A 57,671-nucleotide genomic window follows, 5' to 3' on the forward strand; every position below is an offset into this window, starting at 1 on the left:
GAAAACAAAACACCCTGCGAAAGCGTAGCCCTCGCAGGGTGTGGGGGTGACCATCTCATTAGCCGACGCCATTGCGTCGGCTTTTTACGTCTGGACGGGATCAACCGCGTTTATAGACTATTTCTTTAGTGCCTTTCTCACAGGCGCCGACGACTTTTCCGTCAGCCGCAGCGCCTTTGTCGACAATTTCCAGTGAGTAATTGGAAACGCCCTTGGCATCCAGTTTCGCGGCGATTTCGGCTTTCAGCTCTTCACACGGCTTGCCGTCAGCTAACGCTGCACCGGCAAGGCACAACAAACCTACCGCCAACATAAACTTCTTCATCGGTCGCATTCCCTGGTCGGATCAAAGGGGAGCATCCAGCCATCAGCCGGATGCACTCATGTAGCGCTTTGCCATTCCCTATGGCACTCGGCCAGCGCGCAAGTTCAGAAGACTAGCGCAAACTCAGCTGCTGGCAATCCGGAACCCGACTTTGAGTGTCACCTGGAAGTGTGCAGCCTTGCCGTCCTTGATGTGCCCGCGGGTTTCGGTCACTTCGAACCACTCAAGGTGTTTGATGCTTTTATTGGCTTCGGCCAGCGCGTTGTTGATGGCGTCTTCAATGCTGCTGGTGGACGAGCCGACAAGTTCGACTTTCTTGTACGTGTGATGGTCAGTCATGGCGTTCTCCTCAGGGTGTGAAATACAGCCTAGCAGTGATTTTTCGTATTACTTCTGTCGGCTTTCGTGGCGCAGAAGTTCAGATTTACTGCACTTTCTCGCCCCCCTGAAGTCCCAACCAACACACGTCACTCATCATCAATGCAGGAGAGCCACCATGGCCAACACCTCTTTACGTAAAGCCTCATTGCAAAGCATGGAAGCCGAGATCGAGAGTCTGCTGAAATCTTTGGAAAACCTGAAAGACGATGCCTCGGACGAGTCGCGTAAAACCCTCAAGGCGTTGAAAGCCAACGCTGAGAGCGCACTCAAGCATTCGCGTCATTTGCTCAGCGATGCGTATGAGGAAGTTAAAGTCAAAACCCGTGAAACCGGGATCGCCACTCGGGACTACGCCCAGGAACACCCTTGGACGACAGCCGGTGTCGCTGTCGGTGCATTGGGTCTGCTGGCGGCTTACTTGCTGTGCAAACGCGGCGACTAATCTGCTTGGCGCAGTTCGTTTTTGAGCCACTGCGCCAGTTGCCGAGCGCGCCCGTCCGCGGCGCGCTTGGGTAGCCACAGCGCCAGTTGCGCCGGAGTTTCACTGAAGCCCCATGGCGCAACCAGGCGACCTGCCTTCAAGTCTTCGGCCACCAATGGTTCAGGGGCAATTGCTACGCCCAGGCCGGCGACTGCCGCCTCCAGCAAATAATACAAATGCTCGAAACCCTGCCCGTACTTCAACGCTTTGGCGTCGAGGCCGCTTTGCTGCGCCCAGCTTGGCCAGGCCTGCGGACGTGAAGTGGTGTGCAACAACGGCTCGTTTAACAATGCACGTGCTGGCGCCTGTTTAAGCCGTTCGTAACCGGCGAAGCGTGGGCTGATGACCGGGCCGATGCGTTCGCTCGCCAATTCGTAAACCTGCATGTCCGCAGGCCATGGCGGCTCGGCGAACACCAGTAAAGCGTCCAGCCCCGGACGACGGGGATCGAGATCGCCTTCTCCGGCAGACAGGTGCAGGCGCAGGTCCGGCAGATCAGCATTCAACCGGCCCAAACGCGGAATAAACCAGCGCGCCAGCAGGCTTCCGGAACAGCCGAGCACAAACGGGGCGTCAGCGGTGCTCTGGGTCAATTCGGCGCAGACCGTGCGCAAACGCTCGAAGGCTTCAGCGCTGGCATCACGCAATCGCACGCCGGCATCTGTGAGTTTAAGGCCGCGACCCTCCTTGACGAACAGACTGACGCCGAGATGCTCTTCAAGCACTTTCAGTTGCCGACTCACCGCGCCATGGGTGACGTGCAGCTGCTCGGCGGCCTGACTGACGCTGTTCAGGCGGGCAGTGGCTTCGAATGCGCGAAGCGCGTTCAGCGGGGGAAGATCGTGGCTCATGGGATCTGTGAGTTTTCCTGACAGGTTGCGGCGATCTTATCGGTTTTCAGCTCGGGACGTCAGGGGTAGAGTGAGCGTCATTGTCATCTCACGCATTCAACCGGAGCGACCCATGACCCAGACTAATCTGCGCAACGGCCCCGACGCCAACGGCCTGTTTGGCTCGTTCGGCGGCCGCTACGTCGCCGAAACCCTGATGCCGTTGATCCTCGATCTGGCCCGCGAGTACGAAACGGCCAAGGAAGATCCTGCATTCAAAGAAGAATTGGCCTACTTCCAGCGCGACTACGTCGGACGTCCAAGCCCACTCTATTTCGCCGAACGTCTGACCGAGTTCTGCGGCGGCGCGAAAATTTATCTCAAGCGCGAAGAGCTGAACCACACCGGCGCGCACAAGATCAACAATTGCATCGGCCAGATCCTGCTGGCGCGGCGCATGGGCAAAAAACGCATCATCGCCGAGACCGGCGCCGGCATGCACGGCGTGGCAACCGCCACCGTGGCCGCGCGTTTTGGCCTCGATTGCGTGATCTACATGGGCACCACCGACATCGAGCGTCAGCAAGCCAACGTGTTCCGCATGAAACTGCTGGGCGCCGAAGTGATCCCGGTGGTGGCCGGCACCGGCACCCTGAAAGACGCGATGAACGAAGCGCTGCGTGACTGGGTGACCAACGTCGACAGCACCTTCTACCTGATCGGCACCGTGGCCGGTCCGCACCCCTATCCCGCCATGGTTCGCGACTTCCAGTCCGTTATCGGCAAGGAAACCCGTACCCAACTGCAAGCTCAGGAAGGTCGTCTGCCGGACAGCCTGGTGGCGTGCATCGGCGGTGGCTCCAACGCCATGGGCCTGTTCCACCCGTTCCTTGATGACAAAAGCGTCGAGATCATTGGCGTTGAAGCGGCCGGTTACGGCATCGAAACCGGCAAGCACGCAGCCAGCCTGAATGGCGGTGTACCGGGCGTACTGCACGGCAACCGTACCTTCTTGCTGCAGGATGACGACGGCCAGATCATCGACGCCCACTCGATCTCCGCCGGTCTCGACTATCCGGGTATCGGCCCGGAACACGCCTGGTTGCATGATATCGGCCGCGTTCAATACACCTCTGTGACCGATCACGAGGCCCTCGACGCATTCCATAAATGCTGCCGTCTTGAAGGGATTATTCCTGCGCTGGAAAGCGCCCATGCCCTGGCCGAAGTGTTCAAGCGCGCACCGACCCTGCCGAAAGATCACCTGATGGTGGTCAACTTGTCCGGCCGTGGCGACAAAGACATGCAAACCGTGATGCACCATATGGAACAATCAACGCAGGAGAAACACTGATGAGCCGCCTGCAAACGCGTTTTGCCGAACTCAAGGAACAAAACCGCGCCGCCCTGGTGACCTTCGTCACCGCCGGCGACCCGAGCTATGACACTTCCCTGGCGATCCTCAAAGGCTTGCCTGGTGCTGGCGCCGACGTGATCGAGCTGGGCATGCCCTTCACCGACCCGATGGCCGACGGCCCGGCGATCCAGCTGGCCAACATTCGCGCCTTGGGCGCCAAGCAGAACCTGGCGAAAACCCTGCAAATGGTTCGCGAGTTCCGTGAAGGCAACAGCGACACGCCGCTGGTGTTGATGGGTTACTTCAACCCTATCCACATGTACGGCGTCCCCCGCTTTATTGCCGACGCCAAAGAGGCCGGCGTGGATGGCCTGATCGTGGTCGATCTGCCGCCGGAGCATAACGGTGAGCTGTGCGACCCGGCCCAGGCTGCCGGTCTGGATTTCATCCGCCTGACCACCCCGACCACCGATGACGTGCGTCTGCCGACCGTTCTGAACGGCAGTTCCGGGTTCGTTTATTACGTGTCTGTTGCCGGTGTGACCGGTGCCGGCGCGGCGACGCTGGAGCATGTCGAAGAAGCCGTTGCGCGTCTGCGCCGCCATACCGATCTGCCGATCAGCATCGGTTTCGGTATTCGTACACCGGAGCAAGCGGCGTCCATTGCGCGTCTGGCCGATGGTGTTGTGGTGGGGTCGGCGTTGATCGATCACATCGCCAATGCGACGACGCCGGATCAGGCCGTTGATGGCGTGCTGAGCCTGTGCGCGGCGCTGGCCGATGGCGTGCGTAAGGCCCGGGTCAGCTGAAGGTAAAGTTCCTGATACAGAGGAATTAGAGCCTCGCGGTACAGACTAAACAGCAAGACCGAGGGCTTCAGGACTACGTTCTGAAGCCCTTTTTGCTGTAGGTGCAGTGAGGAAAGACCCGATGAAAATGCCGAAACGTCTGATTGCCAGCCTGGGTGTGCTGATGCTCAGTGCCACCCCGTTGCTGCACGCCAGCGCCGATCAACGCGACGATCATGACCGCGGCGGTCAGCAACAGGGCCATTACGACAATCGTGGCGATGATCACCGCGGTCCGCAGAACAACCATCGCGGCGGCCCACCGCCACGGGACTTTGGCCCGGTGCGCCAGACGATCCGCAACAATCATGGCTATTTCGTACGCGGTGCGCCGCCACCTCCCGGCATTCATCTGGAACGTGGCCGGCCGTTGCCGCACGGCTACTACGGTGAGCGCCTGGACAATCGTGCGCTGAGCCGGTTGCCGTATTACCCGGGTTACGAATGGCGCCGCGCGGGTGGTGACATTGTGCTGATCGCCGTGGGCACCGGGATCGTCTATGAAATTCTGGAGGGGGTGCTTTGATTTAGCCTGCAGGCGAAAAAAAGGCTTCGTGGTCATCCACGAAGCCTTTTTACTTACGGCAACTCCAGCCCGCCCGACGCCTTGTGCAATTTGCGCAAGTGCTCGCCAACCTGCTTCAGGTTCGCTTCGTTGGCAGCCATCTCCGCCGCACGGCTCGGTTCGAGCAGCGCTCTCACTTCCTTGTCCAGATCACCGGTCAGCGCCTGAAGCTGCTTCTGCCGCAGGCTGCTTTCCGATTCCAGGCGTTGCCACTCGCTGGGTTGCGGCAAACCATAACCGCCGGTACCGAGCAGCTCCGCCGGACGGCTGAGAAAGCCACTGTTGGCGAGAATCTGCTGCAGCGTCGCATTGGCCTTGTCCATGCCGCCGTTCTTCAACTCTCGCGCACCGAGGTAGCGTTGCTTTACCTCGTCCTGGGCCAGCACCAGTTGTTGTCGGAAAGCAGCCTGTTCCAGTAGCAGCAAAGCCGCGCTGGTGCGCAGGTCTGCCTGATCAATCCATTTGCGACGCTCTTCTGCCTTCAACGCCAGCCAGTCTTCTACCTTGTCCTGTTTGATCGGCAGGTGCTTTTTCAGCACCTCGAACATTGCTTGATAGCGATCGCGGAAAGAGTCGAAGCGGTAGCCCAAACGCAAGGCTTCGCGAGGATCGTCCAGCACGCTGGTGTCCGCCAGTCCTCGTCCCTTGAGCACTTCCAGCAAGCCGTTGGGCATGATGTTGTCCAGCCCGACCAGTTTTGCGTTGTTGGTGCCGCTGCGCAGCAACTTCAGTCCTTCTACCGCACAGTTGTTGGACAGGAAGAAGTAATTGCCGTCGTAGCTCCAGTGCATCTCGGCGGCATGCTCCACCACATCTTCGATCTCGTTGCGCGACAGGTTCAGCGGCACCGAGGCGAGGCTGCGCAATTCGGTTTTGGTGTACTCATCGATGACCTGGGCCAGCGGCAGGACAAACAGGCGCGACGGGTATTTACCGACCAGTCCATCCCAGCTCGACAGCTGGACGTCGCCGACAAACGCGCGATAGGACAACACCAGGTGCTGATCCAGATCCAGGCGACAATCCGGCCCGCGTGGCCGGCCGGGAGCACAGATCACCAGGCGCAACATGCTGTGGCCCCAGCGGCTGACCCAATTCTGATTGGCTTCGGCCAACAGATAGTCAACGGCATACACCCGTTCCGGATCGACTTGACCCAAAGGCTGTTTGGCGAAGTCATTGCCGGCGTTGAGGAAGGCGAAGGATTTGCCGCAGGTGTCCTTGGCGGCGGGAGCCCAGCCGAAATGTTCTTTGTAGTAGCGATAAAGTGCCGGGCGGCGACAGGCGTAACTCGGGTCGAGGAGGAAATACTCCATGTTGACCGCAACGAACTCTTTCGGACTGCTTGTCTCGTAGATGTCCGGGCTACGGGCGATCTGCCGGTTGTACTGTTCGCGCTCGCCACGGCGGCCCACGTATTGCGGCCAACCTGCGAGGTCGAGCAGGCGCGGGTCATCACTGAGGGTAAAGCGTCGGTCAGACTGGCCACGGCATTCATCCGGAATGCCAATCAGGCCGGAGCTGTTGCTACGCCGGGTGCAGCGCTGGATCAGCGTGCGTTCGGCGGCGGGCCAAAAACGCGAGCGGTCATAGATGTGGGTGAGTTCGTGCAGCACCGTGGCCAGCATTTCCCTGCGTACGGTGCCGTGGGGGCGATAGGTCTTCTTGGTTGCGGCGCTGCCGTCGGTGAGGCTGGCGAGCAGATTGCGGTTCAGGTCGAGTTCGGACACCAGCGATGCCTGGCCGTAGGCGTTGCTCGGCATGTCATCGGTCCAGCCGACGTCGATGCGCCGGTCGAGTTGTTCGATGAACCGCGGCGGTAGCGCCTGCATGGCTTCATCAAGCAGTGCCTGGCTGGCCTGTTGTTCCGCAGGGCTCAAACCTTCTGTCTTGAGATGTAATTGCAGGCCGGCCTGGGCCGTATTGCCGAGCAGCAACACGACCCCGGCCAGGAGCCAGGCACTTATCGACCTCACAGTGCGAGGATGGCTTCGGCGAGTACCTGGTCACTGGCGTCCCGGGCTTCCGGGACGCGGGTGCGCAATGTGTTGAAGGCTGCTTCAAGGTGCGCACCACGGATCTCACCCTCACTGGCGACGAAACTGGCCGCATCGTCGTGGGCTTCACGAACGATTTTCGAATCACGGATCGACGTCGTGGTGTCGGACGTGAAATCGAGGGTTCGCTGGGTGGCGTTGATGATGATGTTACTGGTGGCTACCAGGGTGTGCGCCTGGGCTACGTCGGCCAACAGCAGCAGGCCAAGGGTGGCGACAATCAGGGGGCTACGCATGGAACAACTCCGGAGGAACGAGGATAACTATTGGACGAGAATAGTTTGGGCCAGTTCAAGGTCGCTTGCATGAAGTTTTGGCTGGGTCCGGCGCAGGTAAATCAGGGCGGATTCAAGTTGTGCGCCTCGCAACTGGCCGTCACTGGCGATGAACGACGCGGCGTCATCCCGTGCAGCCAGCAGCAATTTACGGTCGAAGGGCGCGGAGGTCACCATGCTAGTGGCGTAGCCGGTGGCTACGAGGCCCTGTGTCGTCAGGTCAAAGGCATGAGCCTGGCCTGCCCAACTGGTCGCCATGAAAACCGGAGTGATCAATAGACAGGTAAGAAAACGCATGAGACTCGACTGTTGAAAGCGAGTCCCAAGGCTAGCGCAACGCCCGGTTTAGAGCCAGCGCCGAAACATCGGGACACGTTGGCGTGTCCCGGATGATGCTTGGTCAGATAGTCAGGATGGCCTGAGCCAGCTGCGCGTCAGTCGCGTTCAGTTGAGGCGCCTGGTGGCGAATGTGGTCGAGTGCACTTTCCAGTTTCACGCCACGAATGGCGCCTTCGCTGGCAACGAAGCTGGCGGCGTCGTCACGGGCTGCACGCACGATCTTGTCATCACGAAAGGAAGAGGTGACATCGGAAGTGGCATCGGACGTGGCCTTGAGTGCACCGACGACGGCATCGGTGGTCACGATGAAGCTGGTGGCGTGGGAATTGGCGGCCACGGCAAGCAGGGCTGCAGCGCTGAGCAGACGTAGACGGGACATGGTGTAACTCCTTTTGGGTATACCGATTGAGAGGTGGCGCGGTATCTGTTGAGTCAGACGCCTGTCGCACAGTTATCGCCACGTTCTGAATTGATATTAGGCTTGTAGTTGTCGGTTCGCACAGTCCCGTCTGTTCGAGCGGACGTCAGCGCCAGAATGGCTTATCCAGTTCTCTGGCACGATCTGAATGACTGATACCCAGATCAGACAGCTGCCTGTCGTCGAGTTGCGCCAGTAAACGCCGGGTTCTGGTCCGTTCAAGGCTGTTGGCGATAGCTCTGAACAATCTTCCAGGCCAGGTAGACCGAGGCTTGGACTGTGAAGTGGTCGCTGTGAGATCCAGTAGCTGATCCATGGTGCAGTCCTTTTGCTGGCAGGTCGGGATTTCATGATGATCCCGCCCGGCACCCCAGGACAGATACACTCCCTCAAAATTGTACTGGTTCAGTTTAAGTTGTTTTATAACTGTACTTGTCGATACCAATGCCTATTGTTTTGAGGATTTCGTGGCCCAAAACGACAAAACCCGTCGTGGTTTCCCACGACGGGTTTTGTTTGTTCAATTCGGGTGCTGGCGGTTGACCTTAAAGATCAGAGCCAGCGACGCTAACTTAGCGCCAGAACGGCTTGCTCAGCTCTTCGTAGCGTTGTGCTTCGCTAATCCCGGCGTCAGCCAGCAGACGCGAATCCAGACGAGCCAGTTGGTGGCGGCTGGAGATGCGGCGCTGCCACAGCATCAGGTTGGCGATAACGCGAAGAGGCATGGAAGCCTGGGTTTTTGCAGCGGTGTCTTCGAAGAACAGATCGGAACTGAGTGTACGTTCCATGGTTTTCATCCTTCCGCTTGTGGCGGGATTAGGTAGTGGTTTAACTGATGCCAATGATCCTCTCGTTTGGCCAGTCTCTCTAGATACAGTTCACCTGTATTGTGAGGGACCAGTTAACTGTTAAAGGGTGGTGTACTGGTCAAAATTGAGGCAACTGTACCTATCCGCACTTATATGGTGCATATATTAGGATTATGGTCGGAAAGGTAGGCAATTGCGGTAGGAAATGACCGGTACAGCAGTACAGTTTTAAACACATTTCTGCCTGGCAGTAGCAAGCTGACGAAACTGTGTTTGCGTCAGCTGCTATCTGTACCAATTACACAGCGAGCATCCGCCCGGTTTCTTCCAGATTCATGTGCCAGCTCAGTGCGTCACGCAGGATATGCGGCGTGTGCCCGCCGAGTGCGCAGGCGGCGGTGAAGTAGTCATCCAGGGCTTGGCGGTAATCGGGGTGCACGCAGTTGTCTATGATGACGCGAGCCCGCTCCCGCGGTGCCAAACCGCGCAAGTCCGCGAGGCCGACCTCGGTCACGAGGATGTCAACGTCATGTTCCGTGTGATCGACGTGGCTGACCATCGGCACCACGCTGGAGATCGCGCCGCCTTTGGCAATCGACTTGGTCACGAAGATCGCCAGGTGCGCGTTGCGCGCGAAGTCGCCCGAACCGCCAATGCCGTTCATCATCCGCGTACCGCAAACGTGGGTGGAGTTGACGTTGCCGTACAGGTCGAACTCCAACGCAGTGTTGATGCCGATGATGCCAAGGCGTCGCACCACTTCCGGGTGGTTGGAAATTTCCTGTGGGCGCAGAACCAGCTTGTCCTTGTAGCGCTCCAGGTTACCGAACACATCGGCGTTGCGGCGGCTCGACAATGTGATCGAACTACCAGACGCAAAACTCAGCTTGCCGGCGTCGATCAGGTCGAAGGTCGAATCCTGCAACACCTCGGAATACATGGTCAGGTCTTCGAACGGCGAATCGATCAGCCCGCACATCACCGAGTTGGCAATGGTGCCGATGCCGGCCTGCAATGGGCCGAGCTTGTTAGTCATGCGCCCGGCCGCCACTTCCTGCTTGAAGAAATCGATCAGGTGGTCGGCAATGGCCTGAGTATCAACATCCGGCGGCAGCACAGTCGACGGCGAGTCAGACTGATTGGTGATGACGATCGCGACGATTTTTTCCGGCGGAATCGGAATGGCGGTGCTGCCAATGCGATCGTCTACTTTCACCAGCGGAATCGGCGTGCGGGTCGGCCGATACGTCGGGATATAGATGTCGTGCAAACCCTCGAGGTTCGGGTTGTGCGCCAGGTTGATCTCGACAATTACCTGTTTGGCGAAAATCGCGAAGCTGGCCGAGTTGCCCACCGAAGTGGTCGGCACGATGTGGCCTTGCTCAGTGATCGCCACGGCTTCAATCACGGCGATGTCCGGCAGTTTCAGCTGCTGATTGCGCAGCGACTCCACGGTTTCTGAAAGATGCTGATCAATGAACATCACTTCGCCGGCGTTGATCGCCTTGCGCAATGTGCTGTCGACCTGGAACGGCATGCGTCGCGACAGAACGCCGGCTTCGGTGAGCTGTTTATCAAGGTCGTTGCCCAGGCTGGCGCCGGTCATCAGCGTGATTTTCAGCGGGGTGATTTTGGCGCGTTCGGCCAATGCATGAGGCACGGCTTTGGCTTCGCCGGCGCGCGTGAAACCACTCATGCCGACGGTCATGCCGTCCTCAATCAGAGCGGCAGCGTCAGCGGCGGTCATCACCTTATCCAACAACGAAGGCAAGCGAATACGATCACGGTACATGGATTGTTATCTCGGGCAACGGAAGCAAGGTGTGCAGTTTAGTGATTTCAAAAAAAATCCTCCCGCTACCATGGTCGAATGCAGACCCCTGATTTAGAGCCTTTGGTCGGGTTTCACGGGGAATAAAAAAACCCCAGCCTACTAAAGGCTGAGGTTTTGGGTATTGCGTTGGAGCAGGTTTTACTCGACGGCTTTGACCATGTCTTCGATGACTTTCTTGGCGTCGCCGAAGACCATGCAGGTTTTACTCGACGGCTTTGACCATGTCTTCGATGACTTTCTTGGCGTCGCCGAAGACCATCATGGTTTTGTCGAGGTAGAACAGTTCGTTGTCCAGACCGGCATAGCCGCTGGCCATCGAGCGCTTGTTGACGATGATGGTCTTGGCCTTGAACGCTTCGAGAATCGGCATGCCGGCAATCGGCGATTTCGGATCGTTCTTCGCCGCCGGGTTGACCACGTCGTTGGCGCCGAGCACCAGCACCACGTCGGCCTGACCGAACTCGGAGTTGATGTCTTCCATCTCGAACACCTGGTCGTAAGGCACTTCGGCCTCGGCCAGCAACACGTTCATGTGGCCAGGCATCCGACCGGCCACCGGGTGAATCGCGTACTTCACGGTCACGCCGCGGTGGGTCAGCTTCTCGGTCAGCTCTTTCAGCGCGTGCTGCGCCCGCGCTACCGCCAGGCCGTAGCCCGGAACGATGATCACGGTGTCGGCGTTGGTGAGCAGGAAGGTCGCGTCGTCAGCCGAACCGGATTTCACCGGGCGGGCTTCCTTGGCACCAGCCGGGCCTGCGTCGACTGTATTGCCGAAACCGCCGAGCAGCACATTAAAGAAGGAGCGGTTCATCGCCTTGCACATGATGTACGAGAGGATCGCACCGGACGAACCCACCAGCGAGCCGGCAATGATCAGCATCGAGTTGTTCAGCGAGAAGCCGATACCCGCCGCTGCCCAACCGGAGTAACTGTTGAGCATCGACACCACCACCGGCATGTCCGCACCACCAATCGGGATGATGATCAGCACGCCCATCACGAAGGCCAGGGCCAGCATCAGTGCGAAGGCGCTGAGATTGCCGGTCAGCATGAAGGTGATGCCCAGCGCCAGTGTCGCCAGACCCAGCACCAGATTCAGCTTGTGTTGGCCACTGAACTGTACCGGTGCCCCCTGGAACAGGCGGAACTTGTACTTGCCCGAGAGCTTGCCGAACGCGATCACCGAACCGGAGAAGGTGATCGCACCGATGGCAGCGCCGAGGAACAGCTCCAGACGGTTGCCCGCAGGAATTGCATCACCCAGTTGCTTGACGATACCCAGGGATTGCGGCTCGACAACAGCAGCGATCGCGATGAACACCGCGGCCATACCGATCATGCTGTGCATGAACGCGACCAGTTCCGGCATCTTGGTCATTTCAACGCGCTTGGCCATGATCGAACCGGCAGTGCCGCCGACCAACAGGCCGACGATGACGTAACCGATGCCAGCGGTGGCAAGCTCTGCGCCCAGCTTATAGATGAGGCCGACGGTGGTGAGGATCGCCAACGCCATGCCGAGCATGCCGTATAGATTGCCGCGACGCGACGTGGTCGGGTGCGACAGGCCTTTGAGGGCCTGGATGAAGCAGATGGACGCGATCAAGTAGAGCGTCGTTACGAGGTTCATGCTCATTACTTAGGCGCCTCTTCTTTTACGACTTTCGGGGCTTTTTTCTTGAACATTTCAAGCATCCTGCGGGTTACCAGGAAGCCACCGAACACATTGACGGCTGCCAGGGCCACGGCCAGGGTGCCCATGGTCTTGCCCAATGGCGTGACGGTCAGTGCCGCAGCGAGCATGGCGCCGACAATCACGATCGCCGAAATGGCGTTGGTGACCGCCATCAGCGGCGTGTGCAGTGCAGGTGTAACGTTCCAGACCACGTGATAACCGACATAAATCGCCAGCACGAAGATGATCAGGTTGTAGATACCGGGGGAGATAAGCTCTTCCATCGTCTGAATCCCTGCTTAGGCGTTTTTGCGGATGACTTGGCCGTCGCGGCACATCAGGCACGCGGCGACGATGTCGTCTTCGAGGTTGATCTCGAACTGACCTTCTTTGTTGAAGACCAGCTTCAGGAAGTCCAGCAGGTTGCGTGCGTACAGGGCCGAAGCATCTGCCGCGACCGCGCCGGCCAGGTTGGTCGGACCGCAAATGGTCACGCCATTCTCGACCACCACCTGGTCAGCCACGGTCAGCGGGCAGTTGCCACCCTGGGCTGCCGCGAGGTCGATGACCACGGAACCTGGTTTCATCTGTGCCACGGTTTCCGCGCTCAACAGCGTCGGTGCCTTGCGGCCCGGGATCAGTGCCGTGGTGATGACAATGTCAGCCTGCTTGGCGCGCTCGTGCACGGCCAGCGCCTGACGCTGCATCCAGCTCGCTGGCATCGGCCGTGCGTAACCGCCGACACCGACGGCGCATTCACGCTCTTCATCAGTCTCGTAAGGCACGTCGACGAACTTGGCGCCGAGGGATTCGATCTGCTCTTTAACTGCAGGGCGCACGTCGGACGCTTCAATCACCGCGCCCAGACGTTTCGCCGTAGCGATTGCCTGCAAACCGGCAACACCCGCGCCGAGAATCAGCACGCGCGCCGCTTTCACGGTACCCGCCGCCGTCATCAGCATCGGCATGAAGCGTGGGTAATGGTGAGCGGCCAGCAATACGGCTTTATACCCGGCGATGTTGGCCTGGGAGGACAGCACATCCAGGCTCTGGGCGCGGGAGGTGCGCGGAGCCGCTTCCAGTGCGAAGGCAGTAATGCCGCACTCAGCCAGCTTGGCAATGGTTTCATTGCTGAACGGGTTGAGCATGCCCACCACAACGGTACCGCTCTTGATCAGAGCGAGTTCGCTGTCGCTGGGGGCGACCACCTTGAGAATCAGCTCGGCACCCAACGCATCGTTGGCGCTGCCAATGGTTGCGCCTGCCGCTTCATAAGCACTGTCGACAACGCTGGCATTAATGCCAGCGCCGCTTTGCACAGTGACCTTATGACCCTGGCCGATCAGCTTCTTGATGGTTTCCGGGGTTGCAGCAACCCGTGTTTCACCCGTCTGGGTTTCGAGAGGAACACCAATGTGCACGTCAAATCTCCTGCGTGATCTTATTGAGTAAACCCAGGCACTTCGGATGGTGCGGCATGTGCACGTCAAATCTCCTGCGTGATCTTATTGAGTAAACCCAGGCACTTCGGATGGTGCGGCTGGGGCGGCCGATCAGCACGATCCCGCCAAATCAGGGCGGGGCGCGGCATTTTGCAGGCGAACTTTGTGCCCTTCAAGGGATTATGACGGGTGACGGAAAATTAACTACAAGTCACCCCGTGACCGAATGTCGCAACTAACCGGTTCAATCCCTTGCAGGCCTTGACTTGTAAGGATTTTGGCCGAAATTCAAGAAATTACCCATCGGTACGGTGAATGCAGTGTTATTGCCATTGAATAGCGGCTCAAGGCCACGTTTTCAGGCGCTTGTGGGACGTTTGTGCAGTTTCTGAGTACAGTCTGCGAATATGCGACAAATACTTATATCTGTAGGGCTTTTAATTTGCTGACTACGGGGTCAGCTAATGTCGTGGAGCCTTTAACCTTCTAGGCTGTAGCTTTGTGCCTGACTCACCAACCAGTCGCGAAATGCCTTCAACGACGCAGATTCGACCTTCCGCTCAGGAATCATCAAGTAATACGCCTTGATGCTGGACAGCGCCTGAGCGTTGGCAATCACCAGGCGCTTCTCCGTCAGTTCACGCTGAATCAGGAACGGCGGGATCAAGGCAATTCCCATGTCATGCATCGCCGCTTGGGCAAGCATGGAGAATAGCTCGTAGCGCGGTCCTGTCATGTCGCGCGGGATATTAAGATTTTGCGAGTTGAACCATTGGCGCCAGGCATAGGGGCGAGTGGTCTGTTGTAGCAGGGGCAGTTCGGCGATTTCGGCGGGCGTCAGGTTTGTCCTTTTGCCCAGTAATTTGGGGCTGCACACCGGCATCGGATTTTCGCCCATCAGCCTGTGGGATTCCGTGCCTGACCAGTCCGCATCGCCAAAGTAAATCGCGGCATCGAACTCCGTGTCGGCAAACAGGAATGGGCGGGTGCGGTTGGTGAGGTTGACCGTTACTTCCGGATGTTTTTGCTGGAAGTCCTTGAGTCTTGGTAGTAGCCACTGGGTACCGAAGGTCGGCACAACCGCCAGTTCAATCACGTTAGTACCCTGCTGGCCCATCACTGACAGGGTGTCCCGCTCTACGGCGTCCAACTGTGTGGCTACCCGACGGCTGTAGGAAAGTCCCGCTTCAGTCAGCTTCACTCCACGTCGCGAGCGTCGGAACAATTCCACACCGAGGAAATCCTCAAGGCTGGCGATCTGTCGGCAGATTGCTCCCTGGGTGAGGGAAAGTTCCTGGGCTGCCTTGGTAAAGCTCTCGTGGCGAGCCGCTGCTTCAAAGCTGATCAGGGCGGTTGTGCTGGGGATCTTCCTGCGCATGTACGTCAACCTCACTAATGCAACGCATAAAAGCTGTTTCTCGACGTTTCGGAGTGAGAAATTAGCACAACAGTATGCAAAAACCTCGTTTGCCGTGGCGACTAACCCGGCCTAGGATCAATCCACGTTATTTGACCCGATTCGAGAGGACACACTCATGGGCGGTAAAGCTAGCTTCAACTGGATCGATCCCCTGCTGCTGGATCAACAGCTCACCGAAGAAGAACGCATGATCCGCGACACCGCCGAGCAATTCGCTCAGCAGAAGCTCGCACCACGTGTTCTTGAAGCTTTCCGTCATGAAAAGACCGACCCGGCGATCTTTCGCGAGATGGGTGAAGTGGGTCTGCTGGGCGCGACTATCCCTGAGCAATATGGCGGCAGCGGTCTGAACTATGTCAGCTACGGTCTGATTGCCCGTGAAGTCGAGCGCGTCGACTCCGGCTATCGCTCGATGATGAGCGTGCAGTCCTCTTTGGTAATGGTGCCAATCAATGAATTCGGTACTGAGGCGCAGAAGCAGAAGTATCTGCCGAAACTGGCTTCGGGCGAGTGGATTGGCTGCTTCGGTCTGACCGAGCCTAACCACGGTTCCGACCCGGGCGCGATGATTACTCGTGCACGTAAAGTGGACGGCGGCTACAGCCTGACCGGCAGCAAGATGTGGATCACCAACAGCCCGATCGCCGATGTGTTCGTGGTCTGGGGCAAGGACGATGCGGGCGATATCCGTGGCTTCGTTCTGGAGAAGGGCTGGAAAGGTCTGAGTGCGCCGGCAATCCACGGCAAAGTGGGGCTGCGTGCATCCATCACCGGTGAGATCGTCATGGACAACGTGTTTGTTCCTGAAGAGAACATCTTCCCTGACGTTCGTGGTTTGAAAGGCCCGTTTACTTGCCTGAACTCGGCGCGTTATGGCATTTCCTGGGGGGCGCTGGGCGCGGCCGAGTTCTGCTGGCACACCGCTCGCCAATACACCCTGGATCGTCAGCAGTTTGGTCGTCCATTGGCCGCTACACAATTGATCCAGAAGAAACTGGCCGACATGCAGACCGAAATTACGCTGGCGCTGCAAGGCTGCCTGCGTCTGGGTCGCATGAAAGATGAAGGCACCGCTGCGGTCGAAATCACGTCGATGATGAAGCGCAACTCTTGCGGCAAGTCCCTGGACATTGCTCGTATGGCGCGTGACATGCTGGGTGGTAACGGTATCTCTGATGAATTCGGCGTGGCGCGTCACCTGGTCAACCTGGAAGTGGTGAATACCTATGAAGGTACGCATGACGTCCACGCGCTGATCCTTGGTCGTGCGCAGACTGGCATCCAGGCGTTCTATTAATAGGAGAACGGCCATGGGCGCGCTTTCGCATCTACGGGTACTGGATTTGTCGCGGGTGCTGGCCGGGCCGTGGTCCGGGCAGATACTGGCGGACCTTGGCGCCGAGGTGATCAAGGTCGAGCGTCCGGGGAATGGCGATGACACGCGCGCCTGGGGGCCTCCTTTCCTCAAGGATGCCTATGGCGAGAACACCAGCGAGGCCGCCTATTACTTGTCGGCCAATCGCAACAAGCAATCAGTGACCATCGACTTCACGCGCCCGGAGGGGCAGAAGTTGGTGCGGGAGCTGGCGGCGAAGTCAGACATCCTGATCGAAAACTTCAAGGTCGGGGGGTTGGCGGCTTACGGATTGGATTATGAGTCGCTCAAGGTGGCCAATCCGAATCTGATCTACTGCTCGATCACCGGGTTTGGTCAGACGGGGCCTTACGCCAAGCGTGCGGGTTATGACTTCATGATCCAGGGCTTGGGCGGCCTGATGAGTCTGACGGGGAGGCCGGAAGGGGATGATGGCGCGGGGCCGGTGAAGGTCGGCGTAGCGCTGACGGACATTTTGACCGGGCTTTACTCCACTGTAGCGATCCTCGCGGCGCTTGCGCATCGGGATCATGACGGAGGGGGTCAACATATCGATATGGCGTTGCTGGATGTTCAGGTGGCGTGTCTGGCTAACCAGGCGATGAACTACCTGACGACAGGTAATGCGCCGAAGCGGCTGGGTAATGCGCATCCGAACATCGTGCCGTATCAGGACTTTCCTACAGCAGATGGCGATTTCATCCTCACTGTGGGTAACGACGGGCAGTTCCGTAAATTTGCGGAAGTGGCCGGGCAGCCGCAGTGGGCGGATGATCCTCGCTTTGCCACCAACAAGCTGCGAGTGGCGAACCGTGCGCTGCTGATTCCGTTGATTCGCCAGGCTACGGTGTTCAAAACCACTGCTGAGTGGGTTTCACAGCTGGAGCAGGCAGGCGTGCCATGTGGCCCGATCAACGATCTGGCTCAAGTGTTTGCCGACCCTCAGGTAAAGTCGCGCGGTCTGGCGATTGAGTTGCCTCATGCATTGGCAGGGATGGTGCCTCAGGTGGCGAGCCCGATTCGTCTGTCCGAGACGCCGGTGGAGTACCGCAATGCGCCTCCATTGCTGGGTGAGCATACGCTGGAGGTGCTGCAGCGGGTGCTGGGTCTGGATGCTTGTGCGGTGGCGGCGCTTAAAGACTCCGGAGTGCTCTAAGGAATCCTTCTATATAGAGGGCGTGGTTTTGCTCTCCTATATAGAGGGAAGCGCGCTGTTTTCAGGCTTTCTGCAAGTTATTGATAGAAAAGCGTAATTAGGTGTTGACGGCAGATTCTGGAAGTCTATAATTCGCCCCACTTCCTAGGTCATCGTCAAGATTAAATTCCGAAACCCCTATCTGCGTATGCAGGTAGGGGTTTTGTTTTAGTAGAAGTCACCAATTTTGCTGGCACGTTACGACGTAACGGGCTGGTCACAGAATTTCTTGACGACCATAGAGCATTGGAACCACCTGATCCCATCCCGAACTCAGCAGTGAAACGATGCATCGCCGATGGTAGTGTGGGGTTTCCCCATGTGAGAGTAGGTCATCGTCAAGATTAAATTCCGAAACCCCTGTCTGCTAACGCAGACAGGGGTTTTGTCGTTTCGGGCTTGCTAAAAGCCCGATAGGCCGCCTCGGAGGAAGAAAAAAGTTCAGGCCAGATCGACGCCATATACCGAGGTGCCAGGGTTGACGAGTTACCTTTGTTCTCGATCATGTCCGTTGGCGTGCTCAAGGCTTACCGATGTTGCAGGCAGTGATTGCAGGATTTCGTAGGAAGTCGCTGAAGTCAGAGTTGAAGTGCTTACTGGCTAAGCCCGCCTCGCCCGGAAAACCCGCGAAACAATAATTCAGACCTGCCGTTCCAGTGTCACCCACCATCGGGAGCGGTAGCGCAGTTGCACCGGCAAGGTCCACGCAAGGGTGGCCAGCAGTGTGTCGGTGTCCTCCAACCGGAAGCCACCGGACAGTCGCAAGTCGGCAATATCTGCCGCACATGTCAGATAACCATTGCGGCAACGCGGGTGGAGACATGAACGCAACAACCCGATCTTCACAAATGATAGTTACTCGCATTTCTGCCAAGGGGCGGGAAGTTTGCAACTGCCTCGCGAACAACCGTCATCACAAAAATGTTACTCAGCCGCTCTAGCACGCCGTTCGGCGGGTATCTGACGGAAATACCGGCAATTTCGTACAAATCCCTAAGATTTATCCGGTTCGTGCCGACAGACTGGTGAGACATGCGTGCACCAAAGTAGAGCGGCCATAGAAGCTGCTTGAGCTGTACATGGAATGTTGCAACCCGGAACGCATCCCCACTTTCTGCATAAGAAGTCCCATGAAATGAATCTCAAGTTCAGCCATAAAATTTTGTTGGCCGCCTCCGGCGTCGTGGTGCTGGCTTTTGCGTTGTTCACTTTGTACAACGACTATTTGCAGCGAAATACCATTCGGCAAAACCTCGAATCCTCTGTCCAACAGGCCGGCGACCTGACCGCAAGCAGCGTGCAGAACTGGATGAGCGGTCGCGTGCTGGTGCTGGAAAACCTCGCGCAAAACGTCGCTCATCAAGGCGTCAGGGCCGATCTGCCAGGTCTGGTTGATCAACCGGCCTTCACCTCGAACTTCCAGTTCACGTACGTCGGCCAGACCAATGGCGGGTTCACTCAGCGCCCGGACGCGAAGATGCCAGACGGCTACGATCCGCGTCAGCGGCCCTGGTACAAGCAAGCGGTTACCGCCGACAAAACCATGCTGACCCCGCCTTACATGGCCGCCGTCGGTGGGCTGGTCGTGACCATCGCCATGCCGGTGAAAAAGAACGGTGAATTGCTTGGCGTAGTTGGCGGTGACCTGAGCCTGGAAACCCTGGTGAAGATCATCAACTCGGTGGATTTCGGCGGGATTGGCCATGCGTTTCTGGTCAGTGCCGACGGCCAGGTAATCGTCAGCCCGGACAAAGATCAGGTCATGAAGAACCTGAAGGACATCTACCCCAACGCCGGTCTGCGCATCGAAAAGGGTAATCAGCAAGTCACCCTGAACAACCAGGAGCGCATCCTCTCGTTCACCCCGGTCAACGGTTTACCGAATGCGGCGTGGTACATCGGTCTGTCGATCGATAAAGACAAGGCCTACGCACCACTGAGCCAATTCCGCACCTCGGCGTTGATCGCGATGTTTATCGCTGTCGCCGTCATTGCGGTGCTGCTGAGCCTGCTGATCAACGTGCTGATGCGTCCGCTGACCACCATGGGCCGCGCGATGCAGGACATCGCCCAAGGCGAAGGCGACCTGACTCGTCGTCTGTCCGTGGAAAGCAAAGACGAATTCGGCGAACTGGGTGGCTCCTTCAACCAGTTTGTGGAGCGAATTCACGCATCGATTTCCGAAGTGTCCTCGGCGACCCGGCAGGTCCATGACTTGTCGCAACGGGTGATGGCGTCGTCCAACGCATCGATTGTCGGCTCTGACGAGCAAAGTGCGCGCACTAACAGTGTGGCGGCGGCGATCAACCAATTGGGTGCCGCGACCCAGGAAATCGCCCGCAACGCCGCCGATGCTTCGCAGCACGCCAGCGGCGCGAGCGAGCAAGCCGATGACGGGCGTCAGGTGGTGGAAAAAACCATTCTGGCAATGACCGCGCTGTCGCAGAAAATCAGCCTGTCGTGCACGCAGATCGAAACCCTGAACGCGAGCACCGACAACATCGGGCACATTCTCGATGTGATCAAAGGCATCTCCCAGCAGACCAACTTGTTGGCGCTTAACGCCGCCATCGAAGCGGCCCGCGCCGGTGAGGCCGGTCGCGGTTTTGCGGTGGTGGCGGACGAGGTGCGCAACCTGGCGCATCGTACGCAAGAGTCGGCGGAAGAGATTCACAAGATGATCACGTCGCTGCAAATCGGCTCGCGTGAAGCGGTGACCACCATGAATGCCAGTCAGGTCTCCAGCGAAGAGAGCGTTGAAGTAGCAAACCAGGCGGGTTTGCGTCTGGTCAGCGTGACGAAGCGCATCGGTGAAATCGACGGGATGAACCAGTCGGTGGCGGCAGCGACCGAGGAGCAGACTGCAGTGGTAGAAACCCTCAACGTCGACGTCAACCAGATCAATCTGCTGAACCAGCAGAGCGTGGCCAACCTCAATGAAACGTTGAAGGATTGCGATGCGTTGTCGTTGCAGGCGAATCGGTTGAAGCAGTTGGTTGATAGCTTCAAGATCTGACCGCGTTATCGTTCATTTGCGGGCAAGCCCGCTCCCACAGGATTTTTTGGCGAACACAAAGTTTGTGTCCAGCCGGGAAACTGTGGGAGCGGGCTTGCCCGCGAAAGCGATGGCTCAATCACCACCAAACTGAAGTTTTAAATAAACAACTTCAGCACATTATTCATCGCATCATCGGCAAACCCCTGCACAAAATCCTTGAACCCCGGCAGCGTCTCGGCACCGCCCTGGGCCGGTTCGGCGATGATTGTCCACGTCGCCCGGGACTTGCCCTCACCCAGCACTTCAACCGTCATCGCTGCCCACAAATTAGCGACGCCCAGCGTGTTGTAGATCGTGGTCCACGTCATGCTCCGGGCCTGCTCATCCCGCGAGTTGAGTTGCTCGACCACCAGGTTGCCGTCCTTGAAGAATTTTTTGCGCAGCGATGAAACGCCTTCGCCGGTCATCTCGATGTGCGACAACGCCGGGATGAACTGATCGAAGCCGGCAAAGTTGCCGACCACCGCCCAGACTTTTGTGGCCGGCGCCGGCACGTCTACTGAAGACACGACGTGGCAGCCTTGAGGGTTTTTGATCAGGGTATCGGGTTGCAGGTTTTTCATGGTTTTGCTCCGCTTGAGTGAGTCAGATGAAGTTGATTTCTTTGAGGTAATCGCAGCCGCGACGCAGCAGCGCCGGGGATTTTTCCGGGTAGTGCGCGCCCATCTGCCGCACGCCGGCCTGAGCGTTGTCATGGCCGATCATTGAGATGTCGCCGATGTCTTCTTCGAAGCCGTTGAGGTAAAAACCGAGCACGCCAAACAGCGCGTTGTCGCTGTCGACCCGACCCAATTGCTGCTGCCAGTCCGCGACACTGACCATGGAAAATTCCCGACCCGCTTCACGGAAGGATGCGACGTAATCGTCCCAACTCAGCGGTTCGGGGTTGTGCAGGTTGAACACCGCTTTTTCCGCTGAATATCGGCTGGCGTGGAAGGCGATGAAACGGGCGAGAAAATCCACCGGCATCAGGTCGAAATTCAGGGCGAATTCCGGCACCTGACCGAGCTGGATCGAGCCTTTGAGCATCAGCATCAAACGGTTTTTGTGCGGCTGGCAGACGCCGCTCAGGCTGTTGAAACTGATGTTGCCGGGGCGGTACAGATTGACCCGAACCCCGCGCTCCCGAGCCCTTTCCAGGATTCGTTCGCCGACCCACTTGGAGAGGTTGTAGCCGTTCTTGATATAGATCGGCGGGGTCTGCGCGGCGGGCAATTCGAGCACCCGGCCGTCAGCGGAAATGGTGCTCGATGCCGACAGCGTCGAGACGAAATTGAAGATTTTTTTACTGCGTCCTTCGCACAGACGCAGGCACTCGAAGATCGGCTCGACGTTGTCCCGCGCCAGCGACTCGTAATCCAGCACGTGATTGACGTTGGCGGCGTTGTGCACCAGCGCGCCGTATTCGCGATCCAGGCGCTCATAAACGTCCACCGCGAGTCCCAGCGAGGGCTGTGTGATGTCCGCCGCGTAAACCTGCACCCGGCTCAAATCCAGATGCTCCAAACGGTTTTCCCGCAATGCATGACCAAAGCGTTCCGCCGCCGATTGCCCGCCGCCATCGCGCACCAGACACGCCACTTCGCTGGCGCCCCACGCCAACAACGCCTCGACAATATGCACACCGACAAAACTGTTGGCGCCGGTGACGATCACCTTGTGCACATCGCCCATGCGGCTGATGGGCAACGGCTCGATATCCAGTTCGCGGAAGGCATCCGCCATGGCCTGTTCGCTCAACACCTCTTCAGTACCGGAGCCGCGCACCAGTGTCGCCAGTTTGGTGATCGTCGGCAGTTCGATGAAGCGGTTGATCGAGATGCTGCGACCGAACTCTTCACGCAGGCGCAACAGCATGCGCGACAACAAGATCGAGTGGCCGCCGAGATTGAAGAAACTTTCGTCGGTGGAAATGTCGCTGGCCGGCAGCTCCAGCAGCTCGGCCCAGATCTCCAGCAGCAGCGCTTCGTCGGCACTGGTCGGCAAGCGTCGCTCGGTGTTTTCGGCGAGGCTGACAGGCAAATTCAACAGCGCTTGGCGATCGACTTTGCCGTTGCTCGCGAACGGCATACTCGCCAGTTCGGTCCAGGCCATGGGCTGCATGTAGTCCGGCAGAAACCGAGTGGCGTGCGCTTTCAGCGCTTCACGCGCCGCGCCCGGTTGCTCTTCCTGAGGTTGGGCGAGGAACGCCAGAATCCGCCGTTGGCTGTCGATGACCACGGTCACCTGGCGGTACAGCTGACTGTCGCGCAGGCAACGTTCGATCTCCTCAGGCTCGACCCGAAAGCCGCGAATCTTCACCTGATTGTCCCGGCGTCCGCATAGCTCGATGCCGGCGCCGGTCCACTTCGCCATGTCGCCGGTGCGGTAGGCCCGCAGGCGCTCACCGCTCGGCAGGTTCACGTTCACATAGCGCTCGGCGGTCTGCTGCGGATTGTTCAGATAACCCAGGCACACGCCCGGTCCGACGATGTACAACTCGCCGACGGTCTGTTCGGCCACCGGCTGGAAGTCCTCGTCGAGAATCAGCACCTGACTGTTGGCGATGGGCGCGCCGAGGGTGCGATTGCTGTCGCCGGCACGCAATTGCCGCGCAGTGATCAGCACCGTGGCTTCGGTCGGGCCGTAGAGGTTGTAGAGATTTCCCTGGCGGGTGAGCTGCTCGATGACATAGGGTTCGCACACATCGCCACCGGTCATCACGTGATCGAGCACCTGCAACTGCTCCAGCGGCAGAATGCTCAACAAGGCCGGCGGCAAAAACGCGTGGCTCAAACGTTGGTGGCGGATCAGCTCCACCAATTGCAGCGGATCACGGCGTTGATCATCGCTGGGCACGATCAGCTCGGCGCCCTGCAACAGCGTCGGGAAGATATCGATCAGCGACGAGTCGAAACTCAACGACGAAAACTGCAGCGCGCGGCTCTGCTCGGTCAGTTGCACATACTCGGCGTACCACGCGGTGAAGTGCGCGAGGTTGGCCTGGCTGAGCAATACCCCTTTGGGATGGCCGGTGGTACCGGAGGTGTAGAGCGCCATGCACGGCGCATCGAGGTCCGGGCGCTGGCGCATCAACGGTTGGTCGAAATCCACGCCCTCGATGTCGATCGCGCTGATGTCCAGACTGGGCATCTCGCACGCCAGTGGATGCTGCCCGTCGTGCAGCAGCAACACCGCGCCGGCATTCGACAGAATGTAGTGCTGACGTTGCAGCGGATGGCTCGGTTCCAGCGGCAGATACACCGCGCCGCTGCCGAGAATCGCCAGAATCCCCGCGTATAACGCGCTGCATTTCGGCAGGCAAATGCCGATCACCCACGGCCCGTCGAGTTGCTCGAGCATTGGCTGCAAGCGCTGCTGGATAGCGCGGCTGTGCGCATGCAGTTGCCGATAGCTGAGGGACGTGCCGGCAAGGTTCAGCGCCGGTCTTTCGGCGGACTGCGTGAAGCGCTGCTCAAGCCGCTCGATCATCGGCACCTGAGCGAGTTGCAGCAACCGAGGGTCAGCAGTGGAATTGAGCCGATGGATGAAGGCCAGGCGCTCCAGAAACCGCAGACTTGCCACTTGCTCGAAGTCCGCCGGGGTCGCTGGCTCGGCCAGTAGAAAATAGTCGGCGTCCCGCGAGAAACGACTGACCAGCAGCGCTACATGGTCAACCAGTTCCGCCACCGCCCGCAGGCGCAATGCCTGGCCGTTGCCCGAAGGTTCGTCGGCAATCGGCACGCGCGTCAGCAACGTCGAACCGTGCAAACACAGCAGGTCCAACGACGGAAGGCCTGAAGTCTGCGGCACGCCCATACCCAGTTGCAGCGTCAATCGCGATGTCGCGCTGAAGTCCACAAATGGCAGGCTTGTGTCATCGATCAGCAAATCAAACGTATACGCCGCAGGCTGGCCAACCTCCTCAATCCGCGTCAGTGAATGACCGTGTTGTTCGAGCTCCAGCGCCAGGTCGGTCAGGGCCTGGCTCTGCCCGATGAGCAGAATGTCGAGACGTCTCATGATGTACTCCTCGTTAAACCAGGTAGTCGCTCAGGGCTTCTTGAACGCACGGCGAATCGAGCAGCGAACTGCTGCGGAAAAACCGCACGATGTTGGCGACCAACGGGTGATGGCGGTTGATCGGGAAGGCCAGCCCCGACACTTCGCGCTTGAGTGCGCCGCGCGCGGCTTCGCTGATTTGCAAGGACTCGATCAGGCGGAAGTCGAACGACTTCTGAATGTCGTTGGTCAGGTAATGCCCGATAAACACCGGCAAGATCTGCGCGATGCATTGGCGGTCTTCTTCGCTTGCGGTGTGCCAGTAGATGCGCACCAGCCGCGCCCAGAACCCGGAGTGACGCCCCTCGTCGAGCAAGTGATCGGCCATCAAACCCTTGATCGATTGCTTGACCGTGTCGTCCTTGGCAAACGCCGCCACATCGCCGGTGACGGTGTTCTCGGCGATGGCCACGCAGATCAATTCCACGGCGCTGCGCAGGTGTTCCGGCGCGAGCGCCACGGCGGCCGGAATCGCCCGGCTCAGTTCGATTTCATCCGGCAGGTCGATGGGCGTGATGCCCGTCATGGCGACGGTTTGCTGCATGAAATCCATCGCCACCAGCGCGTGGTAATCCTCGTCCACCACCACGGTCATCGCGTCGTAACGGCAGGCGAACGGGAAGGCCACGGCAAAGCGGTTCTTGGCGATGCTGCGGGCGGTTTTGTCGACGATCTCGGTTTCGAAAATCACCACGTCATTGATGAATTTGTAGAGCGTCTGCACCAGGGCGAAATCCCGTTGCTCCGGGCATTCGCGCAGAAAAGTTTCGCTCAATACCAGCGGTTGGCGGCTGAGTGGGTAGATCAGCTTCGCGTCGTTCTCCAGTACGCGGCGCGGGCGGGTGCGGATGGTCGCGCGGCTTTCCCAGGCGTCGGCGAAGGATTGGTAGTCGGCGGCGTTCATGCGTTCATCTCCGCCACCGGTTCGCTCATGCTCAGGCGCAGGCCGTCCCACAGGGCGATACGGTTCTCCACGGCAGCGAGGGCGCTGGCGTAGACGTCTTCTTCTCGTTGTGGATCGCCATTGACCAATCGCGCGAGGAGTTTTTCCGCTGCCGGGCCGTGGTCTTTGGAGTCGACTTCGATGTGCCGTTCCAGGTAGTAACGGAAGGTCGGCGCCTGTTCGATGCCGATGCCCCAATCGTCGAGAATGCGCTGGAACATTTGGGGAATGACGCTCTCGCGCCCGTGCAAAAACGCCGCCGCAACGCTGTGGCCGGGCGCATGCAGCGCGGTGTGCAAGGTGTGGCGCACGAACTGCGCAGCGGCCGGATCGACCTCCACACTCTGCAACGCCACGTCATAACTCACGCCTTCTTGCTGCAGCGCCACGAAGCGTTCGACGGCGGCCGTGCTGGCACCCACTTCGCGCATTGCATCCAGATACAGTTCGAAATGGCTGTAATGGCCGTGGGAAGGACGATCATCGGACTCTTCGCCAAGCACGATCTCGTTGATCAGGCGCGCCGCCTGCGGATCGCTCGGCGGCAGCCACGGCAACTGAACGCAGGTCAGTTCCTGTTGCAGGCGCTTGGTCAGCGACATGAAGTCCCATACCGCAAACACATGGGATTCCATGAAACGTTGAAGCACCGAAAGCGAATGTATTTCAGAGAAAATCGGGTGAGCGCTAAGTTCTGCTTTTTTCTGATTAAGACGGTCTTTAGTCGATTTCATGGCGAGCCTATAAGTGATCCGTAGTGAGGGGTATTCAGTAAGTAACGGTGCTTTCATTAGTCTGATGGCGAGCGGGCGCCTCAAATGAATTGATCGGCGTTAGTTACATATAAGTCGTGCGGCCAGGGCTTGCAGGCCTTGGTCAGTGGTGGCGGAGAAAAACTAATACACGAATAAAGTGCTGGGCAAGTTATTTTTATACTATTTTAAAGTTTAACTTTTTCGGGCGTGAAAAGTTCCGATAAAACTTTTTGATCGGGTTTTATTTGGGCGTAGTTGCTCCTTCCGGCTTATATAAGTCGAAATCGAAATAAAGAGTGAATGCCTCACTCGAAGCAACTTTCTAAGGGTGATCGTTAGTGTCATTTGAGGGGTGGAAGTTGGCCGGGACGCCGCTGCTTCCTTTCCCGTGGCAAGACTCCTTCCTTAGGTTCTTGATATGGGGACAGCGCCGCTCATGCGGGGCGTCGCCCGTTTGTTATTCGTTGGCAGATCAAGAGTGAGCGTAAATCAAGGCAGCCGCTATCACCGACGCGTCATAGGGTCAGTGCAAGGGTCGGGTTTAGGAGGAAGGGGGTGAGGCGCGGCAAGCGCAGGCGAACAGGTAGCCCTGCTCGTGCCCTTGCCGGGGTGATTATTTATTTCGAGGTTTTACTGCTTTGTGCTTCGGGGCTGTCGAGATAGCGTGTGATGACCTCGACACCCCGGTTGAGGTGTTGTTCGAGCAGCTTCACCGAGCGCTCGATGTCGCGGCCTTCTACTGCTCGCAGCAACGCACGGTGATCTTCCTGGGACAGTTTGCCCAGCCCCATGGCTTCCAGGTTGAAGCGCAGGAAGCGCTCTTCTTCATTCAGGCCGTCTTCGACCAGCTTCAAAAGCCGACGGTTAGGCGCCTTGCAATACATCGACATGTGGAACAGGCGGTTAAGCCGGCCGATTTCGGTGTAGTCGTGTTCCGTTTCCAGTTCGTCGATGTAGCGGGCCGCCTGCTCCAAGTCTTCGGCGGTGAGCAAAGGGATCGACAGGCGCAGGGCTTCGGACTCCAGAAGGATCCGCAATGCGTAAGTCTCGACGGCGTCGCCCTGAACCAACGGCGCGACCACCGCACCTTTGTGGGCGACCACGTTGAGCAGCGCTTGCGCTTCGAGCTGGCGCAAGGCTTCACGGACCGGCATGCGGCTGACGCCGAACAGGTCGGCCAGGTCTTGCTGACGAAGGGCCGTGCCGCAAGGGATGCGACCATCGAGAATGGCGGCACGCAGGGTTTCTTCGATGACCGAGCGTGCCAGATGAGCGGGAATCGGCCCGTTGACCTTGATACTGCTGAGAGGGTTGGGCTTCTGTGTCACTACAACGCACCCTGAATGACTGAGGAAAATTTGGATCCAAGAGGACACTAGTGACTGCCTGATGGGTTGTCAAACGTACAGCGGGCCACACTCCCAGTTTAGCCGGCCCACAGTGATCTCACCGTGCCATTGTCTTTTAACAGGCTAACCTTCACCATCAATCGATTCCACCTGCCCACCCTGGATGCCTCGCATTGGCGGCACGTTTCGCGATCCCTCGGACCTTGCGCTGGTTGTGCTGCGCGTTGCTGCTGGCCGGTGTCATTCCGGGCGGCCTGCATGCCGACTGGGATTTTTCCCTGATCAGCCGCCGGGCGCAGGCCTTGTACGGGCCATTGGGCGAGGGTCGGCAGCGTATCGATGCCTGGCAGCAATTGTTGGCGACGCACAAGCAACTCGGCGAGCTGGACCAGCTCAATGTGGTCAACCAATTCTTCAACAAACAGATGCGCTATGAAGAGGACATCGACCTGTGGCACGAGGTCGATTATTGGGAAACCCCGATCCAAGCCCTGTGGAAAGGCGCCGGTGATTGCGAAGACTACGCCATCGCCAAGTATTTCAGCCTGCGCCGTCTCGGCGTTTCCAGCGACAAGCTGCGCATTACTTACGTAAAGGCCTTGAGTCTGAATCGCGCGCACATGGTGCTGACTTACTACGCCAGCCCCGAAGCCATGCCACTGGTGCTCGACAGTCTCATCGATGCAATCAAGCCTGCCAGCCAACGTACCGATCTATTGCCGGTCTACGCTTTCAATGCCGAAGGGTTGTGGTTGCCGGGTGCCAAGGGCAACAAGAAAGTGGGCGATACCAAACGGTTGTCCCGTTGGCAGGATGTGTTGAAGAAAATGCAGGCGGAAGGATTCCCGGTCGAAACGATTAACTAGGAGCACGCGCTCAGATGTCTTTGTTCAAACAGCTATTGATCGCTATTTGTCTGTTCCTGGTGGTCGCCTTCACCGGCAGCTTCATGGTCAGCCTCGAGAGCTCGCGCACCCAATACGTCAACCAGTTGCGCTCCCACGCCCAGGACGCCGCGACGGCGTTGGCGCTGTCGCTGACGCCGAACATCGACGACCCGGCGATGGTCGAGCTGCTGGTCAGCTCGATCTTCGACAGCGGCTACTATGCGAGCATCCGCGTGGTCGATCTGTCGAACGACAAGACCCTGGTCGAACGCAGCGGCATCCCGGCGGTGAACAACGTGCCGGACTGGTTCGTCAAACTGATCGGTCTCGAACCGGCCGGCGGCGATGCGATTGTCAGCCGTGGCTGGGAGCAGGCTGCACGGGTCGAAGTGGTCAGCCATCCGATGTTCGCGCGGGCCAAGCTTTGGCAGAGCGCACTGGGCAGCCTCGGCTGGTTGTTGCTCTGCGGTGCGGCGAGTGCGGCGCTGGGCGCGTTGCTGCTGCGCCGGCAATTGAAACCGCTGGACTACATGGTCCAGCAGTCCCACGCCATTGCCCGCCGGGAATTTCTCAGCCTGCCGGACCTGCCGCGCACACCTGAATTGCGTCGAGTGGTGCAGGCCATGAATCAGATGGTCGAGAAGCTAAAGGCGTTGTTCCAGGAGCAGGCCGAGCGCAGTGAAAAACTGCGCGCCGAGTCCTATCAGGACAACCTGACCGGGCTGGCCAACCGGCGCTATTTTGAAATGCAATTGAACGCACGGGTGAGCAACCCCGAAAAGGCGAGTTCGGGTTATTTGTTGCTACTACGGGTCAAGGATCTGGCCGGACTGAATCAGCGCTTGGGTGGCCAACACACCGATGATTTGCTGATAGCGGTCGCCGAGCAACTGTCCCGCGAGTGTGCCAAATACCCCGAAACGCTGAACCTCGTTACGCGGATCCGCGGCGGCGAATTTGCCGTGCTGGCGCCGGGACTGCTGCGCGCAGAAGCGTTGCAACTGGCGCAACACCTCGACAGTGCCTTGGCGAGCCTGCATGCGACCGGCGCCACCGACGTGGCCGCAGTGGCCTTCATCGGGCTGGCGCCTTTTGTCTATGGCGACGCCCCGCAAGCGGTGCTCGGGTTGGCGGATCAGGCCTTGGCGCAGGCCGAAGGCCTGGGTGATTCACGGTGGGTGTGCCTGGACCACGCAGCGTCGGCCACTGTCGGCGATGATCATCATGCCTGGCACAGCTTGCTCGATCAGGCACTGAAACAGCAGCGTTTCGAACTGTATTTCCAGCCGGTGGTGGCCAGCCAGGACACGGCGCTGGTGCTGCACTACAAAGTGCTTTCGCGCTTGATCGACGAGCAGGGCCAAGCGATCCCTGCCGGCCGGTTCCTGCCCTGGATCGAGCGTTTCGGCTGGAGCGCGCGCCTGGATCGCCTGATGTTGGAACGGGTGCTCGAGCAGATGGCCGACCATGAAGCATCGTTGGCACTGAACCTGTCCTCGGCGACGCTGGCCAATCCGCAGGCGCTGGGTAAAGTCTTTGATACTTTGCGTGCGCATGCCCATTTTGGGCCACGGCTGACGTTGGAAATCGGTGAGGAGCAACTACCCGAGCAGGCTGAGCTGGAAGAACTGACGCGGCAGCTACGTGAACTCGGCTTCTCGTTGAGCCTGCAACACTTTGGCGGGCGCTTCAGCATGATCGGCAACCTGGCACGGCTCGGATTGGCGTATTTGAAGATCGACGGCGTTTACATCCGCGCAATTGATCAGGAGAGCGACAAGCGTTTGTTCATCGAGGCGATTCAGCGGGCGGCGCACAGCATCGACTTGCCGTTGATTGCCGAGCGGGTCGAGACGGACGGGGAGTTGGCGGTGATTCGTGAAATGGGGGTTTTCGGCGTGCAGGGGCAGTTGTTTGGTGAGCCGAAGCCTTGGGGATAAGGCCCTGAAGTTGCTTTGTCTGTGCTGACGCCATCACGAGCACAGACAACGACAACGGTTGGATCAGATCAACCCCGTCTCATCATCATCAATCAATTGACTCAACCCACCCAACGCTTCCCGGGCCTGGGACCGGTCCATCAGTTTGGCTTGTGCGGCGGCCGGCAGGTCGGTGACGCGGATCACGCCTTTATCAGTCAGCACCTGAATCAGGTCGTCGAGTACCCGGATCATGTCCAGGTCACTTTGCCTCAATTGCTTGAGTTGTTTGATTTGCTGCAGTTGTTTGTGACTGGTGGCCACGACTTCGCTGGCGAACCAGGCTTGAAGGTCTGGGTGATCGGCCGGGAGCGTTTCGGTGGAGCCGATATAAGCCTCTGCTTCCACGCGCATCAGCTGGCCGTCTGCATTGCGTTGCACGTAGAACATTGAGCATCCCTCATGAATGACCCACATCGGTCTGTCAGCAGCATAGCCAACGGCGCGTTGTCTGGTGTTCAGTCGTCGTAAAACAGGCTTATAAAATTAAGTAACTCTTTGATTTAAAAGATATATACGAAACAACTAAACGTTTGTTTCTTAATTGCCTGGTACATGGTCCGCTTATTGCTCCGTTGTTTTTCATTGGCATGAAGTTGTCAACGACTCAATACCCTGCCATTCGGCGAAAAAATGAGCAGCCTTTCAGGCTTGAGCGGATAATCGCGCGCCGTCGAAGAGTGCCGTTTATTCGCTGAATGCATGCATAGATCGGCAGCCAAAAAAAAAAAACTGCGCCAAGTCAAAAAAATGGCGATTAAAAAATAATTTTGATCGCGATTAAGTATTAGGCTAGTGTAGTTCAAAATATTGACGATATCATTTTAGTGGCTCGGTTCGACGGACCGTCTCGAGCCTCGTGTTCTATCTCAGCAAGCGCCTCGGGCAGTCTTATGAATCGTACAGACGATATATCGAACCTGTTCAACAGGTTCGGGGCAAGTGCGGACAGCTATCTCGAATTCGATAGCCATTTTGACTATAAAGAAAAGCCGTTGGCGCTGGTGCCGACTACGCCTGTGTCCGTGGTGATTGACGCCCCTCAGGCCGCTATTGGGGTGGTTGAAGCCGCACCGGTCGATCGCCCGATCCAAGATGCTGCTGAACTGTCGCCAACCCAAACCCCCCAGGTCGCCGCACCGCTTCGTCATTTACTGGCCGAGGTCGCGCTGGCGCGCCAGGCGGAGGCGCAAGCACGCAACGAAGAGGCACTGCGCCAAGTGTTGCCCAATGGTCGCCCGAGCAAAACCAAAGCGCATGTCATCGCGCTGATATCGGGCAAGGGCGGCGTTGGCAAAAGCACCCTGGCCTCGGCGCTCGCCACCCTCTTGCGGGTTGAGCACGGGCAGACGCTGGCCATCGACCTCGATCCGCAAAATGCCTTGCAGCATCACCTGGGTGCCGAGCCGGATGTGGCCGGCATGGGCAACGCCAGCCTTCAGGGTGAAAACTGGAATTCGCTGTTGTTGGCCGGGCCGGCAGGCTCATTGTTGCTGCCTTATGGTGCAGTCACTGAAGATGAGCGCCGGACGCTGGAACGCTACCTGGAAAACGATGAGTTCTGGCTGGCCCGTCAGCTGGCAAGCATGGCCCTGGGCGAAAACGACGTGGTGATTCTCGACACACCACCCGGTCGCACGGCATACCTGGACCAGGTCTTGATGGTGGCTGATCAGGTGCTGGTGGTGGTTACCGCCGACGCCGCGTGTTTCCTGACGCTGGACCCGATGCAGCGTTTGCTCGACGAACGCAAGGCCCGGGGACAAGTACAGCAGTGCAATTACGTGATCAATCAATTCGACGCTTCCCGAGCGTTTTGCCGGGATATGCAAGAGGTGCTCAAGCGCCGTCTCGGTAACGAACTGCTGGGGACCGTGGCGCTGGATCACGGCGTCGGCGAGGCGTTGGCGTACGGTCAAAACCCGTTGCTGAAGGCGGGTTTTTCCCCTGCGTGTCGAGACATGCGAGTACTGAGTGACACGCTCAAGGCGCAGTTGCAATCCATGGATATCGCGGAGTCGTACGCGTCGTGATTACAGCCTCTGCTCCCGATACCGAAGTCCTGACCCGTTCACAGCGTTGGGCTCAAGCGTTGTCGGATCGCGTGGACAGCTTGCCCAAGGCATTGCGTAAAGCGTTGACCCTCGGCGTGACCTTGATGTGCGCGCTGTTGGCCGTTTTTATCATCACGGTGCCGTTCGATCTGTACTCGCAGTGCATCTTTGCGGCGGGCTGTTTCGCCACCGCGTTGGTGCTGCGCAAGATCCCGGGGCGCCTGACGGTGATGGTGATGATCGGTTTGTCACTGACGGCCTCTCTGCGTTATCTGTACTGGCGGCTGACGTCCACCCTCGGTTTCGAGGGCTGGCTGGACATGGTGTTTGGCTACGGCCTGGTCATGGCCGAGCTGTACGCGATGATCGTGCTGGTGTTCGGTTACATCCAGACCGCCTGGCCGCTGCGCCGCAAACCCATATTGATGAGCGGCCCACCCAGTGAATGGCCGACGGTCGATGTGTTCATCCCGTCGTACAACGAAACACTGGATATCGTCAAAGTCACCATCTTCGCCGCCCAGGCCATCGACTGGCCACGCGACAAACTGCGCGTGCATGTACTCGATGACGGGCGCCGCGAAGACTTCCGCGAGTTCTGCGAGCAGATCGGCGTCAACTACATCGTGCGTGACAACAACCGCCACGCCAAGGCAGGCAACCTCAATGAAGCGCTGAAGGTCACCAGTGGCGAGTTCGTGGCCATTTTCGACGCCGACCACGTCCCCACGCGCTCGTTCCTGCAGGTGAGTATCGGCTGGTTCCTCAAGGACCCGAAGTTGGCGATGCTGCAAACGCCGCACTTCTTTTTCTCGCCCGACCCGTTCGAAAAAAACCTCGACACGTTCCGTTCCGTGCCGAACGAAGGCGAGCTGTTCTACGGCCTCGTACAGGACGGCAACGACCTGTGGAACGCGACGTTCTTCTGCGGTTCCTGTGCGGTCATCCGTCGTGAACCGTTGCTTGAAGTCGGTGGCGTGGCCGTCGAGACCGTGACTGAAGACGCTCATACGGCGCTCAAACTCAACCGTGCCGGCTACAACACCGCGTACCTGGCCATTCCTCAGGCGGCGGGCCTGGCGACTGAAAGCCTGTCACGCCACATCAGCCAGCGCATTCGCTGGGCGCGGGGCATGGCGCAGATTTTCCGCACCGATAACCCGCTGTTCGGCAAAGGCCTCAGCCTGGGCCAGCGTCTGTGCTACGTGAACGCGATGCTGCACTTTTTCTATGGTTTGCCGCGTCTGGCGTTTCTTACCGCGCCGCTGGCCTTTCTGATTTTCGACGCGCGGATCTACCACGCCTCGGCATTGATGATTACCGCTTATGTGCTGCCGCACATCCTCCACGCCAGTCTGACCAACTCCAGCATTCAGGGGCGGTTCCGCCATTCGTTCTGGAACGAGGTCTACGAGACGGTACTGGCCTGGTACATCATGGGCCCGGTGCTGATGGCGCTGGTCAATCCCAAGTTCGGCGGGTTCAACGTGACCGACAAGGGCGGGATCATCGACAAGAAGTACTTCGAGTGGAAGCTGGCGCGCCCCTACATCATCCTGCTGGCGTTGAACGTCGCCGGTCTGATCATTGGTCTGGTGAAGCTGGCCGAGGGTGCGGACGATGCGGCGACCACGATCCTGATCAACCTGGCCTGGACGGTTTACAACGTCATCATCACCAGCGCCTCGGTGGCGGTGGCCAGTGAAACCCGGCAGATGCGTTCCGAGCCGCGTGTCGCGGCGGTGCTGCCGATGCGCCTGACCCGTGCCGATGGCAGCGTCATCGAAGGCTCGACCCTGGACTTCTCGCAAAAAGGCCTGGGCTTCCGTTTGCCGGAAGGGGTGATGGTTCCCCAAGGCGAACGGGTGCAGATTTCGCTGTTCCGCAATCAACACCTGAGCGTGTTCCCGGCGGTGATTGTGTTCAGTCGCGGCAACGTTTTGGGGGCGCAGTTCGATCAGTTGACGCTGCGCCAACAAAGCGAACTGGTGCGCTTGACCTTCTCGCGAGCCGACACCTGGGCGTCGACCTGGGGCAGCGGTCAGGTTGATACGCCGCTGGTGGCGTTGCGCGATGTCAGCGCCATTGGCTTGCGCGGCATCTACGAACTATTCAAGGCCACGGTCCTGGAAGCGCAGGCATGGCTGCGCAACCGTCGTCCATCCCCCCCCCTCTTAGAAAACGTTCTGGACAAGTGATGAACTCGAAGTCTTTCGCTGTCGGTAACCTGCGCGGCGCTCGCCGTATTCTGGCTCGTGCGACCTGCACCTTGCTGGCGTTGGGGAGTGGTGCTGCGGCGTTTGCCGAAACGGCGCCGGTGACCGGTGCTACGGCAGGTGTCGGCAACTACAGCCTGACGCTCAAGCAGTTGGGTCGGAACTATCCGATGACCCTGCGCGGCGTGGAATCCAGCGACAGCGTCAACTTCGACGTGCGCGCCGATGCAATCGTGACCGGCGCGCACCTGACGTTGCAGTACACCTATTCCCCTGCGTTGTTGGCCGACCTTTCGCAGATCAACGTGATGGTCAACGACGAGGTGGCTGCCAGCCTGCCTTTGCCCAAGGAAAACGCCGGGGTGATGCAAAAGCAGGTGGTGGAGATTCCCGCCCACCTGATCACCGAGTTCAACCGTTTGAGCCTGCAGTTCGTCGGCCATTATTCGATGAGTTGCGAGGACCCGCAGCACTCCAGCCTGTGGGCCAAGATCAGCAACAGCAGTCAGCTCGACATTCAAGTGTCGCCACTGTCCCTGCCGGACGATCTGGCGATCCTGCCTCTGCCGTTTTTCGACCGTCGGGATGCGCGCCAGCTGAGCTTGCCGTTTGTGTTTGCCACCGCGCCTGATAACAGCACCCTGGAAGCCGCCGGCGCACTGTCGTCCTGGTTCGGCGCGCAGGCCAGCTATCGCGGCGCGATGTTCTCTTCGCACTTCAACCAGTTGCCGGCCAGCGGCAATGCCGTGGTGCTGCTCAGTGGTCCAGATGCGCTGAAACTGGGCCCGTTGACTCTGCCGGCCGCGACAGGGCCGACCCTGACGCTGATGAGCAACCCCAACGATGCCAACGGCAAACTGCTGATCATTACCGGTCGCGATGGCGCCGAGCTCAAGCGTGCCGCGACTGCGCTGGTGCTGGGCAGCCAGGCATTGTCGGGCAGCCGCGTCGTCATCGACCATCTCGACAACGTGCAGCCCCGCAAGCCGTACGACGCACCGAACTGGTTGCCCACCGATCGCCCGGTCAAGCTGGGTGAATTGATTGCGGCCAAGCAGTTGAACGTCGCCGGCTACAACCCGGGCGAGATCACCGTGCCGCTGAATTTCCCGCCGGACCTGTTCACCTGGCGCGACGATGGCGCACCGCTGGACCTCAAATACCGCTACACCCCCCAGGAGAAATCCTCCAACTCGTCGTTCATTGTCAGCTTCAACGACGGGCTGATTCAGTCTCGTAACCTGCCGTCCCAGGACAAACTCGACAGTGGTGTGCTCAGCGCACTGAAGACCAACGACAGCCTGGCCCGCGAGGTTCGTGTGCGCCTGCCATTGAACTCGGTCGCCCTGCAATCGCGTCTGCAACTGCGCTACATGTTCGATTACATCAAACAGGGCGAGTGCGGCGACATCATCATCGACAACATGCGCGGCAGCGTGGACCCGGAATCGACCCTCGACCTGAGCGGCTACGACCACTTCATGGCCATGCCGAACCTTGGCGTGTTCAAGGACGCGGGCTTCCCGTTCACTCGCTTGGCCGACCTGTCGCAAACCGCCGTGGTGCTGCCGGACAACGCCGGGGCTGCGGATCTGGATGCCTACCTCACTGTGCTCGGACGGTTTGGCCAGTCCACCGGTTACCCGGCCACTGGCGTACAGGTGATGCAAGCGGCACAGGTCGCCGCGGCTGCCGACAAGGATCTGCTGGTGTTGGCCTCCGGTGCCAACCAGCCGCTGCTGACCCAATGGGCCGATCGCCTGCCGGCGGCCGGGAATGACGGCCAGCAACGTTTCGAATTGTCCGATTTGCCCATGCGCGTGCGGGACTGGTTCAGCCCCGACCCGGATGCCAACCAGCGCAAGGCGCGACTGGCCATGGCGTTTTCCGGCGGGCAGCGCAGCACCTACCTGACCGGTTTCGAGTCGCCGCTAAAGAGCGGTCGCAGTGTCGTGGTCATTGCCAGCGACCGGCCGGAGGGTCTCATCGACGCGACCAAGGCGTTGATCGGTGGCGAGGAATACACCCAGTCGATCCAGGGCAGCCTGGTGGTGGTTCGCGGCAAATCCATCGAAGCGCTGGTGGCGGACGAGCAGTACTACGTTGGCGATCTCGGACCGTTCAAGTACGTGCAATGGATGTTGTCGCGGCATGTGGGCTGGATGTTTGCGCTGACCGGGCTGGCCATTTTGCTGCTCAGTGGTCTGGCGTACGTGTCGCTGCGCGCCCGGGCCAAACGACGTCTTGAGGTGTGATGAGCGTGCCCGCCTTCGCCCATAAACGCCCGCGCCGCGCCGCCATGATCGCGCTGTCGACGCTGCTGCTGGCATGGCTGCTGCCCGCCACCGCCCAGGCGCAACGCTGCGAGGCATCGACCTGGCCGTTGTGGCAGACGTTCGTCGAGCACTTTGTGCAACCCGACGGGCGTGTGGTGGATGCCAGCACGCCGCAACGTCACAGCTCGTCTGAAGGTCAGTCGTACGCCATGTTCTTCGCCCTGGTGGCGAATGACCGCGTGACCTTCGACAAGCTGTGGCGCTGGAGTCAGGACAACCTCGCCCAGGGCAATATCAAGAGCAATCTGCCGGGTTGGTTCTGGGGCCTGGACGAACAGGGCACCTGGCGCCTGCTGGACAGCAATTCGGCATCTGATGCCGATCTCTGGTTCGCCTATGCGTTGCTCGAAGCCGGAAGACTTTGGCACAACGACGCCTACACCCAGACGGCGCGCCAGATTCTGCACAACGTCGCCACCCAAGAGGTCGAAGACCTGCCGGGGCTGGGCAAAATGCTGATGCCGGGCAAAGTCGGTTTTATCAAACCCGACCTCAACAAACCCGAACTGTGGCAGCTCAACCCCAGTTACCTGCCGATTCCGGTGCTGCGCCGATTCGCCGACATCGATCACAACGGACCGTGGGCGGAAATCGCCACGAACACCGCGACCCTGATCAAGGCCGTCAGCTACAAAGGCTTTGTGGCCGATTGGGTCAGTTATCGCCGTACCGGGCCGGGCAAGGGCGAGTTCATCGTCGACCCGGTCAAGGGTGAGTTGGGCAGTTACGATGCGATCCGCGCGTACCTGTGGGCGGGCTTGATGCCGGTCAAGGACCCGCTGCGCAAACCGTTGCTCGGCAGCCTGGGCGGCATGCTCGCCGCCACGCTCGCCGACGGTGTGCCGCCGGAGCAAGTCCAGGTGCTCAGCGGTCAGCGCAGCGGTGCCGGACCGTTCGGATTTTCCGCCGCGCTGCTGCCGTATTTCAAAGCGCTGGGCACTGCGTCGCTGCAACAGCAGCAGGCCTTGCGCGTGCAGCAACTGATGGCCCAGACCCTGACCCCCGAAGCGGTCCAGGCGAAGCAGCCACCCTATTACTTTTTTGTACTGAGCCTGTTTTCGCTGGGCTACATGGACAACCGCTACCACTTCCTCGATCACGGGAAGTTGCAACCGATGTGGGAGAAGCAATGCCAGCGCGCCGTCACGCCATAGCCTTCGGGATATTTGCCGCCCTGATCCACAGCAGCAGCTTTGCCGCGCTCAACGACGCCGGCAAGGCGCTGTTGCAACAGGGGCAATACTGGCAGGCACAAGGTGACCAGGCCCGGGCCACCGAAGCCTGGAAAAAACTGCTGCTGATCGATCCGCAGCAAGCCGATGCGTTTTACGGTCTGGGCTTGCTGGAGCTCAAGGCCAACCGCCCTGCGGGCGCCAATCGCTACCTGGATCAGCTCAAGCAAACCCATCCCGGCGAGTCGCAAACGTTGTTGCTGGAGCAAGCCATCGCCTTGCAGAGCGGCAACAACCTCGATCAGTTGGAGCAGGCGCGTTTGCTGGCGACGGCGGGCGAGCTGGACAAGGCCATGCCGATCTATCGGCAGATTTTCGCGGGCAAGGCACCTCAAGGGGAGCTGGGCCTGGAGTTCTACAACTACCTGGGCTACACGGCCGGCGGCTGGACCGAGTCGCGCCAGGGCCTGGAGCGTTTGCTGCAACAGAGCCCGAACAATGCCAAGGTCAAACTGGTGTTGGCCAAACTGCTGCTGCGTAACGAGGCTACCCGAACCGACGGTATTCGCCGCTTGGGACAGCTGTCGACCCTGCCCGAACTGGGCGGTGAAGCCACCGAGAGTTGGCGCGAAGGTCTGGTGTGGCTGGGTTCGCCACGTGCGGCGGAGATCCCTTTGTTCGAGGAGTACCTCAAGGCCAATCCGGACGATGCCGAGATTCGCACGCAAATGAACAGCCGTGGCACGGCCGCCGTGGCTGCCCAGCAGAATCCGAATCTGGCCCGCGGTTTCAAGGCGCTTCAGGACAACCAACTGAATGTCGCCGAGCAAGCCTTTCTGGCGCGACTCAAAGAACAAGCGCAGGACGCCGACGCGTTGGGCGGCCTGGGGATTGTTCGTCAGCGTCAGGGCCGTTTGAGCGACGCCAATGAACTGCTCAAGCGTGCCGCCGGCCGTGGCGGCAACCCGCGCTGGCAAGCGGCGCTGGAGAGCAATCGCTACTGGGATCTGCTGGGCCAGGCCGACAAGGCCAAAACCGATCACGATCTGGTGCGCGCACGCAGCCTGTTGCAACAGGCCATCGCCAGTAAACCGCGACAAGTCGAAGGCTATGTCGCCCTGGGCGGCGTGCAAGCGGAGCAGAACCAGTTGGACAATGCCGAGGCGAGCTATCGTCAGGCGCTGACCCTGGACAACGACAACCCTGCGGCCGTGTTGGGGCTGATCACCGTGCTGGCGCAAAACGGCCAGGCCAGCCAAGGGTTACGAATGATCGAAGGGCTGAACGCTGCCCAGCAAAAACGCCTTGGCGATTTGCGGCCATTGCGTGCCGCCGTCGCGGTCGGCCAGGCGAAAAATGCCGAGCGCAGCGGCGACCTCAACGGCGCGATTGCCGCGCAACAGGAAGCAGTGCGCAACGACCCGCAGAATGTCTGGACGCGCTATGACCTGGCGCGCCTGTACGTGCAGGCGAAGGCCCCGGACAAAGCCCGGCAGACCATGGCAGAGCTGTTGAAAGCCGATCCGCAGCGTGTCGATGCGCTGTACGTCAGCGCGTTGCTGTCGAGCCAGTTGGGCGAATGGTCGACCGCGCAAAGCACGCTGGAGCGCATCCCGGTGAGCCAGCGCAGCACAGCCATGCAACAACTGGCCAACGAGGTTCAAGTGCAATCCCTGGCCAGCCAGGCTTCAACCCTGGCCAAACAGGGTGACCGCAGCCAAGCCATCACCCTGCTGCGCCGTGCCGAACTGGCCGCCAACGGCAAACCTGAATCGTTGGGCATGCTGGCTTCGGCGTACGTCGATGCCGGTGATACCGAACACGCATTGTCGATGCTGCGCAGCGCCATGGCGCAAAGCAGCACACCGTCGGCGTCGCTGCGCCTGGCGTATGCCGGCGTGCTGCTGAAAACCGGTGACGACGTGCAGGTCAATCAGATCCTGCACGAGTTGCAGAGCCAGCCATTGGCGGCGGCGGATCAGCGCAATTATGACCAACTGTTGTACCTGTACACCGTGCGTCAGGCCGATCTGTTGCGGGAGAAGGGCGACCTCGTGGCGGCCTACGACACGCTCGCACCAGCCCTGGCCCAACGCCCGAACGATCCCTTGGCGGTTGGCGCGCTGGCGCGCATGTACCTGGCCAACAACAACGCCAAAAAAGCCATCGAGCTGTATCAACCGTTGCTCGACCAGGCGCCGAATGATCCGCAGTTGCAGATCGGCATGGCCCAGGCCTTGAATCAGTCCGGCGATTATCGCGGCGCCGAGAAAGCCATGGACAAGGCGCTGGAACTGGCGCCGAACGATGCGCCGATTCTCGCCACCGCTGCCAGTCTGTATCGCGCCCAAGGCAAGAACGCCAAGGCTGCGCAACTGTATGCGCGCGCCCTGGCACTGCAAGCGCCGAGCAAGGAAGAAGCCAATCCGTTTGCCGGGACCGTGGCCGCCAACCCATTTGTGGGCAAGGCCGGCCAGCGCAGTCAATCGCGGCTGGCCGAGGCCACGCTGTCACAAATTCCGGCACCCGCGCAGGTGCAAGTTGCGCAGGCGGCGGATGAGGCCGAGCCCACCACATCGAATACCCTGGCAATGAACGGCAGCGCAGGCGCTTACGCTGCGCAGCCCGCGCGCGCCGGCTTCGATGACACTCGCCGTTCGGCCCCGGCCAAGCCGACGGACCCGCAGGCAGAAGCCCGTCAGGCGATGCAAAGTGCGCTTGATCAGATTGATCAGGAGCGCAGCCCGCGTGTCACTCAAGGCGTGACCATCCGCAGCAATGACAGCGAGGCGGGCCTGAGCAAAATCACCGACGTCGAAACGCCGCTGGAAATCAGTGTGCCGCTGGACGATGACCGTCTGGCGCTGCGGGTGACACCGGTGTCGCTGAACGCCGGTGGCATCAGTGATCCTGCGAAGTCACGCTTCGGTGGTTTCAATGAACAGCAAATGGCCGCGTTGCAAGCCCAATTGGCGAACAACACGGACCCGGCCCAGAGCGATTTTCTGCGTAACCAGATCAGCGGTCCGGTCGGGCGCCAAAAGGACACGGGTGTCGGTCTGGCCGTGGCTTACGAGAACCCGTCGCTGGGGCTGAAAACCGATGTGGGCGCCAGCCCCATGGGTTTCCTCTACAGCACCGTGGTCGGCGGTATCAGCCTTGATCGCTCGTTCACCGAAGGCAGCGATTTCCGCTACGGCCTGAGCCTGTCGCGGCGCCCGGTGACCGACAGCCTGGTGTCTTTCGCCGGTGCGCGAGACGCTCGCAGTGGCCTGGAATGGGGCGGCGTCACCGCCAACGGCGGGCGTTTGCAGTTGAGCTATGACAATGGCGACTACGGCGTCTATGGCTACGGCGGCCTGCACAAACTGGTGGGCAACCATGTCGAATCCAACAGCCGTGCCGAGGCCGGTACCGGGGTCTACTGGTACTTGCTCAATGACGACAGCCGTCAGTTGACCGCCGGCCTGAGCCTCACCGGCATCAGCTACGACAAGAACCAGGGCAACTTCACCTACGGCAACGGCGGTTACTTCAGCCCGCAAAACTTCTTTTCCATCGGCGTGCCGATCGGCTGGTCACAACGCACCGACCGCTTGAGTTATTCGATCAAGGGCTCGGTTGGCGTGCAGCACATCGAGCAGGATGCGACCCCGTATTTCCCGAACGACGACGACATGCAGAGCGTGCTGAATCAAGTATCGCAGCAGTACGCCACGGCCGGGATCATTGTGCCGACCCAGTACTCGGGACAGAACAAGACAGGCGTCGGTTACAACCTGAACGCGGCCGCCGAGTACCGTTTTGGCGACAACGTCTTCCTGGGTGGCAGCTTCGGCCTGGATAACGCCCAGGACTACAAGCAATTCACCGGTGGTTTGTACCTGCGGTACATGTTTGAAGACTTCACCGGTCGCATGGCGATGCCGGTCAGCCCTTACCGTTCCCCTTATTCGAATTAAGCAGCAGGAGTTTGCACCGTGGCAGTATCGATTCTGGCAGGCATGACCATTTTGATGATTGGCGACAGCCACCTGGCGACGCCTGACTATCTGATTTCCTCCCTGCATGACAGCCTGGTTGCCCAGGGGGCGACCGTGCATACCTTGGGTATTTGCGGCGCCAACGCCGGTGACTGGCTCAAAGCCACGCCGGGTACCTGCGGTGGCGCCGAGCGCCGCGGCACGGAAAAAACCGTCGTGCTCGGTGGCAAAGCCGCGACCTTGCCGATCAGCCAGTTGCTGGCCACCGACAAACCGGACCTGGTGTTGATTGTCATGGGTGACACCATGGCCAGCTACACCAAGCCGGCGTTCCCGAAAGCCTGGCTGTGGCAGCAGACCACGGCGCTGACCAAGGAAATCTCGGCCAACGGCACCCGTTGCGCGTGGGTCGGCCCGAACTGGGGCACCGAAGGCGGCAAATACGGCAAGACCTTTGCCCGAGTCGAGATGACCTCCAAATTCCTCGCCGCCAACGTGGCGCCGTGCAGCTACATCGACTCGCTGCAGTTCTCCAAGCCGGGCCAGTGGGCCACGGTGGACGGTCAGCATTTGACCGCGCCGGGCTACAAGACCTGGAGCGCTGACATCAGCAAGGCCTTGCTGGAAACCCCGGCCGTCAAGGAAGCCAAGAAATGATCAAGCTGTTCGCGGCGCTCGCGGCCGTTCCGGTGTTGTCGATCAGTACGCTGGCCCACGCCGAAGTGGCGTTGTACCCCACCGGCCCGGCCGAAGATTCGGCGTTCATCCGCTTCGTCAACGCCGGCACCGCACCGCTGGACGTGATCGCGCAGGCCGGGCAACCGCCGCTGCGTCTTGAAGTGGCCGCACCGGTGTCGTTGTTTTTCCCGGTGCAGGCCAGCAATCCGATCAAGGGCAGCCTGGTCAGCGGTGCGCAAAAACTGGCCATGGATTTGAAAGTCGAGCCCGGTGAATTTGCCACCGTGCTGGTGTTGCCGGACGGCGCTGGCCTCAAGCAAGTGGCCGTGCGCGAACAGCCGGACGACTTCAACGGCCTGAAAGCGTCGCTGGCGTTCTTCAACGTCGACGCTTCGTGCGCCGACGCCAGTTTGCGTCCAGCCGGGCGTACCGCCGACCTGTTCAAAGCGGTGCCGGTCGACAGCTTGCAACGTCGCTCGATCAACCCGGTGAGCCTGTCGGTGCAACTGGTGTGCGCCAACGCCAACGTCGGCGCGCCGCTGGACCTGGGGGAACTCAAAGCGGGTGAGCGCTACAGCGTGCTGCTGGTGCCGTCGGCCGCAGGACCACGTGTGTTGAACGCCACGGACTCGTTGTCCCACTGATCGGATCTCGCCGCTGCCATGGTTTTCGCCTCGTTAGAGTTCCTGACATTGTTTTTGCCAGCGTTTCTGCTGGTCTACGCCTTGGGCCGACCGGCCTGGCGCAATGTCATCCTGTTGCTCGGCAGTTGGCTTTTCTACGGCTGGCTGAGCCCGTTGTTCCTGACGCTGCATATCGTGCTGACGATTGTGGCGTGGGTGGGCGGCCTGCTGGTGGATCGCGCACCGGACGGCTCCCGTGGACGAGTGCGGCTGTTGATCGCGCTGATCGTGTTCAACACGGCGGTGTTGTGCTGGTACAAATACGCCAACATCCTCGCCGGGACCTGGAGTGAGCTGATCACTTATTACGGGGCGATGCCGCTGGAATGGCAGCGGGTGGCGCTGCCGGCGGGCCTGTCGTTCATCGTGCTGCAGGCGATTTCCTATCTGGTGGACGTGCATCGGCATACCGTGCCGGTGGAGCGCAGTTTCATCAATTACGCCACGTACATTTCCATGTTCGGCCACTCCATCGCCGGCCCGATCATTCGTTATGACTGGGTGCGCCGGGAGCTGACGCAGCGGTATTTCAGTTGGCAGAATTTCTCCCTCGGTGCGCGTCGTTTCATGATCGGCATGTGCATGAAAGTGCTGGTGGCCGACACGCTGTCGCCGCTGGTGGACGTCGCGTTCCACCTGGAAAACCCGTCCTTTGTCGACGCCTGGATTGGCTGCCTGGCCTACTCGCTGCAACTGTTTTTCGACTTTGCCGGCTACAGCGCCATGGCCATCGGCCTGGGCCTGATGCTGGGCTTTCACTTTCCGGAAAACTTCAACCGGCCGTACCTGGCCAGCAGCATCCAGGACTTCTGGCGGCGCTGGCATTTGTCGCTGTCGAGTTGGCTGCGCGATTACCTCTACATCGCCCTTGGCGGTAACCGCAACGGTGCGTGGAAAACGTACCGCAACCTGTTCCTGACCATGGCCATCGCCGGTCTGTGGCACGGCGGCGACAGCTGGAATTACCTGTTGTGGGGTTCGGCGCACGGGGTCGCATTGTGCGTTGATCGCCTCTGGTCCCGTTCTCGTTTGCCAGGCATTCCACCGCTGCTTTCGCACAGCCTGACGTTGTTGTTTGTGTTCCTCGCCTGGACGCTGTTCCGCGCGCCGGATTTCCATTCGGCGATGACCATGTATGCCGGGCAGTTTGGCCTGCATGACTTTGCGTTGGGTGATGCGCTGGCGGTGACCTTGCGTCCGGTGCATGGGCTGGCAGCGATGCTCGGCCTGGTGTGCATCCTCGCGCCACTGTTGCAAAGTCGTGTCGAGCAACGGTTTGCCCGTCACGCCTTGTTCGTTCCGATCACGGCCCTGTGGCCGGTGGCGGGGTTCCTGCTTTCGTTTGCGTTGATCGCGAGCCGTGAAGCCGTACCCTTTCTGTACTTTCAGTTCTGATGACCGCGCCCATGACTGCTTCGTCTCCCGCACCGGCTCAACCCTGCGAACGTACCGCCCGCATCAGCAAGCTGTCGGGCGTCGTGTTCGTGGCTTTTCTGGCGCTGGCTTTCGCTTCTTGCGTCTGGCTGCTGGCGAGCGGAAAAGTCGAGTTCATGCCGCCCAAACTGACGCCTCAGGCCGCACTGGAAGGCGACATCACCCACAAGATTGCCAAGCAGTTGTCGCAGGCGACAATGCCTGAGCAGGCGGCGGATCTGGAGCGCGGCGCAAGCTGGCTGGTGCTGCACGATACCGGCCCACGGGTGCGCTCGGGGTGTGCCGGCTGGTTGTTCCTGACCGATGAGATGCGCATCAACCGTCACGCCCGCGCCAATGCCGACACCAAGGCTGGCGTGGTGCGTGAACTCCAACAACGCTTGGCCAAACGCGGCATCACGTTGTTGGTGGCGGTGGTGCCGGACAAGAGCCGCATCGTTCAGGCGCAACTGTGCGACCTGCGTCGCCCGGCGATGTTGCAGGACCGCGCCGTGGCGTGGGTCGATGGGCTGAACAAGGCGGGTGTCGCCGCTGTGGACCTGGCGCCGAGCCTGCAACCGTTGGGCGCCGACGCGTACCTGCGCACCGACACCCACTGGAGCGAAACCGGCGCCGCTGCCGCTGCCAAAGCCGTGGCCGCGCACGTGCAGCGCATGGGCATCAGCGCCACGCCGCACAAGGATTTCGAGGCGCAGGTGCAGGAACCGGCACGCCGTCCGGGCGACCTGGTCAGGCTCGCCGGTCTGGAGTGGCTGCCGGTGACACTGCAACCGACTCCGGAAACCGTGGCGACCACGCAGATCAGCGAGAAAGTGGCCGCAGCGCCAAGCGGCGGCGATAACCTCGATGACCTGTTTGGCGATGACAACCTGCCGAACGTGGCACTGATCGGAACCTCGTTTTCGCGCAATTCCAACTTTGCCGGGTTTTTGCAGCAGGCGCTGGGTGCGCCGATTGGCAATTTCGCCAAGGACGGTGGTGAATTTTCCGGTGGCGCCAATGGTTATTTCAACAACCCGGCGTTCAAGCAGACGCCGCCCAAACTGATCATCTGGGAAATTCCCGAGCGTGATCTGCAAACGCCTTACAGCGACGTCATCGTTTGGGGTCAATAGCGGTTTCATCGCCGGCAAAAGAGCCTGCCCGGCAATCTGTTCAAGCCCATATTCGAGGATGTGAGGTGTTGCACGCACGATGGTTTTTGGTCAGATGAGGGGAGAGTCAAATGCATTGCTGGCCACTATTTTTCCTCGCATTCAACTTTTCCATTGATGTGAATCAAGCTTGCAGGCGCGCAGTGGCGGCATATTGATATCGGCGTAAGACCTATACTTTTTCTAATAAAGGGACGTGCCCGCATGTTGATCCTCCCATTGTCTTCGCAGAGCCTTGCTACACGCGTCATTCCTTTCTACATGCCGTTACGATTTCACCTCCAAGCCCGTCATTGACTCCTCATTTCGATTGAATCCATCGCATCCGAAAGTCGGCTGGGTCTGCCTCGCCGAGCGTTTGATGTTTGGGACGTGCCCAGTTCCTCATTTCCTCCCAATCAGTAGATCACCGCCATGTCGTACCGTAAGGATCTTTCGCAAATCTTCATCCAGACCCTGGAGCAGAGCGTTGATAGTGTCGTGGTCATCGACAGCCAAAACCGGATCATTCTGTTCAATGAGGCCTCGGAAAAGCTCTGGGGATACGGCAGTCACGAGGTGATGGGGCGAAATGTCGAGCAGTTGGTGCCGAAACTGATTCGTCCCCTGCACGACGGTTATATCGAAGCGAACCGACGCACCGGAATCAATAAAATCGTCGGCACCAGTCGCGATGTGCTGATCGAGTGCAAGGACGGCACCCGACGCTGGGGGTCGATGTCCATTTCAAAGATCGAGGCTCAGGGGCAGATCCTCTACGCCGCGTTTATCAAAGACGTTACCCGGCAACATGAAGAGCAGCGCCAGTTGTATCTGTTGTCATTGGTGGTCGATACCACGGACAACGCGATCATCATCACTGACGCGTCGTGGTCGATCATTTACGTCAATGACGGCTTCACTCAAATGTTTGGCTATAGCGCACAGGACGTCGTCAACAAAACACCGATTGACGTATTGGCTCCGTACTTCACGCATTCACGCATCGCAGCGATCCGCCGCCAACTCCTCAAGAGCAATGCCTACCATGGTCAGGAATTCGGTTATGACCGCGGCGGCCAACGGGTGTGGTGCAACGTCACTACGTACCCGGTTAATGACGTTCACGGGCACATGACCAATACCGTGAGTGTGATGATCGATGTGACCCTTACGCGCATGCATGAAGTGCTGCGACACAAAATGCTGGAAGCGATGGTTCGTGAAGAGTCACTGGAAACCTTGATGAATCTGGCGTGCGTGGAAGTGCAGCGAATCGCGCCGGAAGTGATCGCTACGGTATTGCGGGTCGATGGCCAGGGGGTACTCCATACGTTGGCGGCCCCCGGTCTTCCGATCGCTTACTCCAAGGCACTGGACGGAACGCCCATCGGACCCGAATCCGGTTCTTGCGGGGCGGCAGCGTTCAGTGGCGAACCCGTCATGGTCAGTGATATTGCCTCGCATCCTTTCTGGGACGGATTCCGGGAGCTGGCGCTGCCGCTCGGTTTGAAGGCGTGTTGGTCAACGCCGATAAAATGCACCGACGGGCGTGTGTTGGGGACGTTCGCGTTTTATTACCGCGACTCGCGTGAACCCAGTCCGCTGCACTATTTGCTGGTCAATGCGTGCATTCATTTGTGCGCCCTGGCGCTGGAGCGTGAGGAGTCCCGTTTGCACATACGCCAACTGGCGTTCTATGACGACCTGACGGGTTTGACCAATCGCAACTTGCTCCATGCGCGGGCCGAGCAGGCCATTGCTCAAGCTTCCCGGCATCAATCGAGCCTGGCGGTCATTTTCATTGATCTGGATCGATTCAAGCAGGTCAACGACTCCCTCGGGCACCCTGCCGGGGATGAGTTCTTGCGCGTGATGGCTCGTCGCTTGTCCGAGTGTCGACGGGAGAGCGACATCGTCAGCCGGCTATCGGGTGATGAATTCGTTCTGGTTCTGCCTCAATGCACGTTAGTGCATGCGACCGATTTGATCGAACAGTTGAGAGTTCGGCTGAGTGCTCCATGCCAGATTTCGGGTGTGACACTCAAGCCGTCGATGAGTATCGGCGTCAGCATGTTTCCGGAAGACGGTCGCACGATGGAGCTGTTGTTACATCGCGCCGATATGGCGATGTATCAAGCCAAGACCAGTGGCCGCGGCAGCGTCTGTTTTTTCAGTGACGGGCTGGATCAGTTAGCGAAAGGGCGTTTGCGCCTGGAGGCCGCTTTACGCGAAGCCATTGATGGTGAAGCCCTGTACCTGGTTTATCAGCCGCAGATCGACCTGTGTGAATCCGAACTGTATGGCATCGAGGCCCTTGCGCGATGGACCCATCCTCAGTTGGGAGAAATCTCTCCCGCGAGTTTTATTCCGCTGGCGGAAGAGTGCGGCTTGATCGGGGAATTCGGTTTATGGGCGCTGCGTGAGTCCTGCCGCCAATTGGCGGCCTGGCGCAAGCAAGGGCTGCGGGTGCCAACCGTTTCGGTAAACATGTCGCCGACCAATTTCCACAATCGCAATCTGTCGAACATCATCACCAGGACGCTTGAAGAGCATGGTTTGCAGGCCAAGGATCTGACGCTGGAAATTACCGAAGGCGTGCTGATGGATACCAACCCTGACACCTTGACCACGATCAAAGAGGTGCATGCGCTGGGTATCAGTCTGGCGATGGATGATTTCGGCACGGGTTTCTCCAGCCTGAGTTACTTGCAACGTATGCCGATCCAGGAACTCAAGCTTGATCGTAGCTTTGTGCATGACCTGGAGAGCGATGCAACCAGTCAGGCATTGAGTGAGGCGGTTATTCGCATTGGCGAAAGTTTGCAATTGAGGGTGGTGGCTGAAGGTATCGAGACCTTGGCGCAGCAACACATTCTGCAAAAACAGGGATATCGGATCGGTCAAGGCTTCCTGATCTCAAGACCCCTGGCCCCGAACGATTTGGGGAGTTGGCTGGAACAACGCTGTGCGGTCGGCTGAGTGTGCCTAAAGTCATATCGTTATTCACTAACGGTATTTAAATTTCAATTCTTATGCCTATAAGGTTGTACTCCTGCGTACCTGCCGACCAATCGGCGCGCCGCACGAAACGAACCAACACGGGACCTCCGTGAGTTTCTGATCGACGCGCGCGCCTTGAGCGTGCCGTGCGTGGGAGTGAGTTTTTATGTCAGCCGTCTCTGCATCACCTGCAATCGCACCACAAACCTTCGAGATTCGCCCCTTCAGTGGTGCCGTTGGCGCCGAAGTCATCGGCCTGGACCTGTCCCGTCCGATCAACGATCAGGACTTCGCCCGCCTCCATCGCGCGCACCTGGATCATCACGTCGTGGTGTTCCGCGACCAACGCATTACTCCCGAACAGCAAATCGACTTCAGCCGCCGCTTCGGCGTGTTGCAGATTCATGTGCTCAAGCAGTTCCTGCTGACCGGGCACCCGGAAATCCTCATCGTTTCCAACATCATCGAAAATGGCCAATCCATCGGCCTGGGTGATGCCGGCAAGTTCTGGCACTCCGACCTGTCCTATAAAGAACTGCCAAGCCTGGGCTCGATGTTGCACGCCCAGGAGTTGCCGTCCGAAGGTGGCGACACCCTGTTTGCCGACATGCACAAAGCCTGGGACAGCTTGCCCGAGGCATTGCGCAAAGCGGTCGAAGGTCGCTCGGCGGCGCACTCATACACGGCGCGTTATAGCGAGACCAAATTTGAAGGCAACTGGCGTCCGACCCTGACGCCGGAGCAGTTGGCCCAAGTCGCCGAAGTCGTCCACCCCATCGTGCGCACCCACCCGGAAAACGGCCGCAAGGCGTTGTTCGTCAGCGAGGGTTTTACCACACGCATCATTGGTTTGCCGGACGACGAGAGCAAGCAGCTGCTCGACGAGCTCTACGCCCACAGCGTGCTGCCGCACAACATCTACCGCCATCAATGGCAGCCCCACGACCTGGTGTTCTGGGACAACCGCTCGCTGATCCACCTCGCCGCCGGATGCCCAAGCCATCTGCGCCGCAAGTTGTATCGCACCACCATTCAGGGCGACGCGCCTTTCTGATTTGTCGGAGATTGAATCATGTCCAAACGTCTTCCCTTTGCACCGCTGGCTGCGGCCATCGGTCTGGGTTTCAGCCTGATCGCCGGCAGCCTGGTGGCGCCGACCGTGGCCCATGCCGAAGGTGAAATCCGCATCGCCGAACAGTTCGGCATCGTTTACCTGCTGCTTAACGTGGTGCGCGATCAGAACCTGATCGAGAAATACGGCAAGCAGGAAGGCATCGACATCAAAGTCGACTGGACTCAGCTGTCCGGTGGTGCGGCGGTCAACGATGCGTTGCTCTCCGGTTCGATTGATATCGCCGGCGCCGGGGTCGGTCCGCTGCTGACCATCTGGGACCGCACCCACGGCAAGCAGAACGTCAAAGCCGTGGCTTCCCTCGGCAACTTCCCGTACTACTTGGTGAGCAACAATCCCAAGGTCAAAACCATCGCCGATTTCACCGAGAAGGACCGTATCGCGGTGCCGGCCGTGGGCGTGTCGGTGCAGTCGCGCTTCCTGCAATACGCGGCCGCCAGGCAGTGGGGCGACAAGGAATTCGATCGCCTCGACAAGTACACCATCGCCGTTCCGCACCCCGACGCCACGGCGGCGCTGATTGCCGGTGGCACCGAGCTGAGCGGGCACTTCTCCAACCCGCCATTCCAGGATCAGGCGCTGGCCAACCCCAACGTCCATGTGGTGCTGAACACCTATGACCTGCTCGGCCCGAACTCGCCGACGGTGCTGTTCGCCACCGAGAAATTCCGCAACGAGAACCCGAAAACCTACAAGGCGTTCGTCGAGGCGCTGACCGAAGCCGCGCAGTTTGCCCAGAACGACAAAGGCGCTGCCGCCGATACCTACATCCGCGTGACCAAGGCGAAAATTGATCGCGCCGCGCTGCTGAAAATCATCGATAACCCGCAGTTCGAATTCAGCGTCACACCGAAAAATACCTATCCACTTGCCGAGTTTCTCTACCGCGTCGGTGCGATCAAAAACAAACCGGATTCGTGGAAGGATTACTTCTTCCAGGACGCCAAACCGCTGCAAGGGAGCTGACCGACATGAACGCCCCTTTGCAAGGCCACACGGTCAGCAAATCGAACGTCACAGCTCAGGCGCTGCTGTCAGTCGATAACGTCAGCCTCGAATACCGCACGCCGCAGCGTGTGGTTCGAGCGACCCACCAAGTCAGTTTTGAAATCGACCCGGCGGACCGCTTTGTGCTGCTCGGTCCTTCCGGTTGCGGCAAATCCACGTTGCTCAAGGCAGTTGCCGGTTTCATCCAACCCGTTGAAGGCGAGATTCGTCTGCAAGGTCAAACCGTCCATGCGCCGGGGCCGGACCGGATCGTGGTGTTTCAGGAATTCGATCAACTGCCGCCTTGGAAAACCGTCAAACAGAACGTGATGTTTCCACTGCTGGCCTCGAAAACCCTTAAGCGCAAAGAAGCCGAAGAACGGGCGCTGCACTACCTGGGCAAGGTCGGTCTGTCGGCGTTCGCCGATGCTTATCCGCACACCTTGTCGGGCGGCATGAAGGCACGGGTCGCCATCGCCCGGGCGCTGGCGATGCAGCCGAAAATCCTCCTGATGGATGAACCCTTCGCCGCGCTCGATGCACTGACCCGGCGCAAGATGCAGGAAGAATTGCTGCTGCTCTGGGAGGAGGTGCGTTTCACGTTGCTGTTCGTCACGCACTCCATTGAAGAGGCGTTGGTGGTGGGTAATCGCATCCTGCTGCTGTCGCCGCATCCCGGCCGGGTACGGGCGGAAGTCCACAGCCATCAATACGATTTGCACAGCCTCGGCGGCGTGGCCTTTCAGGAGTCGGCGCGGCGGATTCATCGGTTGTTGTTCGATGAAGGCCAGTCCCCGGAAACCGAGCGCGAGCTGGATTTTTCCGACATTCGCATCGCTTATTGAGCCATTGAGAGGAGTGCCCGATGAGCCAGTCATCATCCGCGCGTGAAGCGTTCGAAACCGTTTTGCAGCCGCTGACCAGCGTACCGCTGGAGCGGGAATTACCGCTTGGTCAGCGTTTGTGGCAACAAGGCTGGATTCGCAAAAGCCTGATCCTGATTCTGCTCGCGGTGCTGTGGGAAGTGGTTGCTCGCCTTCAGAACAACGACCTGCTTTTGCCGAGTTTTCTGCAAACCGGCAGCGCGTTGTACGACGGTTTGCTCAGTGGCGAGTTGCTCGGCAAGGTCTGGATTTCCCTGGTGGTGTTGCTCAAGGGCTATTTGATCGGCATCGTCCTGGCGTTTGCCCTGACGACATTGGCCGTATCGACCCAGTTCGGTCGCGATCTGCTAAGTACGCTGACCTCGATGTTCAATCCGCTGCCGGCAATTGCGCTGCTGCCGCTGGCGCTGCTGTGGTTTGGCCTGGGGCAGAACAGCCTGATTTTCGTGCTGGTGCATTCGGTGCTCTGGGCGTTGGCGTTGAACACCTACGCCGGGTTCCTTGGCGTCTCGGAAACCCTGCGCATGGCCGGGCGCAATTACGGTTTGAAAGGCATGCGCTTCGTGCTGTTCATCCTGATTCCGGCGGCGCTGCCATCGATTCTCGCCGGGCTGAAAATCGGCTGGGCGTTTGCCTGGCGCACGTTGATCGCCGCCGAGCTGGTGTTCGGCGCTACCAGCGGCAAGGGTGGGTTGGGCTGGTACATTTTTCAGAATCGCAATGAGCTGTATACGGACAAGGTGTTTGCCGGGTTGGCGGTGGTGATCCTGATCGGGTTGCTGGTGGAAAATCTGGTGTTTGATTCGTTGGAGCGGGTGACGGTGAAGCGGTGGGGGATGCAGCGGTGAGGGGAACAGTGATGAAATCACCCTTTCCAGTTCAACGCTGATGACGTATTTGAAAATTGTAATTGTCGAGCTCGTCAAAGAGGGGGCGGTTGCCGCGAGGGCGAGGCGAGCCCGGTGGAGTCGAATCTCTGGATGACGCTGAGTCGAGACTTGGACTCCGACTCCGAGGAGGTGTGGGAGGCAGTGGAGGTGTTGGATGCTCCATACGAGGAGCACGCAGATCCAAGTAGCCGTTGTTTGGGGCAGCCATTCTGTTCACTACGAAGGCCTTACCCTGCTGCGATCTTGCAAAAGTGTCCGCATTCCACAGTTGCATTGAACTTTCATAGGACGGTGGCGATTCATACGTGGGCGGCGCGCCAGATCTGGACATTGACATATTGTGGCCGCGCCCCCCAGAGCTTGGTACGTGTGGAGTTGAACGAGTGGCGCGGGAGGTCAATCCGTCTGCTGCAGCGCCAGCTACATATCCAGGGTGGTTTCTTGGCCTTGTTTCAGTGTATTGGATGGCTGGCGATTTGTTTCCTCGGGGGCCTGGAGCACCGCCGACAAAGCTGAGCATTGCAGTAAGTCCGGAGCTCGTTGACGCTCTATTGTCGGGAGTCGGCGTTCCTCCAGCAGCAGCGAGTGCGTACCTTGCCTGTTGCCTGGCAATCCCGTTTGCCCTGCGAGTGGCATTTTGGGCGGCGAGTTGCCCTGATGAACCGCCAAAAGTAAGGTTTTCCCGAACGAACAGCTTAACCACATCGAAAACATGCCCCGTCGGGTCCGAATGGTTTACGGGGTCCCCCGCGCAATACATATACGCATTCAACCCACCCCCTCCAAACGGACTCCAACTGTCCGGGCTATGAAAACGCATCAACCTCGGGTTGTAAGCACGGTAGCCATTCCCCAGCAAGTACCAACCCTTATTCGCTTCGCGAAATTGGCCATTGAAGCCCAGTTTCGTGGCGACTTCCTGCTCCGCGGATTGCTCCCCATAGGCGGAGTAGGCGATGGGGTTAGCTTTACCGCTATGGACTTCGGCGATGATCGAAAGGCTGCCGTTGGTTGCCAGTAACACGGTGTGCGACCAGTGGGGTTTCTTTTGATCAACAGATTTGGGCTGATTCATGAAAGCCACGCGGAAGTGGGGTGGGTGCTTGCAGTTCTACACGTCTGAACCACGGTTGAGAACTATCAGAACTGCTAGTTTTAGAGCCCCGAGTTCAACACAGCTGCCCCCGTATGAGCATCGCTTGCTTGCGAGTGGCGCGATTCGGTCCCACGTGCGGACCGCGTTATCGTTCATCGCGAGCAAGCTTGCTCCTGCAGCGTGGATTAGCTGCTAGAGCTGCGTCCGAATCAATCCAGATCAGCCACGAGTGTTCAGCATGCAACTCCCGGACATGAATCTTCTGGTCGCCCTCGACGCCCTACTCGGCGAGGGCAGTGTGGTGGGCGCTGCACGGCGGATGAACCTCAGCCCGACGGCGATGTTTGCCTTGCCTGATTCCGATCTGATTCTGCCGGTGCCCAAGGAAGCACTGTTGAGCGTGCGGCGTCTGGGCTTGAAATCGCGCTCCTTTATCCTGCCGCAAGGGTGGATTGGGTTGGCACATCTTTCAGAACCGCAATGCGCTGTACACCGACAAGGTGTTTGCCGGGTTGGCGGTGGTGATTTTGATTGGCTTGCTGGTGGAGAACCTGGTGTTTGATTCGCTGGAGCGGATGACAGTGAGGCGCTGGGGGCTCTATCGTCGGCCAGCGCTCGAATCATAGTGTTGAACCGGCTCTCTGGATTTCAGCACCTTGACGATTTCAGCAACGAAATTAACCACCAACACTCGCTCACCGGCCGGCAGGCTCTGAATCAGCTCATTGATGTTCTGGGACTGGCTGTGGGAGTCATGGGCGTTGGTGCGCACCAGATCGCTAAGCGAGCAATCGAGCACCTCGGACATTTGCTGCAGGCGTGTCAGGGTCAGGGAAATCACGCCATTTTCCATGCGGCTGACCGTCTCTTTTTCCACGCCGATAGCTTCGGCAATATGAGCCTGAGTCAGGCCCTTTGCTTTACGGCGGGCTGCGATTGCGGCACCCACATGATCTGTCACTGTGCGCTCCTTCATGATTTTGACCTCCAGCGTCAATTTTCCGTAGTTATGTGACATTTTGCGCACTTACTACGTTCAAGCGAATGATGTTATACGACGAAGGTATTGATGTATTACGTCATTGTTTGTTTGATTCATGTCAAATTGCCCCTATAGGATGTGGTGTAATTTGATGCTGGCTTTTTGGCTGGTGACCGCCCGTACAACTGAGAACTGTCCAAAATGCTGACTCATCTGAAAATCCGAACAGGTATGTTCTGGGTGCTTGCATTGTTCGTCTGTGCATTACTGGTTTCGTCGTTGACCAGTTGGCGCAGCGCGCTGAGCAGCGATGAGCAGATCCAAAACCTGCATCAGGTCGGGGTCACCCAGAACAGTCGGGTGCACCTGGCCTATCTACGTCTATTGCGTTCCCGCGTGGGCATGGCGGGGGCATTCCTTGAAACGCGCACGGGCGATACCGTCAAGGCCCAGGCCAGCCTGCAGCGGGCGACGAACCTGTTTCAGGAAGCCATCGATTACTTCGACACGTTTGCTGCGCAAGAGAAGAGCAGCCATTCGACCCTTCAGAGTGATGAGTTGCAGCAGGCTTTCGTGGTGTATCGCGATACCCTGGAGGAGCAGATGCAGGCGCTGAGCCAAGGATCGGAAGCGCGTTATATCGAGGTCAATCTCAAGGCGCGGGCGGCTAACGACCGGTTTGACATGGCTCTGGTCGGCTTCGAAAAGCAGCTCGATGTGCAAACCAACGCGATCATGGATCAGGCCCATTCCCGCTACGGCATGGCCCAGGCTCAGGCGTTGATTCTGTTTGTGATCGCCGGGTTGTTAGTGGCCGGTTGCTGGTGGTTTATCGCCAGCCGCGTGCTGCGCCCACTGCGTGAGGCAGGGCAGCATTTCGAGGAAATCGCCTCGGGGGATTTGCGACATCCGATCGATGTGCAGTCGAGCAACGAGATCGGTCAGCTATTCCTGGGGTTGCAGCAGATGCAGATCAGCCAGCGTCAGACCATCGAGCAGATCAGCCAATACGCCCATCAATTGGCCAGTTCTGCCGAGCAATTGAGCCGGGTCACGGTGGAAAGCAATCACGGCCTGAATCAGCAGCACAACGAGCTTGAACAAGCGGTCACCGCTGTCACCGAGATGACGGCGGCAGTCGAAGAAGTCGCGAGAAACGCAGTGTCCACATCAGAGGCCTCCAACGCGACCAATCAATTGGCGGGTCAAAGTCGTCGGCAGGTGCAAACCACGCTTGAGGAGGTGGACGCCATGAGCCGGGAGATCAGCACCAGTTCCGCCCTGGTACAGGACCTGGCCACCCAGACTCGCGACATCGGCAAGGTACTGGAGGTGATCCGCAGTATTTCTGACCAGACGAATTTGCTGGCGCTCAATGCCGCTATTGAAGCTGCGCGAGCCGGTGAAGCGGGGCGCGGGTTTGCTGTCGTCGCAGACGAGGTGCGGACCCTGGCTTATCGCACTCAGGAGTCGACCCGGGAAATCGAACAGATGATTGCCGGAATCCAGAGCGGCACGCACCAGGCCGTCAACGCCATGGACGCCAGTACCTTGAGGGCCAGTAGTTCGTTGCAAGCGACGGAAGCAGCCGGTCAGGCGCTTGAGGCGATCTTTGCCGCAGTGCACGAGATAACCGAACGCAACCTGGTGATCGCCAGCGCCACCGAGGAGCAGGCCAAGGTTGCCCATGAAGTGGATCGAAACCTGTTGAATATTCGTGAATTGTCGACCCGCGCGGCTGACGGCGCTCATCAGACGAGTTCGGCCAGCAGCGAATTGTCGCGCCTGGCCTCCGAACTGAGCTCGATGGTGCGGCACTTCAAGACCTGACGCCGGGGAATTCTGGAAGACCGGTTGGCTCGGCAAACCTGACGCAGCATGGAGCCTTGTACGTTAAAGCGTTATCAGTGAGTCATCGGCATGTCGGATGTTCAGGATTTTTCACCCATCTTTACCCAGGCACTCGCGCAATCCATTGATAGCGTTGTGGTCATCGACAGCCAGAATCGGGTCATTTTGTTCAATGATGCCGCTGAGACCCTATGGGGCAATGAGCGCGATCAGGTGCTCGGCCAGAACGTCCGCTTGCTGGTGCCGGACATGATCCGGGCTGATCACGACAGTTACATTGACGCCAACAGACGGAGCGGCATCAACAGGATTGTCGGTAGCAGTCGAGACGTGTTGATCGAACGGCCGGACGGTGATCACCGCTGGGGAGCCATGTCCATCTCCAGAGTCAATGCTTCAGGGCAGCTGTTCTATGTCGCGATCGTCAAGGACATAACCCGTCAACACAAGGAGCACGAACGCCTGCAACTGCTGTCGCTGGTGGTCGACACCACGGAAAACGCCATCATCATCACCGAC

General features: G+C 59.2%; 47 protein-coding genes, 1 rRNA gene and 3 pseudogenes (1 of these 51 cut by a window edge). 28 read left to right on the plus strand and 23 right to left on the minus strand.

All coding sequences use genetic code 11. The features are described 5' to 3' along the window. Positions 1-100: 100 nt before the first annotated feature. Together Q7W83_RS00320 and Q7W83_RS00325 are read right to left on the minus strand one after the other, a co-directional pair. Positions 101-325, minus strand: a complete 225-nt coding sequence (locus Q7W83_RS00320) for a DUF1161 domain-containing protein (protein WP_150630726.1) — start codon at positions 323-325, stop codon at positions 101-103. A 123-nt stretch (positions 326-448) separates the two neighbouring features. After that, positions 449-664: a dodecin gene (locus Q7W83_RS00325; RefSeq protein ID WP_010465710.1), complete on the minus strand. Its 216-nt coding sequence runs from the start codon at positions 662-664 to the stop codon at positions 449-451. 157 nt (positions 665-821) lie between these two features. Here Q7W83_RS00325 and Q7W83_RS00330 point away from each other — a divergent pair, with 157 nt between their 5' ends. Beyond that, positions 822-1,148, plus strand: coding sequence for an ElaB/YgaM/YqjD family protein (locus tag Q7W83_RS00330; protein ID WP_008027738.1), 327 nt, complete (start codon positions 822-824; stop codon positions 1,146-1,148). On the opposite strand, the gene Q7W83_RS00335 is transcribed toward Q7W83_RS00330, so the two are convergent. Beyond that, positions 1,145-2,038, minus strand: a complete 894-nt coding sequence (locus tag Q7W83_RS00335) for a LysR family transcriptional regulator (protein WP_150630727.1) — start codon at positions 2,036-2,038, stop codon at positions 1,145-1,147. The genes Q7W83_RS00330 and Q7W83_RS00335 overlap by 4 nt on opposite strands. A 112-nt stretch (positions 2,039-2,150) precedes the next feature. Between Q7W83_RS00335 and trpB the strand changes: the two genes are divergently transcribed. From trpB to Q7W83_RS00350, 3 genes are all read left to right on the plus strand, one after another. After that, the gene (trpB, locus tag Q7W83_RS00340) at positions 2,151-3,371 is read left to right on the plus strand and encodes a tryptophan synthase subunit beta (protein WP_150640080.1); all 1,221 of its coding nucleotides are present in this window, start codon (positions 2,151-2,153) and stop codon (positions 3,369-3,371) included. Further along, the gene (gene trpA / locus Q7W83_RS00345; protein ID WP_150630729.1) at positions 3,371-4,183 is read left to right on the plus strand and encodes a tryptophan synthase subunit alpha; all 813 of its coding nucleotides are present in this window, start codon (positions 3,371-3,373) and stop codon (positions 4,181-4,183) included. The genes trpB and trpA overlap by 1 nt, the downstream gene beginning before the upstream one ends. 121 nt (positions 4,184-4,304) lie before the next feature. Next, positions 4,305-4,748: an anti-virulence regulator CigR family protein gene (locus tag Q7W83_RS00350; RefSeq protein ID WP_150630730.1), complete on the plus strand. Its 444-nt coding sequence runs from the start codon at positions 4,305-4,307 to the stop codon at positions 4,746-4,748. A gap of 53 nt (positions 4,749-4,801) precedes the next feature. Here the strand turns inward: Q7W83_RS00350 and Q7W83_RS00355 are convergent, their stop codons facing one another. From Q7W83_RS00355 to Q7W83_RS00405, 11 genes are all read right to left on the minus strand, one after another. Beyond that, positions 4,802-6,763 carry a DUF7844 domain-containing protein gene (locus Q7W83_RS00355; protein ID WP_150640082.1) on the minus strand — a complete coding sequence of 654 codons (1,962 nt, stop codon included), beginning with the start codon at positions 6,761-6,763 and terminating at the stop codon, positions 4,802-4,804. Next, positions 6,760-7,080 (minus strand): DUF2388 domain-containing protein, encoded by a 321-nt coding sequence (locus tag Q7W83_RS00360; RefSeq protein ID WP_150640083.1) that lies wholly within the window; start codon positions 7,078-7,080, stop codon positions 6,760-6,762. Before Q7W83_RS00360 ends, Q7W83_RS00355 begins: the two co-directional genes overlap by 4 nt. A gap of 27 nt (positions 7,081-7,107) precedes the next feature. Continuing rightward, on the minus strand, positions 7,108-7,416 hold the full coding sequence (locus Q7W83_RS00365) for a DUF2388 domain-containing protein (RefSeq protein ID WP_150630733.1): 309 nt from the start codon (positions 7,414-7,416) through the stop codon (positions 7,108-7,110). A gap of 103 nt (positions 7,417-7,519) precedes the next feature. Beyond that, entirely contained in the window at positions 7,520-7,837 is a 318-nt protein-coding gene (locus Q7W83_RS00370) for a DUF2388 domain-containing protein (RefSeq protein ID WP_008044656.1), read from the minus strand. 145 nt (positions 7,838-7,982) lie between these two features. Then, on the minus strand, positions 7,983-8,192 hold the full coding sequence (locus Q7W83_RS00375) for a DUF1127 domain-containing protein (protein WP_150640084.1): 210 nt from the start codon (positions 8,190-8,192) through the stop codon (positions 7,983-7,985). A 256-nt stretch (positions 8,193-8,448) separates the two neighbouring features. After that, complete coding sequence (locus tag Q7W83_RS00380) at positions 8,449-8,664, minus strand: DUF1127 domain-containing protein (RefSeq protein ID WP_007947887.1); 216 nt, start codon at positions 8,662-8,664, stop codon at positions 8,449-8,451. Positions 8,665-8,983: 319 nt separating this feature from the next. After that, on the minus strand, positions 8,984-10,477 hold the full coding sequence (locus tag Q7W83_RS00385) for an acetyl-CoA hydrolase/transferase family protein (RefSeq protein WP_150630735.1): 1,494 nt from the start codon (positions 10,475-10,477) through the stop codon (positions 8,984-8,986). A gap of 244 nt (positions 10,478-10,721) precedes the next feature. Then, positions 10,722-12,155: an NAD(P)(+) transhydrogenase (Re/Si-specific) subunit beta gene (locus Q7W83_RS00390; RefSeq protein WP_150630736.1), complete on the minus strand. Its 1,434-nt coding sequence runs from the start codon at positions 12,153-12,155 to the stop codon at positions 10,722-10,724. Then, positions 12,155-12,478, minus strand: a complete 324-nt coding sequence (locus Q7W83_RS00395) for an NAD(P) transhydrogenase subunit alpha part 2 (protein WP_007947884.1) — start codon at positions 12,476-12,478, stop codon at positions 12,155-12,157. The genes Q7W83_RS00390 and Q7W83_RS00395 overlap by 1 nt, the downstream gene beginning before the upstream one ends. Positions 12,479-12,493: 15 nt before the next feature. Further along, complete coding sequence (locus Q7W83_RS00400; RefSeq protein WP_150630737.1) at positions 12,494-13,615, minus strand: Re/Si-specific NAD(P)(+) transhydrogenase subunit alpha; 1,122 nt, start codon at positions 13,613-13,615, stop codon at positions 12,494-12,496. Between the two features lie 499 nt (positions 13,616-14,114). Further along, positions 14,115-15,014 (minus strand): LysR family transcriptional regulator, encoded by a 900-nt coding sequence (locus Q7W83_RS00405; RefSeq protein ID WP_150630738.1) that lies wholly within the window; start codon positions 15,012-15,014, stop codon positions 14,115-14,117. A gap of 157 nt (positions 15,015-15,171) precedes the next feature. On the opposite strand from Q7W83_RS00405, the gene Q7W83_RS00410 reads away from it, so the two are divergent. The 3 genes from Q7W83_RS00410 to rrf all read left to right on the plus strand — a co-directional run bounded on the left by Q7W83_RS00410 (position 15,172) and on the right by rrf (position 17,970). Continuing rightward, positions 15,172-16,353, plus strand: a complete 1,182-nt coding sequence (locus Q7W83_RS00410) for an acyl-CoA dehydrogenase (RefSeq protein ID WP_150640105.1) — start codon at positions 15,172-15,174, stop codon at positions 16,351-16,353. 13 nt (positions 16,354-16,366) lie between these two features. Continuing rightward, a complete protein-coding gene (locus tag Q7W83_RS00415) occupies positions 16,367-17,587 on the plus strand; it encodes a CaiB/BaiF CoA transferase family protein (RefSeq protein WP_150640104.1) in 1,221 nt (406 codons plus the stop codon). 267 nt (positions 17,588-17,854) lie between these two features. Further along, a 5S ribosomal RNA gene (rrf, locus tag Q7W83_RS00420) occupies positions 17,855-17,970 on the plus strand. A gap of 295 nt (positions 17,971-18,265) precedes the next feature. On the opposite strand, the pseudogene Q7W83_RS00425 reads toward rrf, so the two are convergent. Then, positions 18,266-18,436: pseudogene (locus Q7W83_RS00425) on the minus strand (peptide ABC transporter substrate-binding protein); the annotation flags it as partial. Between the two features lie 325 nt (positions 18,437-18,761). Here Q7W83_RS00425 and Q7W83_RS00430 point away from each other — a divergent pair. Continuing rightward, positions 18,762-20,642 (plus strand): methyl-accepting chemotaxis protein, encoded by a 1,881-nt coding sequence (locus tag Q7W83_RS00430; protein WP_473655530.1) that lies wholly within the window; start codon positions 18,762-18,764, stop codon positions 20,640-20,642. 137 nt (positions 20,643-20,779) lie between these two features. Here Q7W83_RS00430 and Q7W83_RS00435 read toward each other — a convergent pair whose 3' ends face one another. The 5 genes from Q7W83_RS00435 to Q7W83_RS00455 form a co-directional block, all read right to left on the minus strand. Next, entirely contained in the window at positions 20,780-21,247 is a 468-nt protein-coding gene (locus Q7W83_RS00435) for an SRPBCC family protein (protein ID WP_473655531.1), read from the minus strand. A gap of 22 nt (positions 21,248-21,269) precedes the next feature. Next, entirely contained in the window at positions 21,270-24,686 is a 3,417-nt protein-coding gene (locus tag Q7W83_RS00440) for an amino acid adenylation domain-containing protein (protein ID WP_473655532.1), read from the minus strand. 13 nt (positions 24,687-24,699) lie between these two features. Further along, positions 24,700-25,629 (minus strand): diiron oxygenase, encoded by a 930-nt coding sequence (locus Q7W83_RS00445; protein ID WP_150632965.1) that lies wholly within the window; start codon positions 25,627-25,629, stop codon positions 24,700-24,702. Then, complete coding sequence (locus Q7W83_RS00450) at positions 25,626-26,402, minus strand: DUF3050 domain-containing protein (RefSeq protein WP_473655533.1); 777 nt, start codon at positions 26,400-26,402, stop codon at positions 25,626-25,628. Before Q7W83_RS00450 ends, Q7W83_RS00445 begins: the two co-directional genes overlap by 4 nt. 638 nt (positions 26,403-27,040) lie before the next feature. Next, entirely contained in the window at positions 27,041-27,751 is a 711-nt protein-coding gene (locus tag Q7W83_RS00455) for a GntR family transcriptional regulator (protein ID WP_150632963.1), read from the minus strand. 194 nt (positions 27,752-27,945) lie between these two features. Here Q7W83_RS00455 and lapG point away from each other — a divergent pair, with 194 nt between their 5' ends. Continuing rightward, positions 27,946-28,638 carry a cysteine protease LapG gene (gene lapG, locus Q7W83_RS00460; protein ID WP_150632962.1) on the plus strand — a complete coding sequence of 231 codons (693 nt, stop codon included), beginning with the start codon at positions 27,946-27,948 and terminating at the stop codon, positions 28,636-28,638. Between the two features lie 14 nt (positions 28,639-28,652). Further along, a complete protein-coding gene (gene lapD / locus Q7W83_RS00465) occupies positions 28,653-30,599 on the plus strand; it encodes a cyclic di-GMP receptor LapD (protein WP_473655534.1) in 1,947 nt (648 codons plus the stop codon). 63 nt (positions 30,600-30,662) lie between these two features. Here lapD and Q7W83_RS00470 read toward each other — a convergent pair whose 3' ends face one another. Next, positions 30,663-31,028: a tryptophan synthase subunit beta gene (locus Q7W83_RS00470; RefSeq protein WP_150654360.1), complete on the minus strand. Its 366-nt coding sequence runs from the start codon at positions 31,026-31,028 to the stop codon at positions 30,663-30,665. Positions 31,029-31,531: 503 nt separating this feature from the next. On the opposite strand from Q7W83_RS00470, the gene bcsQ reads away from it, so the two are divergent. The 14 genes from bcsQ to Q7W83_RS00540 all read left to right on the plus strand — a co-directional run bounded on the left by bcsQ (position 31,532) and on the right by Q7W83_RS00540 (position 53,181). Further along, entirely contained in the window at positions 31,532-32,671 is a 1,140-nt protein-coding gene (gene bcsQ / locus Q7W83_RS00475) for a cellulose biosynthesis protein BcsQ (protein WP_150654359.1), read from the plus strand. Continuing rightward, on the plus strand, positions 32,668-34,890 hold the full coding sequence (gene bcsA, locus Q7W83_RS00480; protein WP_150632958.1) for a UDP-forming cellulose synthase catalytic subunit: 2,223 nt from the start codon (positions 32,668-32,670) through the stop codon (positions 34,888-34,890). Before bcsQ ends, bcsA begins: the two co-directional genes overlap by 4 nt. Further along, entirely contained in the window at positions 34,890-37,163 is a 2,274-nt protein-coding gene (bcsB, locus tag Q7W83_RS00485) for a cellulose biosynthesis cyclic di-GMP-binding regulatory protein BcsB (protein ID WP_150639943.1), read from the plus strand. The genes bcsA and bcsB overlap by 1 nt, the downstream gene beginning before the upstream one ends. Further along, positions 37,163-38,398 (plus strand): cellulose synthase complex periplasmic endoglucanase BcsZ, encoded by a 1,236-nt coding sequence (bcsZ, locus tag Q7W83_RS00490; RefSeq protein WP_473655535.1) that lies wholly within the window; start codon positions 37,163-37,165, stop codon positions 38,396-38,398. The genes bcsB and bcsZ overlap by 1 nt, the downstream gene beginning before the upstream one ends. After that, positions 38,374-42,378 (plus strand): cellulose biosynthesis protein BcsC, encoded by a 4,005-nt coding sequence (locus Q7W83_RS00495; RefSeq protein WP_473655536.1) that lies wholly within the window; start codon positions 38,374-38,376, stop codon positions 42,376-42,378. Before bcsZ ends, Q7W83_RS00495 begins: the two co-directional genes overlap by 25 nt. Positions 42,379-42,432: 54 nt before the next feature. Continuing rightward, positions 42,433-43,056: an SGNH/GDSL hydrolase family protein gene (locus Q7W83_RS00500; protein WP_150632970.1), complete on the plus strand. Its 624-nt coding sequence runs from the start codon at positions 42,433-42,435 to the stop codon at positions 43,054-43,056. Continuing rightward, complete coding sequence (locus tag Q7W83_RS00505) at positions 43,053-43,721, plus strand: alginate O-acetyltransferase AlgF (protein WP_150632954.1); 669 nt, start codon at positions 43,053-43,055, stop codon at positions 43,719-43,721. Before Q7W83_RS00500 ends, Q7W83_RS00505 begins: the two co-directional genes overlap by 4 nt. An 18-nt stretch (positions 43,722-43,739) precedes the next feature. Further along, complete coding sequence (locus tag Q7W83_RS00510; protein WP_150639946.1) at positions 43,740-45,155, plus strand: MBOAT family O-acyltransferase; 1,416 nt, start codon at positions 43,740-43,742, stop codon at positions 45,153-45,155. Positions 45,156-45,166: 11 nt separating this feature from the next. Then, entirely contained in the window at positions 45,167-46,309 is a 1,143-nt protein-coding gene (locus tag Q7W83_RS00515) for an alginate O-acetyltransferase AlgX-related protein (protein ID WP_191630148.1), read from the plus strand. 453 nt (positions 46,310-46,762) lie between these two features. Continuing rightward, the gene (locus tag Q7W83_RS00520; protein WP_150639948.1) at positions 46,763-49,309 is read left to right on the plus strand and encodes an EAL domain-containing protein; all 2,547 of its coding nucleotides are present in this window, start codon (positions 46,763-46,765) and stop codon (positions 49,307-49,309) included. A gap of 187 nt (positions 49,310-49,496) precedes the next feature. After that, positions 49,497-50,384, plus strand: a complete 888-nt coding sequence (locus tag Q7W83_RS00525; RefSeq protein WP_150639949.1) for a TauD/TfdA dioxygenase family protein — start codon at positions 49,497-49,499, stop codon at positions 50,382-50,384. 18 nt (positions 50,385-50,402) lie between these two features. After that, positions 50,403-51,428: an ABC transporter substrate-binding protein gene (locus Q7W83_RS00530; protein ID WP_150632949.1), complete on the plus strand. Its 1,026-nt coding sequence runs from the start codon at positions 50,403-50,405 to the stop codon at positions 51,426-51,428. 5 nt (positions 51,429-51,433) lie between these two features. Further along, entirely contained in the window at positions 51,434-52,294 is an 861-nt protein-coding gene (locus tag Q7W83_RS00535) for an ABC transporter ATP-binding protein (RefSeq protein WP_150632948.1), read from the plus strand. 20 nt (positions 52,295-52,314) lie between these two features. Beyond that, positions 52,315-53,181, plus strand: coding sequence for an ABC transporter permease (locus tag Q7W83_RS00540; RefSeq protein ID WP_458378038.1), 867 nt, complete (start codon positions 52,315-52,317; stop codon positions 53,179-53,181). A gap of 31 nt (positions 53,182-53,212) precedes the next feature. On the opposite strand, the gene Q7W83_RS00545 is transcribed toward Q7W83_RS00540, so the two are convergent. Continuing rightward, entirely contained in the window at positions 53,213-54,298 is a 1,086-nt protein-coding gene (locus tag Q7W83_RS00545) for an RHS repeat-associated core domain-containing protein (protein WP_473655537.1), read from the minus strand. 259 nt (positions 54,299-54,557) lie between these two features. Here Q7W83_RS00545 and Q7W83_RS00550 point away from each other — a divergent pair. Further along, positions 54,558-54,662 (plus strand): annotated as a pseudogene (locus Q7W83_RS00550) (LysR family transcriptional regulator); the annotation flags it as partial. A 91-nt stretch (positions 54,663-54,753) separates the two neighbouring features. Next, positions 54,754-54,945 (plus strand): annotated as a pseudogene (locus Q7W83_RS00555) (hypothetical protein); the annotation flags it as partial. Here the strand turns inward: Q7W83_RS00555 and Q7W83_RS00560 are convergent. Beyond that, positions 54,918-55,280 (minus strand): helix-turn-helix domain-containing protein, encoded by a 363-nt coding sequence (locus Q7W83_RS00560; protein ID WP_224787844.1) that lies wholly within the window; start codon positions 55,278-55,280, stop codon positions 54,918-54,920. The pseudogene Q7W83_RS00555 and the gene Q7W83_RS00560 sit on opposite strands and share 28 nt — an antisense overlap. 222 nt (positions 55,281-55,502) lie before the next feature. Here Q7W83_RS00560 and Q7W83_RS00565 point away from each other — a divergent pair, with 222 nt between their 5' ends. Together Q7W83_RS00565 and Q7W83_RS00570 are read left to right on the plus strand one after the other, a co-directional pair. Further along, positions 55,503-57,131, plus strand: a complete 1,629-nt coding sequence (locus tag Q7W83_RS00565; RefSeq protein ID WP_473655538.1) for a methyl-accepting chemotaxis protein — start codon at positions 55,503-55,505, stop codon at positions 57,129-57,131. Positions 57,132-57,221: 90 nt separating this feature from the next. Beyond that, positions 57,222-57,671: the 5' portion of an EAL domain-containing protein gene (locus Q7W83_RS00570; protein WP_150632943.1), read on the plus strand. The gene runs 2,097 nt beyond the window's last position; 450 of the gene's 2,547 nt are visible here — the first part of the coding sequence; its start codon is at positions 57,222-57,224; its stop codon lies off the right edge, out of view.

This window comes from Pseudomonas sp. 300, assembly GCF_055803035.1.

Bases quoted from the DNA above. Each gene is read 5' to 3' on its own strand.
- Q7W83_RS00525 (WP_150639949.1), top strand. From the start codon at position 49,497: ATGTCAGCCGTCTCTGCATCACCTGCAATCGCACCACAAACCTTCGAG.
- Q7W83_RS00540 (WP_458378038.1), top strand. From the start codon at position 52,315: ATGAGCCAGTCATCATCCGCGCGTGAAGCGTTCGAAACCGTTTTGCAG.
- Q7W83_RS00360 (WP_150640083.1), bottom strand. From the start codon at position 7,080: ATGCGTAGCCCCCTGATTGTCGCCACCCTTGGCCTGCTGCTGTTGGCC.
- Q7W83_RS00510 (WP_150639946.1), top strand. From the start codon at position 43,740: ATGGTTTTCGCCTCGTTAGAGTTCCTGACATTGTTTTTGCCAGCGTTT.
- Q7W83_RS00545 (WP_473655537.1), bottom strand. From the start codon at position 54,298: ATGAATCAGCCCAAATCTGTTGATCAAAAGAAACCCCACTGGTCGCAC.
- Q7W83_RS00445 (WP_150632965.1), bottom strand. From the start codon at position 25,629: ATGAACGCCGCCGACTACCAATCCTTCGCCGACGCCTGGGAAAGCCGC.
- Q7W83_RS00350 (WP_150630730.1), top strand. From the start codon at position 4,305: ATGAAAATGCCGAAACGTCTGATTGCCAGCCTGGGTGTGCTGATGCTC.
- Q7W83_RS00375 (WP_150640084.1), bottom strand. From the start codon at position 8,192: ATGGATCAGCTACTGGATCTCACAGCGACCACTTCACAGTCCAAGCCT.
- trpA (WP_150630729.1), top strand. From the start codon at position 3,371: ATGAGCCGCCTGCAAACGCGTTTTGCCGAACTCAAGGAACAAAACCGC.
- Q7W83_RS00505 (WP_150632954.1), top strand. From the start codon at position 43,053: ATGATCAAGCTGTTCGCGGCGCTCGCGGCCGTTCCGGTGTTGTCGATC.
- Q7W83_RS00450 (WP_473655533.1), bottom strand. From the start codon at position 26,402: ATGAAATCGACTAAAGACCGTCTTAATCAGAAAAAAGCAGAACTTAGC.
- Q7W83_RS00470 (WP_150654360.1), bottom strand. From the start codon at position 31,028: ATGTTCTACGTGCAACGCAATGCAGACGGCCAGCTGATGCGCGTGGAA.
- Q7W83_RS00435 (WP_473655531.1), bottom strand. From the start codon at position 21,247: ATGAAAAACCTGCAACCCGATACCCTGATCAAAAACCCTCAAGGCTGC.
- Q7W83_RS00385 (WP_150630735.1), bottom strand. From the start codon at position 10,477: ATGTACCGTGATCGTATTCGCTTGCCTTCGTTGTTGGATAAGGTGATG.
- Q7W83_RS00370 (WP_008044656.1), bottom strand. From the start codon at position 7,837: ATGTCCCGTCTACGTCTGCTCAGCGCTGCAGCCCTGCTTGCCGTGGCC.
- Q7W83_RS00530 (WP_150632949.1), top strand. From the start codon at position 50,403: ATGTCCAAACGTCTTCCCTTTGCACCGCTGGCTGCGGCCATCGGTCTG.
- Q7W83_RS00365 (WP_150630733.1), bottom strand. From the start codon at position 7,416: ATGCGTTTTCTTACCTGTCTATTGATCACTCCGGTTTTCATGGCGACC.
- Q7W83_RS00495 (WP_473655536.1), top strand. From the start codon at position 38,374: ATGCCAGCGCGCCGTCACGCCATAGCCTTCGGGATATTTGCCGCCCTG.
- bcsQ (WP_150654359.1), top strand. From the start codon at position 31,532: ATGAATCGTACAGACGATATATCGAACCTGTTCAACAGGTTCGGGGCA.
- Q7W83_RS00535 (WP_150632948.1), top strand. From the start codon at position 51,434: ATGAACGCCCCTTTGCAAGGCCACACGGTCAGCAAATCGAACGTCACA.
- Q7W83_RS00325 (WP_010465710.1), bottom strand. From the start codon at position 664: ATGACTGACCATCACACGTACAAGAAAGTCGAACTTGTCGGCTCGTCC.
- Q7W83_RS00515 (WP_191630148.1), top strand. From the start codon at position 45,167: ATGACTGCTTCGTCTCCCGCACCGGCTCAACCCTGCGAACGTACCGCC.
- Q7W83_RS00430 (WP_473655530.1), top strand. From the start codon at position 18,762: ATGAATCTCAAGTTCAGCCATAAAATTTTGTTGGCCGCCTCCGGCGTC.
- Q7W83_RS00500 (WP_150632970.1), top strand. From the start codon at position 42,433: ATGATTGGCGACAGCCACCTGGCGACGCCTGACTATCTGATTTCCTCC.
- Q7W83_RS00390 (WP_150630736.1), bottom strand. From the start codon at position 12,155: ATGAGCATGAACCTCGTAACGACGCTCTACTTGATCGCGTCCATCTGC.
- Q7W83_RS00565 (WP_473655538.1), top strand. From the start codon at position 55,503: ATGCTGACTCATCTGAAAATCCGAACAGGTATGTTCTGGGTGCTTGCA.
- Q7W83_RS00395 (WP_007947884.1), bottom strand. From the start codon at position 12,478: ATGGAAGAGCTTATCTCCCCCGGTATCTACAACCTGATCATCTTCGTG.
- bcsB (WP_150639943.1), top strand. From the start codon at position 34,890: ATGAACTCGAAGTCTTTCGCTGTCGGTAACCTGCGCGGCGCTCGCCGT.
- Q7W83_RS00380 (WP_007947887.1), bottom strand. From the start codon at position 8,664: ATGGAACGTACACTCAGTTCCGATCTGTTCTTCGAAGACACCGCTGCA.
- Q7W83_RS00405 (WP_150630738.1), bottom strand. From the start codon at position 15,014: ATGCGCAGGAAGATCCCCAGCACAACCGCCCTGATCAGCTTTGAAGCA.
- Q7W83_RS00335 (WP_150630727.1), bottom strand. From the start codon at position 2,038: ATGAGCCACGATCTTCCCCCGCTGAACGCGCTTCGCGCATTCGAAGCC.
- Q7W83_RS00410 (WP_150640105.1), top strand. From the start codon at position 15,172: ATGGGCGGTAAAGCTAGCTTCAACTGGATCGATCCCCTGCTGCTGGAT.
- Q7W83_RS00330 (WP_008027738.1), top strand. From the start codon at position 822: ATGGCCAACACCTCTTTACGTAAAGCCTCATTGCAAAGCATGGAAGCC.
- lapD (WP_473655534.1), top strand. From the start codon at position 28,653: ATGTCTTTGTTCAAACAGCTATTGATCGCTATTTGTCTGTTCCTGGTG.
- Q7W83_RS00320 (WP_150630726.1), bottom strand. From the start codon at position 325: ATGAAGAAGTTTATGTTGGCGGTAGGTTTGTTGTGCCTTGCCGGTGCA.
- bcsZ (WP_473655535.1), top strand. From the start codon at position 37,163: ATGAGCGTGCCCGCCTTCGCCCATAAACGCCCGCGCCGCGCCGCCATG.
- Q7W83_RS00440 (WP_473655532.1), bottom strand. From the start codon at position 24,686: ATGAGACGTCTCGACATTCTGCTCATCGGGCAGAGCCAGGCCCTGACC.
- trpB (WP_150640080.1), top strand. From the start codon at position 2,151: ATGACCCAGACTAATCTGCGCAACGGCCCCGACGCCAACGGCCTGTTT.
- Q7W83_RS00520 (WP_150639948.1), top strand. From the start codon at position 46,763: ATGTCGTACCGTAAGGATCTTTCGCAAATCTTCATCCAGACCCTGGAG.
- Q7W83_RS00415 (WP_150640104.1), top strand. From the start codon at position 16,367: ATGGGCGCGCTTTCGCATCTACGGGTACTGGATTTGTCGCGGGTGCTG.